Below are 53,922 nucleotides of genomic sequence, written 5' to 3'. Positions count from 1 at the left end.
GCGCGACAACCCGCTCGACGGCGGCGAGGTGTGGACGTACCGCGACCCGAACACGGGCGACCTGGCGCTGCTGCTCTTCAGCGACGCGAAGAACAAGCCGGCCAACCTGCCGCCCGGTGTGGGCATCTACGACGCGGCCTGGCTGCGGCGGTTCCTCTCCGCCCACCCCATCACGACCGTGTTCCTCGACATCGCCGGTCCCCATCCCATGCAGGCGGATCCGGTCGAGCTGCTCAAGGCGCTCGACGCCTGATCGCGGCGCCGCGGCTCAGAACGGCGGGATGTCGCGGTCGGGACGCCGGGCCGCGTTCCGCGAGCGGATGTCGCCCAGGGCGGCGCGCAGCGTTTTCGACCGGTCGTCGACCACCTGCTCGTAGCCCAGCCGCGCCGCCTCCGTCCGGCGCTGCGCGGCCTGCGTGACCGGCCGCACCTCGCCCGCCAGGCTGAGCTCGCCCACCGCGGCGACCGTGCGCGGCACCGAGATCATCTGGATGGACCCCGCCACCGCGATCGCGATCGCGAGGTCGGCCGCGGGCTCGGTGAACCGCACGCCGCCCACCGTGGAGACGTACACGTCGAGGCTGCCCGTGGGCACCCCGGCCCGGCGCTCCAGGATGGCCAGCACCATCGCGACGCGCGACGCGTCGAGCCCGTGCACGATGCGCCGGGGGTTCGGGGCGTTGCTGGGCACCGTGAGCGCCTGCACCTCCACCGGCAGCGCGCGGCGGCCCTCCAGCGAGATCGCGACGCACGTGCCGGGCTCGGACGCCCCCTGAGACAGGAAGAGCCCGGACGGATCGGGCACCTCGGCGATGCCGTCGCCGGTCATCTCGAAGCACCCCACCTCGTCGGTCGGCCCGAAGCGGTTCTTGAGCGCGCGGATGAAGCGCAGCGACGTCTGCCGGTCGCCCTCGAAGTGGCACACCACGTCGACCAGGTGCTCCAGCACGCGGGGGCCGGCGACCTGCCCGTCTTTCGTGACGTGACCGACGATGATGATCGGCAGGTCCCGCTCCTTGGCGACGCGGATGAGGGTCGCGGCGACCTCGCGCACCTGGCTGGGCTGTCCTGCCGCGCCGTCGGTCAGTGACGACGACACCGTCTGCACGGAGTCGACGATCACGAGCTGCGGCTGCACCTCGTCGATGTGACCGAGGATCGTGGCGAGGTCGGTCTCGCTCGCCAGGTACAGCTCGTCGTGCAGCGCGCCGGTGCGCTCGGCGCGCAGCCGCACCTGAGCGGGGGACTCCTCGGCGCTCGCGTACAGCACCCGCCGCCCGGCACGTGCCGCCTGCGCGGCGACCTCGAGCAGCAGCGTGGACTTGCCGACGCCCGGCTCGCCGCTGAGCAGGATGGCGGCGCCGGGCACGATGCCGCCGCCCAGCACGCGGTCGAACTCGCCGACCCCGCTCGTGCGCCGGGGTGCATCCTGTGTCGTGATCTGCGTGATCGGTCGGGCGGCGCGATCGGCGGTGGGTGCGAGGGCGTTCACGCGTCGGAGGATGCCGGTCTGGGCGGCCTGCTCCTGCACGGTTCCCCACTGCTGGCACTCGCCGCAGCGGCCGACCCATTTCGCCGTCGTCCACCCGCACTCCGTGCACACGTACGCAGGGGGAGCGGGTTTCCGGGTGGCCATGCCCCCAGGCTATCGGCGGGATCAGACATCCCTATCGCGCGGGTGATTATTCACGGCCCGGTGCCCCAACAGGGGTGTGGATCGCCAGAATAATGGAGACATGTCCAACGGCGGGTCCGTCTGCGGACCGATCTCGAGCTACTCCCGGGTGCGCATCCTGCATCTGCTCTTCGAGGCGGGGGTGACCGGTGCGTCCCGGCACCTCACGATCGGGGAACTGTGCGAGGCCACCGGCCTGCACGCCAACACCGTCCGCGAGCACCTGCAGCGCCTCATCGAGGGCGGCTACGTGATCCCCGAGGTGGAGCACCGCACCACCCGCGGCCGCCCGCGCACGCTTTACCGCGCCGCGACCGGTGCGTCCGACGCATCGAGCCCGGTCGCCAGGGACAAGGCCAAGGCGGCGGCCCGTCGCGGCGACCTGCTGCGCAGCGTGGTGCCCTCCGCGGCCCCGAGCGCCCTCGGCCGTGACGCCGTGCACCAGCTCGACGCCCTGGTCGAGCACCTGGAGGAGAGCGGCTTCGAACCGGTCGTCGACGACCGCGTGCTGACGGTCGACCTGAGCCCGTGCCCGCACGCCGCCGGCCGTCCCGAAGACCGCCCGCTCCTGTGCCAGGTGCACCTGGGCCTCATGCAGAGCGTGCTGACCGAGGCCGGGGGACCGCTCGTCGCCGCGTGCGTGCGCGACGCTCAGAGCCCATCGGAGTGCACCGTGCAGCTGCGCGACACCACGACGCAGCAGTCCGACAGAAGAGGAGTCGCGCATGGAATGGCTTGATCCGCTCGTCCTGTCCCGATGGCAGTTCGGGCTGACGACCGTCTACCACTACCTCTTCGTGCCGCTGACGATCGGCATGGCCCTGGTGGCCGCGATCTTCCAGACGGCGTGGGTGCGCACCGGCAAGGTGCAGTACCTCCACCTCACCCGCTTCTTCGGCAAGATCTTCCTGATCAACTTCGCCATGGGCGTGGTCACCGGCATCGTGCAGGAGTTCCAGTTCGGCATGAACTGGTCGGACTACTCCCGCTTCGTCGGCGACGTGTTCGGAGCCCCGCTGGCCTTCGAGGGTCTCCTCGCCTTCTTCTTCGAGGCGACCTTCATCGGCCTGTGGATCTTCGGCTGGGACAAGCTGCCGCAGAAGCTGCACCTCGCGACCATCTGGTGCGTCTCGATCGGCAGCATCCTGTCGGCGTACTTCATCATCGCGGCGAACGCGTTCATGCAGAACCCGGTCGGCTACACGTTCAACGAGGCGACCAACCGTGCCGAGCTCACCGACTTCTGGGCGCTGCTGACCAACCCGGTGGCGCTCGCCGCCTTCCCGCACACCATCTTCGGCGCGCTCATGTTCGCCGCCGGTGTCGTCATCTCGGTCTCGGCCTGGCACCTGGCGCGGGGCCAGCACTTCGACACCATGCGCGTCTCCCTCAAGTTCGGGCTGTGGGCCATGATCTTCTCCACCGCGGGCGTGGTGCTCACCGGCGACCAGCTGGGCCTGGCGATGTACGCCGCGCAACCCATGAAGATGGCCGCCGCCGAGGCGACGTTCAACACCGTGTGCGGACCGGACGCCTCCTTCAGCCTGTTCACGCTCGGCACGCCGGACGGCAGCTCCGAGCTGTTCTCCATCCGCGTCCCGTACCTGCTGTCGCTGCTGTCGACGCACACGCTCGACGCGTGCGTGCACGGCATCAACGACCTCAACGCCGAGTACGCCCAGACCTACGCCGCCACGGGCCTGACCGACTTCGCCCCGATCCTGTGGGTCACGTACTGGTCGTTCCGCTGGATGATCGGCCTCGGCATGGCCGCCGCCCTCGTCGCGGTCGCCGGCCTCTGGGTCACCCGCAAGAACGCCAAGAAGCCGGTCGCCCCGTGGATGTGGAAGGTCGCGATCTGGTCGTTCCCGCTCGCGCTCGCCGCCAACATCATGGGCTGGGTGTTCACCGAGATGGGTCGGCAGCCGTGGATCGTGTTCGGGCTGATGTCCACGCGAGACGGCGTCTCGCCCGGTGTCAGCGGTGTCGAGGTGCTCATCTCGCTGATCGCCTTCACCGCGATCTACGCCGCCCTCGCGGTGGTCGAGGTGCGGTTGATCGTGAAGGCCGCCCAGAAGGGGCCGGACACCGATGAACAGCCCCATGAGGAGACGGCTCAGCTGCCGTCGGTCGTGTACTGAGAGGAAGGAGCATCATGGATCTCGCAACGCTCTGGTTCTGGATCGTCGCCTTCCTCTTCGTGGGGTACTTCGTGCTCGACGGATTCGACTTCGGCGTCGGCATGTCGCTGCCGTTCCTCGGCAAGGACGACGTCTCCCGCCGGCAGGTCATCAACACGATCGGCCCGGTGTGGGACCTCAACGAGACGTGGGTCATCGTGGCCGGTGCCTCGCTGTTCGCGTCGTTCCCCGAGTGGTACGCCACCCTCTTCAGCGGGTTCTACCTGCCGCTGCTGCTCATCCTGCTCGCGCTCATCCTGCGCGGCGTCTCGTTCGAGTACCGCCACCAGCGCGAGAGCAGGAAGTGGAAGCAGGGCTTCGACCGGATGATCGTGATCGGCTCGGTCGTGCCCGCGCTGCTGTGGGGCGTCGCCTTCGGCAACATCGTGCAGGGCGTCGCGATCGACGAGAACCACATCTACGTCGGCGGCTTCTTCTCGCTGCTCAACCCGTACGCGCTGCTGGTCGGCGTGACCACCCTGCTGCTGTTCTTCCTGCACGGCGTGCTGTTCGTGGCGCTCAAGACCGACGGGCAGGTGCACGCCGACGCCCGGAAGCTCGCCGCCCGCGCAGCCGTGCCCACCGTGATCGCCGCCGCCGCGACCGTGCTGTGGACGTACTTCCTCGCCGCAGGGCGCGAGGCGCCGCTGCTGTGGCTGGTCGCGGGTGCCGGTGCCATCGCCGCGGTGTCGCTCATCGCCGCGATCGTGCTGTCGCTGCGGGGCCGAGACGGCCAGGCCTTCACCGCGGGCATCGTCACGGTGCTGACGGCCGTGGTGATGCTGTTCGCCGCGCTGTTCCCGTTCGTCATGCCGTCGACCATCGACCCGGCGTTCAGCCTGACGATCGCGAACGCGTCGAGCACCCCGTACACGCTGCAGATCATGACCTGGACCGCGCTGATCGCGCTGCCGCTCGTCATCGCGTACCAGACCTGGACATACTGGGTGTTCCGCAAGCGCGTCACCCGCAGCTCGATCGAGGGGGCGCCGGCCCACGCGTGACCCTGCCCCGCCCCCGATGATCGCCCCCGCATGAAACCCGTCGACCCGAGACTGCTGCGCTACGCGGCCGCCGCCCGTGGGTACCTCGCGGCCTCCGCGGTGATCGGCGTCGCCCAGACCGCGGTCACGATCGCGTTCGCCTGGCTGCTGACCGAGGCCATCACGGGAGCGATCGCCGGCCGAGACGTCACCGTGGTGCTGCTCACGCTGCTCGCGACGGCCCTGGTGCGCGGGCTGCTGATCGCCGCGTCCGACGCCGCGGGCACACGGGCGGCCGCGCGCACGGGCATGCAGCTGCGGTCCGCGCTCGTGGCGGCCGTCGGGCGCCTCGGGCCGGGGTGGCTGGCGCAGCGGAACCAGACGGCGCTCGCGGTGACCGCGGGGCACGGGCTGGAGGCGCTCGACGCCTACTTCGCCCGGTACATCCCGCAGCTGGTGCTCACAGCGATCGCGACACCCGTGCTGGTCGCGGTCATGTGGTGGCAGGACTGGCCGAGCGGGCTCACGGCCCTCATCACCCTGCCGCTCATCCCGCTCTTCCTCATCCTGATCGGCATCGCCACCCGCACCGTGCAGAAGCGGCAGTGGCAGACGCTGCAGCGACTGGCCGCCCGGTTCGCCGACACCGTGCAGGGACTGTCGACGCTGCGCCTGTTCGGCCGCGACGCCCGGGCGGCCGACCGCATCGAGGCCACCGCCGACGACTACCGTCGCGAGACCATGAAGGTGCTGCGGTTCTCGTTCCTGTCGGGCTTCTCCATGGAGCTGCTGTCGTCGCTGGCGGTGGCGCTCATCGCGGTCGCGGTGGGGTTCCGGCTGCTGTCGGGCGAGCTCACGCTCGAGGTCGGGCTGTTCGTGCTGCTGCTGGCGCCCGAGGCCTTCCTCCCCATCCGGCAGGTGGGCGTGCAGTTCCACGCGGCGGCGGAGGGGGTCGCCGCGACCGAGGACGTGTTCGCGGTGCTCGACGAGGCGCGGGGCGACGGCTCCGGCGTACACGACTCGGGAGCGCCTGCCGCGGTGAGCGCCTCCGGCGCGGTCCGCGGCGCAGCCGCCGTCCGTTCTCCGGAGTCGCGAACCCGCACGGACGGGGCCCTCGTCGTGGAGCAGCTGCGCGTGCGCGACCTGCCGCCCGTGTCGTTCACCGCCGAGCGCGGCACCATCACCCTCATCGAGGGGCCGAGCGGCGCGGGCAAGTCGAGTCTGCTGGCGGCCCTGCGGGGCGCGGTGCCGTTCGCGGGCGAGGCGACGTGGTCCGGGCGTGACGTCCGCGGCCTCGCGTCGTCGGAGTGGCTGGCGTGGGCGGGCCAGTCGCCCGGGCTCATCCGCGGCACGGTGGCGGACAACGTCGCCCTCGGCGACCCGGAGCCCGATGCCGAGCGGGTGCGGAGGGCGCTCGACGCCGCCTGCGCCGAAGGGATCGACCCCGCGCGAGAGCTCGGCGTGCAGGGCAGCGGACTGTCGGGCGGGCAGGCGCAGCGGGTCGCGGTGGCGCGGGCGCTCTACCGCCAGGCGGGGATGCCGCACGCCGTACTCGCGCTCGACGAACCCTCCAGCGCGCTCGACCCCGCCACGGAGGAGCGGCTGTGGTCCTCGCTGCGCGCGCGGGCGGACGCCGGAGCGACCGTGGTGCTGGTCTCCCACCGCCGGTCGGCGCGCGACATCGCCGACCGCGTGGTCGCCCTGGGGGTGAGCGCATGAGCGAGACCACCAGGGCCCGGCGGGTGCGCGAGGTGCTCCGCCTGGCGCAGCCGCCCGTCGCGCGGTTCCTGCCCGGCCTGATCTGGGGCGTGCTGTCGGCGGGCGCGGCCGTGAGCCTGCTCGCGGTGAGCGGCTGGCTGATCGTGAGCGCCTCGATCGTGGACTCGCTCGTGCCGCTGTCGGTGGCCGTGGTCGGGGTGCGGTTCTTCGCCGTGACCCGCGCCGTGACCCGCTACCTCGAGCGGCTCAGCGGGCACGATGCGGCGCTGCGGCAGCTGGCCTCGACGCGCTCCGACCTGGTGCGCCGCCTCATCCCGCTCTCTCCCGCGGGGCTCGGCGCGACCGACCGGGGACAGGTGCTCGCGGCGCTCGTCGACGACGTGGAGAATCTGCAGAACCTGCCGTTGCGGGTGGTGCAGCCGCTCGCGGTGTCGGCGCTCGTCGCCGTGGGGGCTGTGGGGTTCCTCGCCTTCGTGTCGCCCGCGGCCGCGCTGACCCTCGCCGTGTGCCTGGTCGTCGCCGCGCTCGCCGCGATCGGGCTCGGGTGGGTGTTCGGCTCCCGGGCCGAGTCGGCCGTGTCTGCCCGTCGCGCCGAGGTGTCGGCGGCACTGGTCGACTACCTCGGCAGTCTCGACGTGCTGCTCGCCTACGGGGCGGAGGGCCAGGCGCGCGAGCGCATCCGGGTGGCCGACGCCGCCCTGCGCCGGGTCGTGAGCAGGGCCTCGGTCGCCCAGGCCGTCGCCGCGGGCACCGTGTCGCTCGTGGCGGGGGCTGCGTCGGTGTGGGCGCTCGCGGCGGCCGCGCCGGGACTCGCGACCGGGGCGATCGATGCGCCGTGGCTCGCGGTCGCGGTGCTCGTGCCGATGGTGGTGTTCGAGGTGTTCGGGGCCGTGCCGATCGCCGCGGCCTCGTGGCGCAGCGTGCGGGCGAGCGCCGAGCGCATCGTGGACGTGCTGCCGGAGCGCATGCCGTCGGAGCTGCGGACGGACGCGGGGGAGGATGTCGCGTTCGACGGCACACCGCGGCTCACGCTCCGGGGGGTCGCGGCGCAGTGGCCCGGAGGGGTTCCGGCACTGCGCGGCGTCGACCTCGACCTCCGGCCCGGGGAGCGCGTGCTCGTGACCGGTCCGAGCGGTGCGGGCAAGAGCTCGCTCGCGGCCGCGCTGGTCGGGTTCCTCCGCGTGACAGGGGAGTACCGCATCGACGGGCGCGACGCCGCGGCACTGTCGGGTCCGGCGCTGCGCCGCACGATCGGCCTGTGCGAGCAGCACCCGCAGCTGTTCGACGAGGATCTGCGGCAGAACCTCCTGTTCGCCAGGGACACCGCGACCGACGCGAAGCTCCTCGACGCGCTCGACCGCGTGGGGCTCGGGGCGTGGGCGCGCGAGCGCGGGGGCCTCGACGCCAGGGTGGGCGACCGCGGGGCGCTGGTGTCGGGCGGCCAGGCGCAGCGCATCGCCCTCGCCCGCGCGCTGCTCCGGGGGTTCCCGGTGCTGGTGCTCGACGAGCCGACCGCTGGCGTGGACCCCGACGCCTCGGACGCCCTGCTGCGCGACCTGCTCGACGCCGCGGGCGACCAGACGGTGCTGCTGATCTCGCACGTGGATCCTCCCGCGGGAACGGTGGACCGGGTGGTGCGGCTCGACGGCGGTCGCACGCTCTGAGGCGTCGCGCGACCGGCGCGGCGGTGGGGCCCCTGGTCAGACGCTCATGTCGACGGGCGGCTCCATCACGATGCCCTGCGCCTCGAACGCGCGGCGGCGCTCCTCGATGCGGCGGTGCATCTCCACCTGCGCGGCCTCGACCAGGCGCGGGTCGAGCTCGACGGTGGGCGGGTGCGGGTCTCCGTGGTGCGCGGCGATGTAGGCGTCGAGCTCGGGGCCGCTGGTCCACGACGTGATGAGGGCGTACCGCGGGGCCGTGCCGCGGTGCCACACGGCGTGCCAGAACCGCTGCGTGTCGATCACGATGCGGGAGCCGGCGTGCAGGGGCAGACGCACCTCGGTCGCGGGGTCGAAGCGGTCGGAACGGAGGATGAGCATCGACTCCGTGTCGTCGGTGAGGTTGACGTAGCCGCGCACCACCCAGCCCGTGCCCGGTTCGTTGAGCCGGTTGTTGTCGTCCTGGTGCAGGTTGTAGATCGCGTCGGCGTAGTCGTTGGGCTGCAGCTCGATCACGCGGCACCGGCCGATGCCCGCGCCCGGCTCCAGCGCCCGGCTCTGCAGCGTCGGCGCGATCGCGACCTGCGCGTCGATCCACACGCCGTCCTTGTCGGTGCGGGGAGGCGTGCGGTTCCAGAAGCCGTTGCAGTCGATGTCGCCCGCGTAGCTGGTGAGCGGGGCGAAGCGGGTGATGCCGGACGAGCGCCAGCCGACGTACTCCAGGTCGCGCCACTCGGCGGGATCGATGGGGCTCGTGTCGTCGTCGAGGACGACGTAGCCGGTGTCGGCGAGAGCCTCCGAGGTGATGAATGCCATGCTGCTGTCCTTCCCGTCGATGCCACCCCAAGACGGCGGGTTCTTAGGCAATCCTAACCGGCTGGTGCGGAGGTGCCGGGCGCCACGACCGGGCAAAAGGCGCGGGCGGTCACGCTGCACCCCACCGATATCCTGGGGCGATGACGCAGCCCCAGGGTGCCCTTCTCGTGGGCAGTGTGAACTACGACGACGCCGAGACCACGATGCGCACGGCGGCGGAGCTGCTGGGCGACCGCCTGCGCCGCCTCCCCGACGGCGAGGTCGGCAAGCGGTTCCACTGGATCATGTTCCAGCCCGACGTGATCGGCCGGGCCGACGGCATCGAGCGGATCGGCGACGAGCCCATCCCGTTCCCGGCCGGCATCGACGCGCGGGGGCTCCGCCTCGCCGAGGGCGTCGACCCCGCGCGCATCGAGCTGCCCCCGCTCGGGTATGCCGAGGCCGCTCTCGAGTCGTACGCCCTGTTCACCCGGCTCCGCGAGGAGGGTGCCGTGGCGCCGGGCACCCGGTTCCAGGTGTCGCTGCCCACGCCGCTCGCCGTGATCTCCTCGTTCTTCCACGGCGACGACCGCGCGGCGATCGAGCCGGTGTACACCGCGGCCATCCTGCGCGAGCTCGATGAGATCCTCGCCGGGATCCCGCACCACGACCTCGCCGTGCAGTGGGACGTGGCCAGCGAGATGGGCATCATCGAACGCGCGTCGGGCTACGGCGCGGTCATGGAGGCGTGGTGGCCGGGCGATCCGTTCGACGGGCTGGTGTCGCGCCTCGCCGCCCTCGTCGACGCGGTGCCCGCCGACGTCGAGGTGGGGGTGCACCTCTGCTACGGCGACGCGGGGGAGAAGCACTTCTTCGAGCCGTCCGACGCCGGGAACCTCGTGCGCTACGCGAACGCCGTGGCCGCCGCGAGCTCCCGACCGCTCACGTGGCTGCACCTCCCGGTGCCGATCGCCCACGACGACGCGGCCTACTTCGCCCCGCTCGCACAGCTCGAGCCCGTGGACGAGCTGTACCTCGGCCTCGTGCACCGGGAGGACGGTGAGGAGGGCGCGCGTCGACGGATCGCCGCAGCGGCCCCGTACGTGCCGGCGTTCGGCGTCGCCACCGAGTGCGGCATCGGTCGCGCACCCGCCGGCTCGACCGAGGGCATCCTCCGCACGCACGCCGCGGTCGCCGCGGCCTGGTGACCGCTCGATTCGCGCGGCCGCCCCGTGTGTCGTAAACTGATCCGCGGTGACGTGTCCGAGCGGCCGAAGGTGCAACTCTCGAAAAGTTGTGTAGGGTAACCCCCTACCGTGGGTTCAAATCCCACCGTCACCGCCAGAATAGAAGCCCCGCATCCCGTTGGAAACACTGGGATCGCGGGGCTTTTCTGTGCCCGGGATTCAGTCGTTGGACACGTTTGTGGACACATTCACTCGGGAGCGTGCCTGATCTAGCGCGTCCGCTACGGCGTTTAGGTCGTCGTCGAATAGGTCGCTGTACACGTCCAGGGTCATGGCCGCAGACGCGTGGCCAAGCATCCGCTGGACTGCCTTGACGTTCGCGCCGGCGGAGATCGCCAGTGAAGCAGCGGTGTGGCGGAGGCTGTGGGGAGTGACCTTCGGGAAGCTCGGATCGAGGGCCTGCACTCGCTTCACTGAGGCCGCAAACCAGCCGTCACGCGAGTTCGGCAGGCGCATGTGATCGAACCCGTCCCCGAACACGATCGACTCCTGAGACGGGCGTGACGCCACCACCTTCGAGAGCTCGTCAGCTAGAAACGCCGGATAGGGTACCGACCGAGAAGCGTGCGTCTTCGGCGTGCCCACATGCACCGTAGAACCGACCATCACGGCGTTCTCATGCACATTCAATCGGCGCTGCACGACATCGACGTCACGCACTCGAAGCCCGGTCGCCTCGCCCCAACGCAGGCCGGTGTATGCCAGTACCTCGACCACCAACGCGTTTCGACCGGCGGCAGCAGCAAGGCGCGCCACCTGCTCGTGCGTCAGATACGTCTTGCGCATTGCCGTCTTGCGCGGCAGGTTCACACCGCGGGCCGGATTCGAGGGCAATCGCCTGTCCTTGACGGCGACGTCGAGGATCCCAGCGAGCACGCCATAGATGCGCAGCACGGACGTGGGCGATAGATCGGCGGTCAGTTTCGTCACCCAAGCCTGTACCTCGCTGTGCTTGAGCGTGCCAATACTGCGGGCGCCCCAGTGCGGCTCGACGTAGAGCCGCCATGCGCTCTCTACGGGCCTCAACGATGACGGTTTGAGGTGAGACTGGCCGGAAAGCCACGCGGCCCCCAGAACGCCGATCGTGACCTTGCTCTCCGCTGGGTCGACGAACGTGCCCATGCTCTTCGACGACTCGATGCTGTGCATGAACTCACGCGCATCGCGTTTCGTCTTGAAGCCGCGCTTTGACGTCTGCTTCCGATCCGGCGTCCGATATCGCACCCGGTAAAGCGTCTTGCCGCCAGCCGTGTACTCCTCAATCGTGGCCATACGAGGTTCCGATCGAGACTGGCTGCTCGCCATAAACGAGGATGAACTTCTCTTGTCCTGCTCGGATCGCCTCGAGGGCAGCCTCTCTCGATGCAAAGTTGCCTTCAATGGGTCGTCCATTGACGGTCACGGTCACTGTTCCCTCTCGATCCGTCAGTAGTTCGACCCAGACGTCGGGAAGGTCATGACCAGAGGGAATGGTGAGCGACTCGAAGGCTGAGTGATCCGTAGCGCTCACGGCAGACACGCCGGGTGCACGAGCGCTCAGAACATGGCCAAGCTCGCGAGCTTTCGAGATCAATCGTGTGGCGGTGCTCTGGCTGACCCCCAGTTTCTCGGCGACGGTCCTAAGCGGGGGAAGGCCAACGATCGAAGCGATGCGGTAGATTCGCGCAGCTGTGCCGACATGCTCGGGCTGTGCGCGACCGTCTATGGGCTCGATACGCCGCATGAAGTTCAGCCCCCACATGTTCGCGATCATGCCCAGCTGCGGGTTTGCAAACCAAACCACTCCCAGGCCGGCCTTCTGGACGGTCTCCTGTAGCCGAATCTCGCGGAGCACTGCGCCGGTGATCTCTTCAGCATCGGTGCCGCCCCGGTGGACCGTCACCTGATCGACCTGGTACCTGCCGACTTCCTGGTTGAACACCACATCCAGATCAACCGTGGCTGCGCTGTCGTCGATCGCCGTCGTCGCCCGAAAACTGCTGGCGACCCACAGGTCTTCACCGAGGTCGAGCGGGGCCGATGTCATCTTCACGGACGTCATCGTCCCAGTATCCCCCAAATCGAGTTGGGCATGCCTGACTGGCTCTTGCACGCATGGCTCACATCATGTAGTCTCACTTGTGAGCCAAGTGAGCATGCCTGGCTCACTACAACTCAATCTCTCGCCGGCCCCCTGAGCCACAGGGCGCACACGGCGAGACAGCAACTAAACAGAGCCGCATTGGGTACTCGTTCGCACTGGTCGTTTGGCAGGCGTGGTGATCGCGAGATGCGGACAAGGAAAGACCTCGAGCTCACCGTCCGGTGAAGCTCAATTCGACGACTCATGAAAGGAGCGCTCATGGATGAGCTGCTTACGCCTGAGCAACTTGCTGAGTATCTGCAAGTTTCGACGGCCGCGCTGGCAAACGATCGCTATCTCGGGCGGGGCCCGCGCTTTATCAAGCTCGGCGGCAAGGTCCGATACCGCCGGTCTGACGTTCTCGCTCATCTCGACGAGAACGTTCACACGCGCACTGACATGCGCGTCGCAGTCTGACCAAGAAAGAAAGGCCCAGACCGGGGGCAACCGGATCTGAGCCTAGTAGTCAAACGAAGGAGATTCGAAATGACTGGTAGCACCAGTATCGCAGATTCGCGCACCGACCGCACCTTGTTGGAAGTGGGGGCGGAGAGTACAGCGGCAGCTCCGCCCCCCACCCGCCGCGATCCGGGCTGGGAAGAATACTCGGCCGCCTACCTACGGGGGCATCCGGAGGTGTCCGCAGCGGCGCCCTCGTGGACGGAGGAGCTCGAGTTCCTGGACATCGAAGACGAGGTGGAGGGAACCGTGTTCTCCTTCTCTCGGACGATCCGGGACGTCGAGCTCTATGGCGGCGGACGCCTCCACCCGGACGGCCGCGTCGAGCTCTACGACAACGGGGTACCCAACATCTACATTCGCGACGAACTTCGCGCCGACCAAGACCCGGACGTGGCGCGTTGGGCGATGGACGTGGCAGAAGACCTCGTTGCCGCCGCGTTGTTGTTGAAAGGCGAACCGAGGTTGTTGAAGCGCGACGCGGCGACGGAGGAAGCACTTCGGGAGCGGGAGCAGTGAGCGCCTTGACGGTCACGCGTCCGACCCCAACTGACACACGAACCGATGTCGTGAATCACTGGGTGCGCAAGTCGGCGATCCTCGCAGGCGTGGTTACCGGCGAAGCGGCTCGTGCCCTTTGTGGACAGAGCTTCGTCCCGTCATCGCACGGCGATGGTTCCGCAGCGGATACGACCGCAAGCGTGTGCCCGCTTTGCGAAAGCGTCTACGACGGGTTGCTGCCGTGACGACGACCGAGATGCAGTCACGCAACTTTCGTCCGGACTTGTTCGCCATCGCGGACGACCTACTCGAAGCCGAGCTGATCCGCGCGGGCGGGCTGAGCTTCGACCGCGTCGAGCGCTAAACACGGTGCCCCTCTTCCCCCGCGATGAGGGGCATCGTGCATTTCAACTGGACACAGACCCTGGGGAAGGGGACGACATGACGAATCAGAAGAAGGAGAGCGCGTTCCAGAGACGCATGAGGGAGTTCCACGAAGCACGTGAGCGGAACGCAGCGAGCCGGCAGCGGACAAGAGGAGGTGACGATGTCCGATCTGTTCACGAAGCTTCCGCACTGGCTGATCCGGGAGAGTGAGTGGCTCGACGGCAACGAATTGCTGCTGTACATCGCGATGTTGAGCCGCGCGAACTCGAAAGGGATCTGCTTCCCGAGCGTCAGCCTCCTGGCCAAGGAAGCGCGGATGTCGGAGAGCACGGTCCGCCGTACCCGCAAGCGCTTGGTAGATAAGGGCCTCGTGACCGTGACGCGGCGGATGATCGGAGACTCGCGGAACGACTCGAATCTGTATCAGGTTGCGTTGCCGAAGCGGCCGCCGGTCAAGTTCATCGAGGACGACCCTGTGGATAACTTGCCGCCCGAACCGCACGATGACGTTTCGAATGGCGGTCACAGTGACTGGGGTGGTTCCACGGTGACAGTACCCCCCTTTCAGGGTGACCGGTGGGGTGGTGTCACGGTGACTGGGGAAGAAGAACCATTACAAGAAGATCCAATTAAGAAGACTCTTAGCGTCGAAAACGACGCATTCGAGTTCAGCGACCTGGGGATAACAGAAGCCCAATGGTGGCTTCTCTCCGACCTCTACATACACCTCACGGGCAAAACGCCAAGCGACCGCACTCAAGCCGAGTGGCGCGTTCTTAGCTCAGACGACGCTCGCGAGCTCATCGGCCGCTTCTACTCGAACGTCGGCAGGAACGACGACTACACCGGTCCGGAGTTCGGGACGCCCGCCTACGCGGAACTAACCGAGCGCGGAAAGAAATGGGCCGATGGCGGGATGATCCCCGACAACGTCCTGACCGGAGAAGCCGCATGAACCGACCTGTCAGCATCATGCCCGCAACCTGCGACACCTGCTGGCCCTGGGTTCGTTGGTGGCGCACCGGCTCAGGCGCATGGGTACGCCAGGAACAGCACGAGGCGCACTGCACCGTCCACCCGAAAGTGCAGCGATCCAACCACGACAACAACTGAAAGGAGCGCACGATGACGGACAACACCAAGGATGAGCCGACACCCGGACTCCACGAACCCGCCGGCCTCAAACGCACCGAGCCCGGACTGTACGCACCCGCGGACCTGCAACGCATCGCCCCCGGCCTTTACCTGCCCCTAGAGGCGGTACCGAGACGCGTGGATTCGTGTCACACGCCGTAGAGAGCGCGGAACCGCTCGAAGGCGTCTGGATCCATCGCAAGCTGAGCCATAGCCTGTTGGTTCTTGAGGTTCTCAATTTGCAGCGCGTTGGGCTCTTGAGCGCGGGCGCTAATCAGGTGGGCCACTAGCGCAGTCAACGGCTCACCGATCGCGCGCCGGAAGTTGAACCCAAGCAGCTGCAAGATGTTCACCGTTTCGACCGACAACAACGGCTTCATGCCCTCAATGCTTGTTCGGAACTTCTCACCTTCTGCCTCGCCCATCGACTCCGCAAAATTCTCGAGGAGAGGCACAACCGTGTTCGCGATGTACTTCACGTCACCGCTGCTGAGGCGTTGCGCGACAAGCTCTGCCTGATACGCCTGGGCGATCCGCGTCATCTCGTTCTTATCCGCGACGAGTTCGGAGACGAGCTGCTCGAGGCCGGCGATCGTGTCGTCCTTCTTGCCGGACGCGAGGAGTCCGCGGACGCGATCAGTAACCAGCGAGGCGCCGTTACGCGCCGCAGCCTCCGTCAGACGGACACCCAATTCGATGATCTGCGGATCCATATCCATACGAGGAGTAAACCATGACCATCCGGGCCGCAGTCCTCTGCGACGAAACCGACTGCGACGCCGTGTTCGCCAGCACCGACCGGCTCGCACACTACGAACTCATCGCCGAAGCCCACAACGACGGGTGGGCATCAACCCTCTCAAACGGGCGGTGGCGCAACCACTGCCCCGACCACGACAACAACTGACCAAAGGAGACAACAACATGACCACGACATTCCGCGACACCAGCAACGTCAACATCCGATCGACCGACAGCGAGAACCTCGTCGGAGTAGCCATGCAGATCAAAGAACTGCGCGACTCCAACAACAACGCAAACCGCGAACACGCCCGCATGATCGACGCGATCAACCACGACCCCTCCCTCAGCGACCACGGCAAGAAAGAACGCATCGACGCGCTCGAGGCCGACCGCACCACCCAACGTCGCAGTTCCATGGACCAGGAAAAGCAGATCATCATGAACAAGATCGGAGAGCTCGAGCGACGCCTCGACGGATTCGTGGGCTGGTCAAGCGAAAACATCATGGCTTTCCGAGACGCACAGGATCGAGCCGAGAGCATCGACGATCCCGAGAAGGCCGCGACCGTCATGGCCCGAGCCATCCGCACCAGGGACACGACACTCGCGCATGCTCTGTACCGCCGCGCAGTAGACCAGCGATGGGAGGACGCAAGCCGCGCGTTCGCCGCAGACAACCCCACAGTCGCACAGCTCGTACACGACGTGAAGAAGCTTCAAGAACTGCACGACAACAGCTTTCGTCGAGCCGTGTCCTACATGTAAGCAAGCGAACGAAGAGGGCTCCATGCACACGCGTGGAGCCCTCTTGCGCACCCAGGGGACGGTCCCCGCCTCAACCCTCCCGGTTCCGTCTCCGGGCATTGGGATCATCTCTCCCCGGCTTTTTTTTCCACGAGAGGAAGGCGATCCCAAAGCCCGGTGACCCGAAAGGTAGGGCTAGGGGCGGGATCCTCCCTAGTCATGTTTGGAGGACTGATGGCGCAGAACGGACGTAGTGATGCTCTTCGAAAGAGGCATCGCGCACGGATCGCGAAGTCGAAGCCCGCGTGTCATATCTGCGGGGAGCCCATTGACTATTCGCTCAAGTACCCGGACCCCATGTGCTTCGTCGTGGACCATCTCGTCCCGATCGCGAAGGGGGGTTCTGATGCGCTGGCCAACAAGAAGGCAGCGCATCACCCACGTATGCAACAGCAAGAAGCGAGCCAGAGAGTATGCGCCGATCATCCGGCGTAGTGGCGCACTCGAATGACTAAGGAGTTAGACGTGACGAACATCAAGACGTTGATTGAGAAGCAGAGGCAGATCGCTGAGGAGGTGATCGCGGAGGCTGAGGCGTATTACGCGTCGGTTGGGCCGGTGGAAGTGGAGACGGTGTTCGGTGGCCGTGCGGCGACGCTGCGGGTGCCGTTTGTGCACCCGAGCGAGTTCAGTGAGCTGGCGGACCGTTTCGCGCCGCGGCCGGGGGTGGCGGTGGATTTGCCGTTGTGGTTCAACTTGGACGCGGTCACGAGGAACTATCCGGGCGTGACGCTCGTGGTTGATGGGGAGGTGGATGACTTGTTCCGGGTGCGGGACAAGGAGGCCGTGTATGTGTGGCCGGAACTGTACCCGCAGATGCCTCCGGAGGATCAGAAGGAGTTCCGGATGGCTGTGTGGGCTCTGAACGTGTGGGAGCCGGAGCAGCGGCGTGAGGAGCTGTTGGCGCGCAAGAAGGGGTCGGTTGCTGATGGCTGAGCGGGTGGTGAAGGTCCGCCTGGCTGCGGTGGTTGCGGACTATGAGAAGTCGATGCGTGATGCGGCGAATGCGACGGCGACTGTGGGTACGGAGGCGGAGAAGCTGGCTCAGAAGAAGCAGGCGTTCAATCAGCTTGGAGCGTCGGGGCTGGCGATGGGTGCGGTGTTGTCGGCTGGTCTGGCTGTTGCGACCAAGGCGTCGATGGATTTCGATGCGCAGATGTCGAACGTGCAGGCTGCGACTCATGAGACCGCGGCGAACATGGCCCTGTTGCGGCAGGCGGCGTTGGATGCGGGCGAGTCGACGGTGTTTTCTGCCACGGAGTCGGCTCAGGCGATCGAGGAGTTGTCGAAGGCGGGTGTGTCGACGAGTGACATCCTTGGAGGCGGCTTGGCGGGAGCCCTGGATTTGGCGGCGGCGGGTGGTCTGGACGTAGCTACGGCGGCGGGAATCGCTGCTACGTCGTTGCAGCAGTTCAACCTTGAGGGTTCGGACATGTCGCATGTAGCCGATCTGTTGGCGGCTGGTGCCGGTAAGGCGATGGGTGATGTGACTGATCTGTCGCAGGCGTTGAACCAGTCGGCGCTTGTCGCGAAGCAGACGGGCCTTTCGATTGAGGAGACGACGGCGGGTCTGGCGGCGTTCGCGTCGGCCGGTCTTTTGGGTTCGGATGCGGGTACGTCGTTCAAGACGATGTTGCAGGCGTTGAATCCGACGTCGGCTCAGGCGGCCGCTCTGATGGAGAAGTACAACTTGCAGGCGTACGACGCGCAAGGGAACTTCGTCGGTCTGTCGGAGTACGCCGGCCGCCTCAAGGACGGCCTTTCCGGGCTGTCCACGGAGCAGCAGAATGCGACGCTCAAGACGATCTTTGGCGCTGATGCTGTCCGTGCCGCGACGGTCCTGTACCAGCAGGGCGCGGAGGGCATCGAGAAGTGGACCGATGAGGTCAACGATCAGGGCTACGCGGCCTCCACGGCGGCTATGCGGCTCGACAACCTCAAGGGCGATGTGGAAGCGCTCGGGGGTGCGTTTGAGACGGCTCTGATCGATACAGGCTCGACGGCGAATGACACTCTCCGGACGATGGTGCAGGCGCTTACTGGCCTGATCGGCATGTACAACGATCTGCCCGAGCCGGTACAGGCATCGGTGATGGCTCTGGGCGGTGCGGCGGCCGCTGTCGCCCTCACAGGAGGGGCGGCGTTCCTCGCAGTTCCGAAGTGGCTCGAGTTCAAAGCCACCGTGGAGGCTTCGACGTGGACGATGAAGGGCATTGGGCTGACGGCCGGCGCCGCGGGTCTGGCCCTCGGTGGGTTGTTCCTCATCGTTGGCGAGCTCGCATCACAGCAGCAGAAGGCTCAGGCGCGCGCGCAGGCATACGCAGCGTCGATTGAGGAGGGCACGAACAAGCTTTCCGATGCGGCCCGGTCGACGGCGATCGACGAGTTGCAGAAGGGCGGCGAGCTGCTGTCGTTCAATTGGCAGTCGGCGTTCGACGCCGCGGAGAAGCTAGGCGTGGGTGCTGATGTGGTCACGGATGCGGCCCTGCGTAACTCTGACGCGATCGACCAGCTCAGCACGTACTACGACGCTCTGAACGGCGACCAGGAGGCGTTCAACCGCATCCAGGAGGAGACGGGGATGAACGCGTATGAGACGCGCGCGGCCCTTGAGGCGATGATTGGGGGCATTCAGAAGCAGAACGGTGCGATCGATGACGCCATCCGGTTGAAGGAGCAGGAGAAGGAGGCGAACTCGACGTCGGCGTCGCAAACGAAGAGCGCTGCTGATGCCTACCTGGAAGAAGCGGGTGCGGTGCAGCATTTGCAGTCGCAGTTGTCGGAGCTGATTGACACGATCAACGCGGCGAATGGTGTTGGGCAGGACGCGGTTACGCAGAACATCCGATACCAGGAGGCGTTGGCTGCGGTTAACGAGGCGATCACAAAGGGCGCCTACGGGCTCGATATCTCTACTGATGCCGGCCGGGCGAACATGGACATGCTCGTTGGTTTGGCGTCTGATTCGCAGGCGGCTGCTCAGGCTCAGTTTGAGTTGGATGGGTCGACGCAGGGGTACACCGAGCGTATGCGCGCTGGGCGTGAGGCTCTGATCAACTCGGCTATCCAAATGGGTGCGACGCGCGCCCAGGCGGAGGCGTTGGCTGATCAGATCTACGCGATCCCTTCGGAGAAGGACATTCAGGTCCTCGCGCAGACCGCGCAGGCTCAGACGGCGATCGACAACTTCGTCAATCGCAACATGAACAAGACGATCAACGTGTGGCTGAACCCGAAGACCCAAGCGATGAACGACGCGTTTGCGCAGTACTTGCAGGGACACGCCACCGGTGGACCAGTGATCGGACCTGGCACCGGCACCTCGGATTCCATCGTCCGGCGGTTGTCGAACGGTGAGCACGTGTTGACGGCCGCGGACGTGCAGGCGATGGGTGGCCAGGAAGCCGTGATGCAGATGCGCGCGAGTCTGCATTCGGGAACTGCTGCGGAGCCCGTTTGGGTGCGGTCGGGGCAGGAGTTCGGGATGTTCTCGGGCACGCCTGGACAGTCGGGAGCCCTCCCCGCGGTGTACGTGCAGAACCCCTTCACTGGCGAGTACCTGCTCGCAGAGGTATCAACCGTAGCCAGTGGTGTGGTTCAAAAGTACGACGATGCGCGCTCGCGCGTAACACGAGGGAGGGTCCGATGAAAGGACTCTCAGAGACCGCGGTCGAGTAGCCGCTAACAAGCAAGTTCGAAGGCCCATGCCCGATTAGGGGGCATGGGCCTTCTCCATACACAAAGCCCTAAAGGAGAAACCCATGGTCAACCGTCTTGTAGCTGTAGACGACGAGGATTACCGACTCCCAGCGCCAGTGCGCGTCGCCCTTGGCAGCGAGTTCACGCGCGCGGATGAGCTCGTCATCAACGTGGCACGGTACCCGTCTGTCCAAGCCGCGATTGATACGGCACCTACTGGTGCGACCCTGTATTTTCCGCCGGCGATGAGCCCGGTCGCTGTGCCGTCGGGTGGGTTCGCGTTGAAGGCCAACAACCTGACGATCGACGCAATGGGTATCGAGTTCCAGGTGTCGAACTGGGCCACCCCGGCGTTCCTTGCCCTACGTGCAAACGGTGGCGCGGACGGTCACCGGTACCGGATCGGGATGGTGAAGTACGTTGGCGTGCGCGGCAACCACACCGGGACCACCATCCGCGGATCGGCGCCCTACTGCTCGGGGTGCGGGGTGTGGTCGAACGGTGACCGCAACTACGTCGAGTACCTGCGCACGGACGGCATGCCCACCCCGATCTTCTTCTCGTCGTGGGACGGCAGCGAGGCGACCGACCGGATTGGAGTCGGCAACCGGATCGGATACGTGGAGTTCACCAGGTACAACTTCGGACTGCTCTATGTGAAGCAGACGGGGTTCGACTGGGGCGACGCTTACGTGCACGACGATCTTGACGACTCGGGAGGCGTAAACCCCACGCACGCGATCTACTGCTCCGCCGCATCAGGGCATCGTGCGGGCCAGGGCACTATTGGGCGTTGGCAGACCGTCCGGAACGTCAGTGGCCATGCGTACATCTTCAAGTTCCAGGACAGCCTCACGTTCGATTCGCTCACGGCCGTCGACAGTGCGGGTCTGGTGTCGTTCCTCAGCACCAAGGGCATCGCTGGGAACCAGTTGATTGGTACCGACCTCCGCTCGTCGGGGAGTGACCGTGCTGTCAGCTTCTCCGGAGTGGAGCGGTGCGAGGACGTGTCGATCGGGCGGATCGAAGCGCGATTGAAGACTGGGGTTCAGTCGTGGACGCTCGGGCTGTGGGTCGATGGACTCTGCGAGATCGGCAGCGTCAACATCGAAACGAACCATGCGGCCGGCCTGAGCACCGCGGTGCCGGAAGTCACGATCCGCGGCGTCGGCTCGGGGCGGGTCGGCTCGCTGATGATCAACGCGAAGGGTGTCCACTCCCGTCCCGTCGAACTTGGAGACGGAACGCTCGCCGGTCAGGCGGCCGGATGGACGCTTCCAATCGTTCGTGCACCGGGCTCAGACACCTCGCTGACCGCTGTCCCGGTGGCGGAATACGCACTGTCTCATTCGAACGCGTGGGGTGACGGCAACACCTATCTGGTGGCGGCATCGCCCGCCAAAGGTGTGTTCCGACGCGGGATGCGGTGGGGTAACTCGGCCCCGAGTGTCGGGGTAGCCCGAGGTTGGGTCCAGATCGCCAATGGGGCTCTGTCTGCGGCTACATGGGCTGCTTCCACCGCCGTGACCGCTGGTGCATGGTGGAAGCTCGCTGATGGCCGTGTCATCCGGTATCTGACCGCCGGCACTACGGGATCGACGGAACCTAACCCGTCAACGGTTGGTCAGACCGGCGGCGATGGCACGACTACCTGGGAGCTGATGTCCGCCGCGTCCGCGTCGGTGGTCTCTGAGGGGAACCTGTAAGACGAGTCCGTGACAAGCGCAAAGATCGCCCGGGTGATGCTGGGGCATCCCACTGTCCCTGGTTCGGTCCGTAGAGCAGAATGGTCGCGCTGAGAGACCGAGATCATCACTCCTGGCGGGGTGCCTCTCGCTACTGAGCGCCCCTCCGCGGTCCCCCAGCGGAGGGGCGTTCTTAACGCAGGTCAGGGCTCGGATCGCGTCTTGTGGCTGCGATTCCGTACGAAGCCGAAGATGAGCGTCCCGAGGAACAGGATGATTCCGATGATGGCTAGCCAAAGGAGCCCCTTGATGGCGAAGCCGACAACCGCCAAGACGGCCCACACGACGAGCAAGATAACGAGGACTGTCCACATGTCGCTCACGCTACGCGCATCGACTCGGGATAGATATGCCTACTCCGGTGAGTTGTCTCGCAGTTTGAACACCCACGCGGTGACGATTGCTGCATGGGTCAGGGCTGGATCGATGAGAGCCTCGTAAGCAAATTCGTGCCCTCGCCGGTCGGCGCGTGGAAGCTGTGAGTTCATACAGCTTGGCGGCGTACTGTCAGAAAATGAATGCACAACTGAAGAACGTGGAACCACTGGGCCTCAAGGCTGTCATGATCAGTTCTCTGCCGTCGACTCTGATGACGGACGACGCTCCGGACCGGTACACCGTGGAAGCGGTTTTCACACGCAAGGCCGATCGCGACGAAGTTGCCGCGATTCACGGGGCGGCGATGCGTGACTTTCTCTCTTCGGAGGGATACCCGACTGTTGAGCTGAAGGTCTCCGATCGCCGACTGGAGATTTCGAACACGAACCTGGTCGAGTTGCGTGACGGCCTAGCTGCCGTGATTGCAGGACAGTTGATAGAAATCACTCGACGGCTTGTGGCCGAGCGATTCGTTTCGGCACTGCGTCTCGAGGACGCGTCGGTCCGCGAGCACGATCGAGCTGCACTCGTCGTGTCTCTCGCTGAATCGGTAGTGTTCGCCGCTCGTCCGCGGGACGTTGCCGGTGATGAGGGATCGTCGATTGGCGAGTGGGAAGAAGAGGGCGGTTCGCCCCGAGGCTAGGGGCATATCGCAGGAGGCCATCATGGACGATGTTTCTGCGGACGCAAGAGTCGAGCATGTTCGAGCGGAGAGTTCGTTCACCGGGCTGGCGCAGCAGATGCGCGCCTCGGGGCTGCTCCGCCGACGGTACGGCTACTACTGGATGAGGTTGATTGCCGCGCCGATCATTGTGGCTGCCGGAATCGCGGGCTTCGTGTTGATCGGAGACACGTGGTGGCAGCTGTTCGTGGCAGCGGGGTTCGCCATCATATTTACGCAGATCGCGTTCCTCGGTCATGACGCGGCCCACCGGCAGATATTCGTCTCGGGCAGGTGGAATGACTGGGTGAGCCTCATCCTCGGTGACTTGCTTGTCGGCATGAGCTATGGATGGTGGCAGCACAAGCACACCAAGCACCATGGCAATCCGAACAAGCTCGGAGCTGACCCGGATATCGAGCTTCCGGTCATCGCGGTCACTAACGAGAGTGCCGGGAAGTACCAGCGCGGGCCGTTGCGGTGGCTGCGCGCGCATCAAGGGTGGCTCTTCTTCCCGATCCTTCTTCTGGAGGGAGTTTCCCTTCACGCCTCTGGAGTGCGTCGGGTTTTCGCTCGAGGGCATTTGGATCGCCGATGGGTTGAGATCGTGTTCCTCTTCGTCCGTATCGTTGGATATCTAGTTGTCGTCTTCTTGGTGCTTTCCCCGGGGATCGCGTTCACCTTCCTTGCCGTTCAACTGGGACTCTTCGGCTTCTACATGGGCGTTTCATTCGCGCCGAATCACAAGGGCATGCCGGTCGTGCCACGCAATCTGAGGCTCGACTTTCTTCGTCGCCAGGTGATGATGAGTAGGAACGTTCGCGGCAGCAGGCTGCTCGATATTGCGATGGGGGGACTGAATTACCAGATTGAGCACCATCTTTTCCCGTCCATGCCCCGCCCTCATCTCCGCCGCGCGGCGCCCATCATTGAGGGCTACTGTCTCGCGCAGGGCGTGCCCTACACCCGGGTAGGGCTGTTTCGGTCATACGCCATCGTCGTCGCGTACATCAACCGGGTTGGGTTGGGCGAAAGGGATGCCTTCGCTTGCCCGCTCGTCGAGGCGAGAGCGTCGATTGGTTCAGCGGTTCGCGTCGCGTGAGGTGTGGGTTATGGGCTGATCCGATTGCGCGTAGTGTTGCAAGCAGAGCGCAGCTCGGGACTCTGGGGAGAACCCTTGTGAAGGCTCCGGTTGAGGGGCTCTTGCCCCGCGGTTGCGATTCGCCCGCCGCGCGAGAGCCCTTCTCCTGTGGGGCGGATCGAACTACAGGTTCCAGTCCGCCCAGTCGTCGGGCAATACTCCCATCGCTGCGGCTTGAGCGGTCGGATCGACGCAGACCGTGACCCTGGTGTGGGCGCCGATGAGTACGCTGACTAGGCTGCCTGCGGTGGCGAAGGTAACGAACGCGGCGGTGTCGCTGTGGGCGGCGGCCTCGATGCGATCCATGAGAGCGACCACGTCGCTACCCGGTGGAAGCGGGTAGGTCTCGTCGTCGAATGTAACCGTCGTGCTCTGCGTCATGATCACCTCGATGTTGGTGCGCGCTGGCCGCCCGCCCCTTCAACGCTAGCTGCGTGGTCACAGGTGCGACCGGGGGTTGCACTCCGGGATCGATCGTGCGCGGTATTGCTCCCACCCGGTGGATGGCCTCGGTGACTAGTCGCAGGCGGCCGCATCGAGGGGACCGGAGAGATGGGCGGCTGCCGAAGTCCTTGGCAGCCGCCGGGTCCTCCACCCGAGCACCGGAACGCGGTAAATTCCCAGCATGAGTGAGCGGAGCCGATGGCGGGAATGGATGGCGGCAACCGACGACGAGCTGCACAAACTGACCGGACTCCGATCCGACCGCCTCGTACGCTGGGACTACCTCGGAGCGTTCGACGATGGGCTGAGTCCCGAGGAAGCCGCTGCGCGAGCTGCGGTCGAGGCCGAGTAAGTCAGTACTCCGTAGAGAGCACTCGAGAAGCCACGGCCAGACATCCTTCATCCGGCCGAGACCCGTTGAGTGTATCCCGCGGGCATCACGTCTTAGAAGATTTGTTCGAAGGTGGTATTGTCCAGCTATGTCAGACACCAACAACAGCCACGACTCCGAATCGTGGACCGAAGAGGACGACGCAGCCGTCGCGTTCGAGCTACTTCCGGCCTGGCATCCGTCCGTCTTTTTCGATGCTTTCCGAGCAGGCATGCAACGATTCGACGAGACCATCGAGGAGATCGCTCGCGCGGGATTCGTCACCCCGGAGTCAGTAGACGATTGGGGGGACTTTACACGCGCGCGTGAAATCGCCAACAGCAACCTCAAGGTAAGCCTGCACGCACTGTGGGCTGTCGATGCTCCCGACGTCGCATACGTGAGGCTGGTAGACACGCCAGCCTGGATTGCTTCTGACTTGCGCCGCGTTCCAGCCGCAGCGCACGCCACGCTCGTCTGGCGTCCCGAGATCGCGGTCGTCCCGGGATCGGCATGGAGGCTGCATGCTCTAGGCGATGCAGTGCCGCCCTGGCTAGTTCCGCGGACGGCTCATGGGTTCGACCCTCGCAAGATGCCGTAAACCGTCGTCCGTCATGATCCATGGATACTGGAAGGTGGGGATCGGAGCTACTTCCACTAGTTCCGATCCCCACTGTCGCCTACGCCCACACGCTAGCGCGAACACTGCGCCCCTCGTAGTGTCCATGCATGACGAAGCGGCGAGCACAGGGAACTGGGACGATCTTCCGAGACCAGAAGGGGTACTGGACCGTCGTTCTCCCGCTCCCAAGTGTTGACGGCAAACGCAGGCGGAAAAGCTACCGTTCCAAGAAGCGCGAAGTCGTACTTGCTCATCTGCGGGCATTCGAACAGGCGCGTGGCGGGACTGACCTGCCCTCGTTGGAATCCTATCCATCGGGTAGCGGCACAACAGTTGGCGAGTGGTTCGAATACTGGCTTGCCGAGTGCGTCTACCCGCACCTCCGACCCAAGACTGCCGACGGATACCGGTCTATCGCTAAGACGAGGATCATCCCGGCACTCGGCGCCGGCACGCCGCTCGCAGCCGTCAGGGCCGCCGACGTTCGCCGCATGCATCGTTGGATGCGGGACGAGTGCTCCCCAACCACGGTTCGCAATGCGCATGTGGTCGCAGCGCGCGCCTTCGACGTGGCCGTGCGCGAAGAAGAGATCGAACGCAATCCCGTTCGCCTAGTCGAACAGCCTCGACCAGCTCGCCCGAAGCTCGACGTTCCCACTACGCAAGAGCTCCGGTACCTTCTCGAAGCGCTGAGGACGCGCCCAGACGGGCTCAAGTGGATGACGTACATCCTGACAGGTGCGCGCCGCGGGGAGGTCGTTGGACTCGAGGTAGGTCGCGTCGGTGCGCACCTCGACATCAGTTGGCAAATGCAAACCCTGCGACGTGGCGAGAACGGCCTACCGATCGCCCCACCCGACTTTGACTACCGGCATCTCTACGGCGGGTTCTTCCTCACCAGACCCAAATCAAGAGCCGGCTGGCGCACCGTGCCGCTCATCAACCCGCTACGGGACATGATGGAACACCACCTGGCCACCGTGGAACCAAACCCCTGGGGGCTTGTCTTCACCCGCAAAGGCAGGCCCATCGACCCGAACATGGAGACCCGGCTGTGGCCGGCCGTGCAACGGGAGCTTCTCGGAGAAGACCGCCGCGTAAGGCTGCACGACCTGAGACATGCCGCCGTCGACCTTCTCTACGCCGCGGACGTTCCCGAAGAGCTGATCGTCGAACTCGTCGGACACTCAACCCGCGCCATGACACGCTCCTACAAGAGCCCCGCACACCTCGACCGCCTCTCCCGAGCAATGAGCGGCGTCGAAGATCTACTCGCTTGAATGTCAGTACATGCGGACACGACTTCTGAGTATCGTCTCTCCTGACTAGGGAGGTGCGAAGCATGGGTGAGTTCGAGAGGGTCGTTCGCGAGATAGTCCGTGAGGAGTTGGCGGCTGCTCAGGGCGTGCCCGCCGCATGCTCGCTTTCGGCAAAGAGCATCGGTGCGGCAGTTCGAGCCGAGGCCGCTCGTGCGGGCAAGAATCACTCAGAGCTCGCCGAAGCGCTTGGAGTAAGCCGACCGACGATCGCGGGTCGGCTCAGCGGAGCCTACGAGTTCAAGCAAGGCGAGCTCGAAAAGATCTCCGATCTTCTCGGCATCACTCCCTACAACATCATCGAGTCGGCAGGCTTGGGACAGAGATTCCACAGTGAGACGGCGGACCAGTCCGAAGTAGCCCGCGTGTTCAATCGGGACGCTTGGGCCCAACCGTCCCGCGCACGGGCCAGGCGAGAGTAGCACCCTCAATCAACGAATTCGACATCCAGGCGTGGACACATCCATGGACACAACCGCACCAGATTTCTGGTGATCCAGGCGGATTCGGAGAGCTGCTAGATCCGCGAAAAATCAGCGAAGTCGGTCCACGGCGGCAGAGTTCCCTGTATGTGCACTTGGGTTCAAATCCCACCGTCACCGCCACCACGAAGGCCCCGACTCCCATTGATATGACTGGGATGCGGGGCCTTCGTCATGTTCGACGAAGCGGTTGCGGTAAGCCCAGTCTCTCCACTCGCTCGGGCTCAGGATGGATGACATTCACTCGCAGACTCCGTGGCTGGCGGGTTGCTCGTGCGGGTGAGGTCGGCGGTGGCAGTCCGGACGCCGAGGGCGCTGCCGCCGGTTCGGCGGCTGATGGCCAGGACATCCTTTCCGTCACGTGCGAGGCGGTCGACGATGCGGCGGCCGGTCTGCCCGGTGGAGCCGAAGACGGCGATCGTGCTCACAGGAGGACTCCACCGGAGACCTCGAGGCGCTCACCTGTGACCCACCGCATGCCGGGCGCGACGAGCGCGACGATGGCATCGGCGATCTCCGCCGGTTCGCCGACCCTGCCGAGCGCGGTCTGCTGGCTCAGCCCGGCGCGCAGTTCTGCGTCGTCGCGCATGGCGCCGCCATTGAAGTCGGTGGCCGTCGGACCGGGGGCGATCGTGTTGATGCGGATGCCGCGTCGTCCGAGCTCGAGCGCGAGACTCCGCGACAGGGCTTCGACGGCCGCCTTGGATGCCGCATAGACGGCGGTGGCGGGACTCACATGACGACTCAGCGAGCTCGACACGTTCACCACTCGTCCGCCTTCGGCGAGGTGCGGTGCGAGTGCCTGGATCAAGAGGAACGGCCCGCGGACGTTGACGCCGAACGTGTCGTCGACCTCGGCGGCCCTCACCTCACCCAGAGGGGCGAAGCGCCCGATCCCCGCGTTGTTGACGAGCACCGCGAGGGGAGACCCCGGCCACTTCGCAGCGACCGCGGCGAGAAGCGTCGTCGTCGCGGAGTCGATGGACCGCGGGTCCCCGATGTCCAAATGCAGCGGCAGCGCCTCGCCACCGGCTTCCTCGATGCGGCTCACGACGGCGCGGGCCGACGCCGCGGAGCGGGTCGCCACGACGACGCGGTATCCGTTCTCGGCGAGGGCCAGCGCGGTCGCTTGCCCCAGCCCCCGGCCTGCGCCGGTGACGATCGCGATCTCTGGATGATCCATGCTGACTCCTCGATAAGTAAATAACTACTTACCGATAACGTAGAAGCGCGGTCGGAGATCGTCAAGTCGAAGGGCAGCGCATGAGAGACGCGGAAGCCACCCGGTCACGGATCCTGGCCGCGGCCATCGAGGAGTTCGCCGCGCACGGTTTCGCCGGCGGCCGGGTCGATCGGATCGCGCGGGGCGCCGAGAGCAACGTGCGGATGATCTACGCGTACTTCGGGGGCAAGAGCGGTCTTTTCGATGCTGCACTCGAGACCGCGTTGCGCACGCTCGCGAACGATGTGCCTCCGGATCCCGACGACCTGGCCGGATGGGCGGGGAGAGTGTTCGACCATCACCAGGAACGTCCTGACATTCTCCGCCTGAGCATGTGGGCACGGCTGGAGCGACCTTCCGCGCTGTCTGAGCCCAGCGACGTGTATTCCGCCAAGGTGGAGGGGGTGCGGGCGGCGAGCCCGGGCGCTCTGTCGCCGGTCGACGTCCTCGTCTTCATCTACGCGATCGCGCAGGCCTGGCAGCTCTCTCCGACCGGCCTCACGGGCCTCGAGGGTGCGCACGACGATCCGCGCCGAATCGCGGCGCATCGGCGCGCGGTCGTCGCAGCGGTCGAAGGCATGCTCCGAGACGCGTGAAGTCCTCGGGCGAGAGCGAGTCGCATCCGAGGTAATCGTGACGATCACGACGGACGGTCGGCTGGGCCGTTCAGGGCCGGGGTGCGTGCAGGGCCGGTCCTCCGCGTGATCCACCACACGGCAGCGGTGATCAGGTCAGACGATGTCGTGCTTCCCCGGTGTCATCGACCGCGAGGAGTCGACCCGATGGGGATGCCGGTGAACCTGCCTGTCGGGTCCACGTCTCGTTTCACGGCGTCGAGGCGGGAGATGTTGTTGCCAAAGGTTGCGGCGGCACGTGCGGTGTCGCGGGGTGGGAGAAGGTTCGGGTAGGCGGCAGGGAGGGCGAGGGGGTGGAGCGCGTCGAGAATGCGATCCGCCCAGGCGATCTGCTCGTCGTGACCGTCCGTGTCGGCGGTGGCTGCGATGATCTCGACCATGAGGTGCGGTTCCCGGAGCGCCCATGCGGAATGGTCGGCGCTGATGCGGGTGGCGGCGCCGTGGAAATGGTGGATGTTGATCGCGCTCAGAGGAGACGTGCGGCGTCGCTCTCCGTCCGCCAGGACCTCGATGACCTCGGGTGTGAGGCCGGTCACGGACGCCGTGCGGAGTGTGTAGTGACGCCCGGAGGGGAACATGCCGTCGAGCGCGTGGAGCGCCTGCTGTGGCGTGGCGGGTCCGATCGTGGATGCCAGAGGTGTTCCCAGGCGTTCGATCACTCGCACCCACTCGGAACCCTCGTCGGCTTCGCCGCTCCAGTGCAGCGTCACGAGCAGCGCGGCGTGGCCGTCGGGGCCGCTGCCGATCGCGGGGCTGACGGCGAGCTGATCGGGGAAGGTGGGGAGGGCCCGGTCGAGGGAGGCGAGCACTTCACTCATGTCGGCCGGCGAGAAGACGACGGTCCCGGCGAGCATGGTCGGGACTTCCTCGAGGGAGATCTCGAGAGAGGTGACGACGCCGAAGTTCCCGCCCCCTCCGCGAAGTGCCCAGAGGAGGTCCGCGTTCTCCGCGTCGGAGGCTGCCACGATCGACCCGTCGGCAAGAACGACTTCTGCCGAGATGATGGTGTCGGCTGCGAGGCCGAGAATCCCGAGGTAGGGGCCGTATCCGCCGCCGAGGGCGAGCCCGGTGAAGCCGACCTCATTGACCGTGCCCACTGCGGCGACGAGGCCGTGTTCCCCTGCGGCATTGATCACGTCCTCCAGGCGGGCCCCGCCCTGGACCGTGGCGGTTCGTGCCGTCGCATCGATCCAGACGCCGCGCAGCTGCGAGAGGTCGAGGGTGAGGCCGCTCTCCGCCCGCGCTCGGCCGACCCAGTCATGGCCGCCGCCTCGGACGGCGATCGGCACGTCGTCCGGGACCGATTCGAGCACGTATCGGACATCTGCAGTGCTCGCGACTCGGGCGATGATCTCCGGGCGATGCGTCGGGTGTGCGCTCCAGAGTGCGACGGCCGTCGCGAACGAATCGTCTCCCGGCTGGAGCACCCGCTCTCCCATCACATCGCGCAGACGGCTCGCCAATGCGTCCCAATCGGTGTCTCTCGTCATCGTCTCTCCTCTTCGTTCGAGCGGGTGGAACCGAGTCGAGCGGCAGGCCCTCCCCTCCGCGAGCTAGCACGCCGTGCTAGCTTCTGAGTACGCTAGCACGCCGTAATAGACCGGAGAGCCGATGAACATGCCCCCCACGTCCACCCTTCGCCCGTTGGGAGCGTTCGAGCGGATCATCGATCTCTACATCTCCCGCAATCCCGTGCAGTTCTCGCTCGCCGTCGAACTTGCCTCGCCGATCTCCCCGGGGCGGCTGAGGCGCGCGCTCTTCGAGCTGCAAGCTCTCCATCCGCTCCTGACGGCCCGCATCGACCGAGGTGACGACCGCCCAACCTTCCGCCGAGACCACGCCCTGATCCCCGTGAGGCAGGTGCGGGAGAGCGATTGGCAGACCGAAGCCGCCGCCGAACAGACCCGCCCCATCGACCCCGAGGGCAGCCCGCTGGTTCGTGCCACGTTGATCACCGACGCCGGGCCGACGCGCGCCTCGTCGGTGGTGCTCACGTTCTCTCATCAGATCAGCGACGGACGCGGAGCCCTCCTCGCCGTTCACGATCTGGTCGCCCTGCTGGCAGGACGAACGCGGCGCGCGCGCACCGTCCCGGACGCTCAAGAGGATCACGTGCAGCTCTTGCCTTCCGCCGAAACGCCGGCGGTCGGCCTGTCTGCCGACGAGGAGGCGCCGAGGCCCGCTGCCGTCCGACCCTTCGATGCCGCATCGCCCACGATCGACGTCGCCGAGCTCGACGACGTCACGACGGGACGCCTTCGTGCCGCTGCCCGAGCGAATGATTCGACCGTTCAGGGGGTCCTGTGTGCTGCTGCGGCATTGGAGCTGCTCGCGGGCTCACCGCAGGAGCAGGTCCGCATCAACGTGCCCATCGACCTGCGTCCGCTCCTCGGGCTCGACGATGCCGTGGTCAATCGGTTCGTCGCGACCACCGTGATGCTGAGTGCGAACGCGGAAGACGACCTGTGGTCGCTGGCGCGGCGTGCCTCCATGCAGCTGCGGTCTGCCCGGGAGCGCGCGGCGGAATCGATCGCGATACTCGCGTCGCTCCCGCCCGGCGACGCGGCGGCGGCCGAGGCGGCGATGCTCACCGCGACGGCCGCCGACCTGGAGATCAGCAATCTCGGTGTCTCCGCCGACGAGGGCTCCGGCGTGCTTTCGATCTGGGGTCCGACGATGACCACGCAGGTGAGAGGCGAGCGCATCCTCGGTGTTCTCACGCAGGGGGGTCGTCTTCGGCTCACCCTCACGACGCACGAGCAGATCGGAACACTCGTCGCCGGCATCGTTCGCAGGGTGACGTCTGCCGTCTAGCGCGACCGCTCCTCCTATAGCGTGGGGGTGATGCCGACGTCGACGCGGTACTCGGCGCCGGTCAGCCACCCCGCTCGATCCGGAGGGCACGAGATGCCTGCTCTCGTTGCGGACCGTGGACCTCGAGAAGCGGTTCCCCGGTCTCGTCGACACCGTGGGCACGCTCGTGCAGGGGGCGAAGGCCTAGACACCACGATCCCCGCGGACGGACGTGCCTTCAGCCGGCGATGAGGTGGACGTAGACGACGGAGACGATCGATGAGGACGCGTTGTTGACGGCGTGCACGACGACTCCGGGCCAGACCGACTTCGTCTTGTGCATCAGCCAGGCGGACGCGAGGCCGACGATGACGGCGACCGGCGTCGACAGGTTGAGTCCGTGGCTGAGCGCGAAGACGATGCTGCTGAGGATCGCCGCGAGCCAGACGCCATAGCGGGTGAGCAGGGTGAAGAGCACTCCGCGAAACAGCAGCTCCTCGCCGATCGGGGTGAGGACCGCTCCGAGGAGGATGGCGCCGAGGAACCCGCCGATGCCGCTGGTCGCCGCGGACTGGTAACCGCTCTGGAGATCGGCGGCGTCCGTGGTCATGCTCACCAGCGCCGTCACGGCCAGGTTGAGAGCGACGACTCCGATGCCGATCATGAATGCGATCGCGAGCCATCTCGGTGCCACCCGCGTGATGCCGAAGAGCGCCGCCGGACGCCTGCGAAGGGCGATCATGGCGAGCACTCCGCCTGATGGCGCGAGCCCCGAGATCGCGAACAGCGCCAGGCCCTTGGCGACCGCGTCATCGTCCGGCATCTGGAGGTAGAGCAGGATCCCGATCGCGTAGAGCGCGATGGCGACGCCGGCGGCCAGCCAGAGGTCGGGCCAGGTGACCCGACCGTTCCTAACGCTGTCATGCAGGTTGGCGGCGGTGGTCCGATCGCTGTGCGACATTCTTCTCCTCAGGTGCTGCGGTCGAGTGCGTGCAGGGCGATGGAGGCGGCTCCGGCCACGAGCGTGTTGTCGAAGTCTGCATGTGGATCGTTCCGCGACGTCAGCACCGTGATGATGATGGGGTCTTCTCCGGGTGGCGCGACGAGGGCGATGTCGTTGCGGATCGGACCTGCGCCTCCGGATTTATCGGCGACCGTCCAGCCTGCTGGTGCACCGGCGCGGATGAGGGCGTCTCCGGTGCGGTTGTCGCTCATCCAGTCGACGAGCAGCGCCGTGTCCGCAGCGGACAATGTAGAGCCGTCCAGGATCCTCGCGAGCGAGGCCGTGAAGGCGGCAGCGGTCGTGGTGTCCTCGGCGCTGCCCGGTTCAATCGTGTTGAGGGTCGGCTCGTCGTTCACGACCTCCGTGGTGGCATCGCCCAGCTCGGCGAGTGCATCGTCGAGGGCTGCGGGACCGCCGATCCGGTCGAGGATGAGATTGAGAGCCGCGTTGTCGCTGACGCGCACGGCGGCTTCGGCGAGCTGCGCGTAGGTCAGGCCGTCCTCGACGTATTGCGAGGTCACGGGTGCATGGCCGGCGGCGGCGGCTTCTTCCGTCGTCCACCGCACGATCTCGTCGCGGGCTGCGCCCGACACGGACTGGAGGAAGACCGCCGCGGCGAAGGCCTTGATGGTGGAGGCGAAGCCGAAGCGACGGTCCTCGCCGTACGAGACGGATTCACCGCTTCCGGTGTCGACCGCCATGACGCCGACGGTCGCGTCGTACTCGCGTTCGAGACCCGCGAGTTCGTCTGCCACGAGCGCGTCGAGGTTCGATGAGGTCGCACGGGCCGGAGGAGACGCCGGGGCGGATTCGGCGGCAGGCGGAGGCGCGCCCACGCAGCCCGTGAGTGCGAAGCCGGCGAGAAGGCAGCAGAGGCCGAAGGTCAGATTTCGGCGCATGCCCTCACGCACCTCCGAACGCCCCGGTGGGCGCGAAGACGAGGTCGGCGAAGCGCGTGCCGATGAGGCGGTGCGTCTCGCTGTCCGGGTGCAGGGGCGGCGGATGGTTGCGCCTCCATCAGGCGCAGCTGAAAGTCGGCGTCACGCTGATACACGTGTGAGGGGAGCCTGTGCGGCCTCATCCCGCGTTCCACCTTCTCGATCCGCGCCACGCCGTCGACGAGTTCGGGTGTGATGGGGGTGGTGATCATCGCGCGACGGGCCACTCGCTCATGACCGCGTGCACGGCGAGCCGCAGACTCGCCATCTCGGCGTCGACGCCCACGGCATCGGAGGGCAGCGCACGTTCGGTCATGAGCCCCGCCAGCACGGTCGAGAGGAATCGCGCTCGCTCCTCGACCCGACCTCCGGAGATCGCACCCTCGTCGATCAAGGTGGTCAGCCATTGCGCGATGCGATGCCGCCCCATGCGGTCCAGCGCGATGTAGGTCGCTGCCTCGTCCTCGGATGGAGCCGTGGCCACATACGCCTCGTACAGCGCCCCCCATTGCTTCCGGACGCTCTCGCCCACCCCGACCTGACGGAGGATCAGCTGTAAGCATGCGATGAGTCGTTCCTCCGCCGTCGAGGAATGATCATTGATCGGATCATCGGGGATCTCCAGGTCATACATAGCGGCCACCACCGTGTCGATGAGTTCCCGCTGTGTCGGGAAGAAGTGGCGGAGCGAGCCCGTGCTCACCTGAGCGCGGGCTGCCACTGCTCTCACACTCAGACGTGCTGTGGGGTTCTCGCCCAGCATGGTTGCCGCAGCGATGAGTATCTTCGCCCGCGTTCCCGGTTCCTTCGATGCTTCGTCCATTTTCCCTCACGAGCCATCCGTCTATAACAGTGTGCTAGTTTAGCCGACGTTGACTATCACACTGTATTAGATTTCTGGAAGTCGAGATGGCGGCGGGAACTGGACGCGTGGGAAGCGAGCCATGGCAGTGCCCCTAGCTACCGGGCGGAGACCTCAGCGCACGCTGGTCTGCACCGGCGTGAGAAGGAAGAGCTGACCGTCGGTCGAGCCGACGCGAGCGATGACGTGGAGGTTGTCGCCGACGCCGATCGTGTCCGGCGCGTCAGCGGTCAGGTGCAGGTCGTTCGTGATGGAGACGTCGCGGAACTGGAAGCTCGGGCCACCGTTCGAATGGGTCTCGCTATAGTCGCCGTTCGCGATGAGGATGTCGTAACGGGTCGTGGAGCCCTCATGGCGGTTCATCGCCCCGATCGCGCCGTCGAACTCGATCAGCTGGCCGGCGTACTGCGCGGCGAAGGCCTCGACGGTCGGGCCGTCCTGGGGACCCGTGAGCAGAGCCGCGAGGTCGGCGTTGTTCTCGACGGTCAGCGGACTCTCCTCAGCGGGAGCCGGCGCGGTGGACTCCTGGGGCTCCGTCGACGACTCGTCTTGCGGCGCGACGGCTTCGGAGCGGGGAGTGTCCGCCGGTGCCGGGTCGTCCTCCTTGTCACCGCCGGTGACCGCGACCATGATCCCGATGAAGAGGCCGAGGACCACGAGCACGCCGCCGACGATCGCGAGCGGCTTCCACGGGAACGCAGGCTTGGGGCGGCGAAAGACGAGCTCGGTGCGGAGCTTGCCGGGGTTCTGGGTGACGAGCTCCCAGCCGTCCTTCTCCCACTTCGCGGTCATGAGCTTCCCGGTGCCACGGACCGTCTGAACGCTCCTGGTCTCGTACTCCACCGTCTCGGCGGCAGCGTCGGATACCCTGGCGAGGATCTGAGGGGCGAACTGCCCACGCATCTTCCCTGGCATCGCTCATGCGAGATGGACGACACGGTGAACACTCACGACCGGCACGACGAGATCGACTCCGAAGAGGCCGTTGAGCTTCGGCGGGAGCTGGAGGAGATCAGAGTCGAACTCGAGAGCATCTCGCGCGATCGAATGCGATGGCCGGAGGGGTCCCCCCTCCAGCCGCAGGATCGCTCGGAAGAGCTCGAGTCCAAGGCAGACGCGATCCGCGCGCGGCTCGGCATGCCTCCCGCGACCGGCAGGCCGCCGAAAGGGAGTTGGTGGGGATGGCCCGCGTTGATCGGGGTCACTGCGGCGATCTTGGCCGGTGTCCTCTTGTTCACGCGCTGATGATGCGTGGCCCAGGACGGGGGTCACAGCCCACCGTCACCCTCGTCCCGTCCTGGGGTCAACGCTCGTCCTGCTTCCCCCGGGGGAAAGGCCGGGGCGCCCGGTCGTGCCCGTGGCTGGTGATGCCGTAGAACACGGGGATGGCGAGGAAGATCACGGACGCGACCAGCGGATGCACGAGGACTCCGAGCAGCCCGGCGGCGAGGTAGAGGGCGACGCCGATGAGCGCGCGCGGTCGCTCGTGCGCGAAGTACGAGTCCTCCACGTCGTCGTTCGTGAGGTCGGGATGCCGCGCCAGATGCGAGAAGAAGACGAGCCAGGCCGAGCACAGCAGGGCTCCGATGAGGGCATACAGCGCGACCGCGACCCGCTCGTCGGTGAGGTTGCCCGTCCGCGCCGTCTCGGCGATCACCGCGGTGGGCCACGGGATCAGGGCCAGGGCTGCGAGGATGCCGAGGTTCGCCCACTGCAGACCGCGGTCCATCTCGCGGATGCGGGTGAAGGCGGCCTTGTGATTCAGCCAGATGACGGCGAGGTAGGCGTATGACGCCGCATAGGCCAGGTAGGTCGGCCACTCCTCGAGCAGCGCGGTCAGCAGCTCGCCCGGCTCCGCTCGGGGTGGTCGGAGGTCGAGCACGAGGAGGGTGATGACGATCGCGATGATCGCGTCGCTGAACGCCACGGCGCGTCCGGGTTCCGCGCGCGTGCTGCGGCCCTTCTGCGGTCGGGGCTCCGGTGCGCCGCTCGTCGCCATCGCCTCACCCTCCTGTTCGACTCCTGCTGCGACTCAGTCCCGGTCCATCACGCCGCGTCCGGTGCCTGGTCGGGGTGGAGGACGACCTTCGTCCAACCGTCGTCGCGCTTGTCGAAGTGCTCGTACGCCTCCGGGGCCTCTTCAAGGGAGAGGTCGTGGCTGACGATCCGTGACGGCGTCGCCTTCTCTCCGGCGATGAGGTCGCGCAGCGCCCGGTTGTACTTCTTCACCGGGCACTGGCCGCTGCCGAGCTTCTGGCCGCGGAACCAGAACTCCCCGAAGTCGAAGGCGAGCTTGCCCTGTTTCGCCAGCTCGTCCGAGGCGCCGGGGTCCTGCGGGATGAACACCCCGACCACGCCGATCTCACCGGTGAACCGCACCGACTTCACGAGCCGGTTCAGCGTGAGGGTGGGATCCTCGGCGCCGCCGGGGTCGTGGGCCTGATAGCCGACGCACTCGCATCCGTTGTCCGCGCCGAGCCCCATCGTCATCTCGGTGACCGCCTCGACCGGATCCACCGCCGAGTCGTCGATCGCGATCGCTCCGATCTCCTCGATCTTCCGCAGGCGGTCGGGGTGCCGGTCGACGACCATGACCTTGCCGGCGCCCTTGATGATCGCCGAGTATGCCGCCATGAATCCGACGGGCCCCGCTCCGTAGATGACCGTCTGGTCGCCGGGCTTCACGTGCGCGAGCTCGGTGGCGTGGTAGCCGGTGGGGAAGATGTCGGCGAGCATCACGTAGTCGTTCTGCTTCTCCTCGGCATCCTCTCCCAGTCGCAGGCAGTTGAAGTCCCCCCACGGCACGCGCAGGAGTTCGGCCTGCCCGCCCGCCCACGGACCCATGTCGGCGAAGCCGTACGCGGCACCCGCCCATTCGGGCACCGGCTGCGCGGTCAGGCAGTAGTTGGTGAAGCCGCGCTCGCAGTTCTTGCAGTGCCCGCAGGCGACGTTGAAGGGGATCGCGACGTAGTCGCCCACCCTCACCTTGTCGACTCCGTCGCCGACCTCGATCACCTGGCCCAGGTTCTCGTGACCGAACCATCGGCCGGTCTCGAAGCTCGTGCGGCCTTCGTACATGTGCAGGTCCGACCCGCAGATGTTCGTGGTGGTGATCCGGACGAGTACGTCCGTCGGACGTTCGATCCGTGCGTCCGGTACGTCGGTGACGTTGACCGAGCGAGGACCCTCGTAGACGACTGCTCTCATTTCCTCTTCCTTTCAGCGATGTGAAACGTCGATGGGGTGTCGCAGTGAATCGGGGTCGGGCTGATCACCTCGCTTCGTCCGTGTCGTGACGTGGCTCTCGGGGCTGCGGAGAGCCCGGCCAGCGTGGCCCCGCACCCGGGGGCGAACTGAGGGCCTTTCCAGATCCGCGCCGACGGAGGACAATGCAGGCGCGGGTCAGGGCCGTCCGTAGCGGGCGAGGAACGCGTCGACCGCGCGGGGCACTGGGCCGCCCGTCTCGTCGACCCCCAGCAGTTGCGCGTTCAGGGCGGGCCCGATCACGAGCCACGTGAACTCGGAGGCCGCGGCGTGCGCATCATCGATCTGCAGCCCGCGGTCGACGGGGAGCTGCGCGAGCGTGTCGGCGAGGTTCTGGATGTTCCGGTTCCAGCTCTCCTCGAGGTAGAGCCGCGCGACCTCGGGGTGGGCCGGGGCCTCGGCGATCACGAGGCGTCGCATCCGCAGCACGGGCTCGCTCAGGATCCCCGCGCGCATGGTCTCCGCGAGCTCGGTGAGGCCGCGGCGCACATCGTCGTCGGCGGCGAGCCGTTCGAGCGCCGGGCGCATCGCGTCGCGGCCCGCGGCCGCCCACTGCCGCACGACCGCGGTGTACAGCGCGGTCTTGGAGGAGTGGTCGCGGTAGAGCGAGGCCTTGGAGATGCGGGCCCGTCGGGCGACCTCCTCCATGGACGCCCCGGCGTACCCGTGCTCCAGGAACACGTCGCGCGCGGTGGCGAGGAGGGCGTCGCCGGTGAGTCCGGGCGGGCGGCCGGGGCCGGAGGCGCGCGAGGTCATACCGCCCACTTTAGTACTTGACAGTTCTCTATGCCGAGCGTAGTTTCGTACCAATCGGTACTAAAGGAGCCGCTCATGATCGTCCTCGGCATCGCCCTCGCCACGGTGGCCTCGTTCCTCGCCAGCGCCGCGCTCTACGCCATCCCCGCGGTCTCGACGCTGATCGCACGGACCAGCACCCCGCGCCCCGGGCTCCCCGTTGCCGTGCAGATGCTCACGGTCGTCGTCCGCAGCCTGCTCGCCGCCGGGCTGATCGCCGGGCTCATGGCGACCGCGGGGTGGCACGGCGCCGGAGCCGGAGCGCTGCTCGGGCTCGCGCTCTCCGTGCTTCCCCTCACCCTGCTCTCGGGCGGCGTGATCCACGAGAACACGGCCGTGCCCGCGGCCGGTGTCCACCTGCTCGACTGGGTCGTGAAGCTCGTGCTCACCGGCGCCATCGTCGGGCTCTTCCTCTGAACGGCACGGGAGCCACCATGACGAACAGCACTCCGCTCGACATCACCTTCACCGCGACGCTCGGCAAGGTCCGCGACGGCGACACCTGGACGTGCGTGCAACTGCCCGACTCGGCGACGGTCTTCGGAACGCGCGGCCTGGTGAAGGTCGCGGGAACGGTCGACGGCGAACCCTTCCGCGGCGCGTTCATGGCCCTCGGCGACGGCACGCACAAGCTCCCCGTCGCGGCCGCCATCCGCCGGCGCATCGGCAAGACCGACGGCGACAGCGTCACGGTGCACCTGACCGAGCGCCTGAACTGACCGCGGGTCTCGGCACGGCCCGCACCGGTGGTCCTAGTGCCGGTGGTCCTAGTGCCGGTGGCGCCAGCGGTGCGCGCAGAGCCCGATCAGGACGACCGCGGTGCCGAGCGCGAAGCCGGGCACGTCGACGATCATCGCGGTCGCGGCGCCCGCGAGCCCCGCGAGCAGCACCCCCTGGAGTGCCCAGGCGAAGCGCACGGCGCCACCGAGGTCGCCCATCGGCGTCGGCATCGGCGCGAGCAGCGCGGGCGGAAGCGGCCCCTGGAGTGCGGTCGCCAGCCGCGTGAGGACCCCGAACAGTCCGAGGAGCAGCACTCCGAGGACCGGTGGCCAGACGGTCGACCCCGTCGCGGCCGCGCACACGACCGCCACCACGAGCAGCACGGCGGTCGAGACGGACACCGGGAAGAGGGCGTGTCCGGCGAGGAGTCGTTCGTCGCTCATCCCATAGAGCGGCAGATCGGCGGCCGCGGCCACGGCGTGCCGGATCCCGTCGGTGAGGGGACCGAGCCCGGCGAACAGGAGCACGCCGGCCGCCGCACCCCAGGCCCACTGCTGCCCCGACGCGCCCACGGCGAACGCGCCCAGCACGCCGGCGCCGGCAACGGCGACCACACCGAGGAGGAGCCGACCGGGCGTGCGCACGGCTCCGATCGCGTCGCTGCGCAGCACCACGACCGCGGACCATCGGTGCGGCCGCACGGCACGAAGCCGTCGACCGACCCGCGGGGGAGTCCGGTAGACCGCGGCCGCGGCCCCGAAGTCCATCCCCGTCGCCCGCACGGTCGCCGAGTCCCAGCGCAGCGACTGGGCGAGCAGGTCGGTGAGCTCCAGCCGATCCAGCAGCATCGGCACCGTCGCGGACAGCCCGGTGGCCAGCGCGCTCAGCGCGACCAGCGCGGCGAGCGCGGAAAGTGCGTCGCCGGCGGGGAACGCGAGCCCGGCCCAGCCCCAGGGCGTGAACGGCCGCAGACCCGGTGTGGCCGTGGTCGCGGCGCCGAGGGCGACGACCGCCGCCGCACCCGGCAACGCCGCGCGAGGAAACACCTGGCCGATCAGCCACAGGATCGTCGCGATGACGCCGACCAGCGCGCCCGCCACGACGAACACGGTGACATCGAGCATCCCGGTTCCATGGCTCGCGGCCACGGCAAGGCCCACCATCGCCGCCGACGCGGTGGTCAGGGTCGCGACGACGACGCCGGCCCGCAGCACCGGACCACGGAACACGTCCGCGCGGGCGAGCTCGGCGGAGGCGAGGGCATGCGTCAGGAACGGTGCCCGCAGTGCCGGTCCCCTCTTCGGGCCACAGAGCAGGGCCCCGCCCCACAGCCCGGCGACGATCGCGACGGTCGCGCCAGGCGCTTCGCCCGAGGTGAGCGCGAGCGTCGCCTGCGGACCGGTCAGACCCAGCCACGCCGCGCGGACGAGGGGGACGACCGCCACCAGCGCCACCAGGAGCCCGAGGTACGCGGCGTACGCGTGGTCGGCGCGGGTGCGGGCGCTCCGAGAACGCCAGACCCGCACGGCCGCGGTGACGCGGGTGCTCACGCTGCCGCGTCCAGCCAGAGCGTCTGGTCGGCGATCGCCTCCGCGAGCGTGGGGCTGTGCGTCGACACGACCACGGCGGCACCGTCGGCGCGGCGCGCCCGCAGCACGCCGATCATCGTCTCCAGATGCTCAGGGTCGAGGCGCTGCTCCGGCTCGTCGAGGATCAGCACCTCGAACGGCCGCGCGAGCACGAGCGCGATGCCGAACAGCTGCGTCTGACCGGACGACAGCTCGTGGGGGAAACGTTGCTCGAGGGGGGTGAGCCCGAGCTCGGCGAGCACGCGCCGCGCCTGCTCCGCGGCGCCGGCGGCATCGGCCGTCCACGTCGTCGCCACCAGGAGGGCGTGCTCGAACACCGTGAGGTCGGGCGCGGTCGGCGGCAGGCCGATCATCGCGGCGACGCGGCGGCGGAACCCGGGATCACGCGGCGCCACCGGCTCTCCGTCGATGCGGACACGGCCGTGCGAGGGCATGCGGGTGCCCGCCAGCACGCGCAGCAGCGTCGACTTGCCCGAGCCGTTCGCCCCGCGGATCACCAGCGCGGAGCCCCGCTGCGCGGACACTGTGACGGCCGGGAGGAGGGTCAGGTCGCCCGTGTGCACCGTGACACCGTCCACCTCGATCATGGACACATCCTTTCAGCTGCCCGCCCCCCGAGCGGGGTCCGGGCGGGTCGGCGACGGCGGCGCGCTGAGCCGGCGCGACTCCCGCAGCAGTGTGCGGATCTCGCGGGGGCGGTAGCGCAGGAAGATCCGCTGCGGTCGGGTGCCCCGCGTCAGGGCATCGGTCCCGCCGTCACAGTAGATGACCTGGCCGGTCAGAAAGCGGTTCTCGGCGGACACGGCATGGGCGAGCAGGGCGGCGACGGATGCGACCGGCCCCGGTGCCCCCAGCGGCTGCGGCAGCGCCGTCTCCAGCAGGCGCCGCTCGCGCTCCCAGTTCCGCATCACCAGTTCCGTGGCGATGATCCCCGGTGCGACCGCGTTCACGACAATGCCGCGACCCGCCCACTCCGGCCGCACGGAGGCGGTCCGGATCCACTGGTTGAGAGCGATCTTGCTGGAGCGGTAGAGCTGGCTGCCGCGGCGCGTGCGGATGAGCCTTGCGGCCACGCGCCGCGCGGTCGCCTCATCGCCCCGCAGGCACGCCCGCACCAGTGCCCCGCTCCCGCGGTTCAGCGTCGACGACGAGGACACGACGGCGGCGGCGGGGGCGGCTGACCGGGCGAGAAGCGGCCGCAGGTCCTCCAGGACGGCGACGGCGCCGAAGTAGTTGAGGGCCACGGTCTCCACCCGCGGTGCGCCGATGCCGGCCGCCGCGACGACGCCGTCCACGCGGCCGCCGCTGCGCGCGTCGACCTCGATGCGCAGCCGCGCGCGGCCCTCGGGCGTCGCCAGGTCGGCACGGACGTCGACCGTGTCGCCGATGCCGCACGAGATCACCCGGCCCTGAGCGGAGAGCCGGTCGGCGACGGCGCGGCCGAGGCCGGAGTCCGCTCCGGTGACCACGTACAGGCGGGGGTCGGCATCCATGATCACAGCATGGACGAAAGATTGCAGATCTGCAAACTTATGGCGGGGCGACGCTAGGCTCGACCCATGCGAGAGGCGCACGAGAACGGGCACGAGGCCCGACGCCGGCGGACCAGACAGGCCGTGCTGGCCAGCGCGTCCGAGCTCTTCCACGCCCAGGGGTACGACGCCACGACGGTCGCCCAGATCGCGCGCCACGCGAACGTCTCGGAGCGCACCTTCTACGTGCACTTCCCCGCGAAGGAGGACGTGCTCTTCGCCCACGTGCACGACTTCACGGCGCTCGCCCTGGGCGCCGCCCACGACAGTGCCTCACCGCACGCCGCCGACCGCGTGCAGGAGGCCCTGCGAGTGCTCATCGACGCCTCCACCACCGACGAGGCGCTCGCTCGGCAGGCATCGATCCGCGCGGCCCTCGGAGCTCGCGGCGAGTTCCCGCGCGCCCTCGCCACTCAGCTCCTGGCGCTGGCGCGCGCGCTCACCCGGGAGATCTCGGCGCGCACCGACGCGGGCGCCGCCGACGTCGCGCCGATGGTGGGAGCGGCGCTGGGAGCGGTCGAGGGCGCCGGAATCGACGCCGCTCTCCGCGGCGTCGACGGTGAGGGGAGGCGCACCGCGATGCGCGGGGCGCTGGACGCGGCCCTCCGCGGGTTCCGCCCATCCGCCGCGACACCGGGTGGGCACGACGGCGGAGACCGCGGAACTCACCCGTCCGGGTGAGCCGCGCGAGCCCGCGGGGTGGAAGCATGAGGACGATGAGGTCGGACACCGGGGCGGTCGAGTCGACGGGGCGCGCCTGGGTGCGCGTGGACCTCCTCGTCGCCGTGATCGCCGCAATCGTGCTGCTGCCATCGAGCCTCGCCGTGCTGGGCGACCCGGCGTTCCGCCCCGAGCCGTTCGCGTTCGCCATCGTCGTCACCCTCTGCCTGCTCGTGCATGCCGCGACCTTCGTCGCGATCCGTCATCCCCTCGCCGCCCTCGCCGCCGCCGACGCGGTCATGCTCGTCCTCGTCCTCCTGTCGCCGACCGCCGCCGTCCCCACCGCCTTCCTGCCCTCGGCCGCGGCCTACCTGCTGGTGGTCGGCCAGGTGGCCGCGCGCTCGCGTCGGCCGTTCCCGATGCTCGCGCTGGCGGGCGGCATCGGCGGCGCTGCCCTCATCGCGGTGGTCGAACCGCACCTCGGCGACTTCCGGCTCGGCACGTTCGTCGGCCTCTGCGGCGCGATCGCGGCCGCCTGGGCGCTCGGCCTCGTCGTCCGCGTGCGCAGGGATCAGACGGAGGAGCGCGCCACGGCCCGCGTCGCGCGTGCGATCACGGATGAGCGCGCCCGCATCAGCCGGGACCTGCACGACGTCGTCGCCCACGCCGTGACCGTCATGATCGCCCAGGCGGAGGTCGCTCGGCTGACGCGCGACGACGATCCCGCCCGCAGCGACGCCTCCCTCGCGATCGTCGTCGACACCGGCCGGGAGGCGCTGCGCAGCATGCGGTCGACCGTGGCACCGGAGGCGCCGCGTGAACCGCTGCCCACGGTCGACTCCCTCGCGGCCCTCGTGGAGAGCGTGCGCACTCCGTCGGTGCGGGCGCTGCTCGAGGAGTCGGGCGAGCGGGGTCCGCTGCGCGCCGACGCCGCCCTCGCGCTGCATCACGCCGTGCGGGAGGCGCTCACCAACGCCCTGCGGCACACGTCGGCCCCGGTCGTGATCGACGTGCGCCTCCGCTGGCTCCCCGGCCGGCTGCGGGCGACGGTGACCGACGACGGCGGCACTGGTCCTGCCGAGTCCGACCTCGGCAGCGGCATCGGGCTGATCGGGATCGCCGAACGCGTGCGGCTGGCGGGTGGCACGCTCACCGCACGACCCCGGAGTCCCGCGGGCTGGTGCGTGCAGGTCGACCTCCCTGTGACGCGGAGCGCGGCATGAGTGTGCGGGTGTTGCTCGTGGACGACCAGGAGCTGCTGCGCACCGCGATCGCGCTGACCCTCGAACGGGACGCGCGCATCGCGGAGGTCGTCGCCGTCGCGTCGGGCGAGGCCGCCGTCGAGCACGTCCGCGCCCACGCCGTCGACGTGGTCCTGATGGACATCCGCATGCCCGGGATGGACGGGATCGCCGCGACGCGCGAGATCCTGCGCATCCGTCCCCGCCTCCGCGTGCTGATCCTCACCACGTTCGACCTCGACGAGTACGTGTACGCCGCGATCCGCGAGGGCGCGAGCGGCTTCCTCACGAAGGATGCGACACCGCAGGCGCTCGCCGACGCCGCGGTCACGGTGGCCGAGGAGGGGTCCGTGCTGTCGCCGCGCGCGACGGCGGCGCTGCTGGGGTTCGTGCGTGACGGGGCACCGACGGTCGATCCGGCCGAGGTGCTGGCACAGCTCAGCCCGCGGGAGCGGGAGGTGGCGCGCGCGCTGGCCACCGGCGCCTCGAACGACGACATCGCGCGTCGGCTCTTCCTGTCGGCGAACACCGTGAAGACGCACGTCAAGGCGGTGCTCGCCAAGCTCGACGTGCCCGACCGCGTGCACGTCGTCATCTGGGCGTACGAGAACGGGCTGTTGCGTCCGCGCGGGTGACCGGGCGGGCCCGGAAGGATCACCCGGACGGGTGAGGGTGACGCCTCCTGCGGGCGAGGTCGGGGGATCCGCGGATTCCTAGCGTGGAGGCATGTCACCTCTGAGTCGCCCCGTCACCCTCTGCACTCTCGTCGCCGTGGCCGCCGGCGCCCTGGCCGTCGCCGCCTTCACCCTGGCGACGATGGTCGTCCCGGGCATCGATCCGCTGCCCTCCAGTCTCGCGGGCCACCTCGGCGCCGGGGTCGAACGCGCCCTCTCGCTCATCGGTGCGCTGGCCGCGCTCGTCCTCTCGGTCGGTGCGCTGGTCGCCAGGGCGGTGTTCCGCAGTGTTCCTCCGTGGCTCGTCCGCACGGCGGCGCTGGTCGCCGCGCTGCTGCTCGCACTGACGACGCCCGGCGGCATCATCCCGGCTGCGGGGTACGCCTTCGCGGTGAGCGTGGTCGGGGGAATCGTCGCCCTGGTGGTGCTGGTGGCGCTTCGCCGTCCCTGGAGAGGGCTTCTGCTCGGGGCTGGGCTGATCGGTGTCGCCGCGGCGGCGCTCGCGACCGGATCGGGCGAGCTCGTGCCCCGGGTCGCGGAGGCACTCGGTGCGATGCTCCCGGGCGCCGCCGTCCCGCTCGCCCACGTCGTCGCGTCCGCCGGTCTCTTGATCTGGACCATCGGCGAGGCCGCTGGTGCCCGCGGGCGGCTGGCCATCGCGGTGCTCCGACACCGCCGGTCGCTCACGGTCGCCGCGGCGGCCTGCGCCCTGCCCTATGTCGTCGCGCGGGCAAGCTGGCTGACGCCGTGGCCGCTCTTCGGGGGGAGCGCGGAACTCTTCGCCGCAGAGCCCACCGTCCGGGTGGTGGGTCTCGTGCTCGGTGCGGGGATGCTGGCGGGCGGTGTGCTCACGCTGGGCCTCATCCGTCCGTGGGGTCTCCGGTTCCCGCGCAGCCTCGCCGGCCTCGGAGGGCGACGGGTCCCGCCCGCGCTGGCCATCATCCCCGCGAGCGTCGTGAGCGTCCTGTTCACGGCTGCCGGGCTGCAGTTCGCGGTCGAGGGGACGGGATCGATCGGTGAGACCGGTTATCTGCTGCTCATGTTCCCGTTCTGGCTCTGGGGTCCGCTGCTCGGTCTCGCGACGTGGGGATACGCGATGGTCAGGGCCACGCGACCGGCCCGTCAGCCTGCGACGGCGTCCGCCGGCTGAGGCGACGGGGCCTGCGTGAGCCGGGACAGGGAGCGCAGGAAGGGCTCCCTGTCCTCTTCCGGGAGGCGGTCGAGCAGCGACGAATAGAGGTCGTCGAGGGCGCCGGCGGTGGACGACACGATCGCGTGCCCTCGGTCGGTGACCTCCACGATCCGCACACGGCGGTCCTCCGCCAGGACGCGCCGCTCGGCCAGTCCCGCGCGTTCGAGGGCATCGAGGGTGTTCACCATCGTCGACTTGTCGAGGCAGGCCAGTTCCGCGAGTTCCTTCTGCGTCTTCTCGCCGGCTGCGGCGCAGAGGAGGACGCTCACCGTGCGCAGCGTGGTGTCCTGCGTCTCCAACTGCGCGGTGGCCTGCTGTTCGATCGACCGGGTCAGCAGCTGCAGCTGCACCACGAGGTCGCTCACCGTGCGCGCGATCATGTCGACAGAATAGCATCGCACTTATATCGTCTAGAAATAGATCATCTGCTACTGTCTGACCACCACACTTCCCTATCGAAGGGCCACCACCATGAATTCCGCCCGCGCCCGCTGGACGGCGCTCAGCGTCCTCTGCATCGGCACCCTGATGACGGTCCTCGACGAGACCATCGTCAACGTCGCGCTGCCGGTGATGCAGCGCGAACTCGGGTTCACCCAGGCCGGGGTGTCCTGGGTGATCAACGCCTACCTCCTCGCGTACGGCGGTCTGCTGATCTTCGCCGGACGCCTCGGCGACCTGATCGGGCATCGGCGCGTGCTGCTGATCGGCGTGTCCGTCTTCACCGTCGCCTCGGTGTCGGCGGGGCTGTCGTCGAACGCCACGATGCTCGTGATCTCGCGCTTCGCCCAGGGCGGCGGCGCTGCGATGATCACCGCGGTCACCCTGGCCCTGATCGTGACCATGTTCACCGACCAGCGGGAACAGACGCGGGCCATCGCGTTCTACAGCTTCACGTTCGCCGGGGGCGGTGCGCTCGGGCTCCTCGTGGGCGGGGTGCTGATGCAGCTGACCAGCTGGCAGTGGCTGTTCTTCATCAACCTCCCGATCGGACTGCTCAGCCTCGTCGTCGGTTGGCGTCTGCTGCCCCGCGGTCGCGGCCCCGGTCTGACCGCCGGACTCGACATCCTCGGTGCCGGTCTGCTCGTGTCGGCGGTGTCGCTGCTGGCCTACGGCGTCATCACGGCCGAGCACCTCGGCTGGGGCGGCCAGACCCTCGTTGCCCTCGGCGTCGCCGTCGTCCTGCTGATCGCGTTCGTCGTGCGGCAGCGCACCGCGCGGGTGCCACTGCTCGCCCTGCGCATCCTGAAGGATCGCGACGTCGCGGGAGCGAACGTCGTGCAGTTCCTGGTCACCGGCGCCCTCTACGGCTCCTTCTTCCTCGCGACCCTGCTTCTGCAGCAGGTGCTCGGATACGCCCCGATGCAGATGGCGCTGTCGTTCGTTCCGCTGACGGTCGTCACCGCGATCGCCTCGATCCTCCTCGCCCCGTTCGTCACGGCGCGCTTCGGCGAGCGGATCGCGCTCGTCCTGGGACTCCTGGTCTTCCTGGCGGGTGCGCTGCTGCTCTCGCACGTGCCCGTCGACGGGGGCTACCTCGCGGACGTGCTCGTTCCGCTGCTCCTGCTGGGCCTCGGCATCGGAACCGTGCTCCCGCCGATCATGGGCCTCGCGATGTCCGGCGCCGCGCCGGACCAGGTCGGCGTGGTGTCGGGGCTCGCCAACTCGACCGGGATGATCGGCGGTGCGGTCTGGACGGCGGTCGTCGCGTCTCTCAGCGGGGCGGTCACGTCGACGCTCGTCGCTGCCGGCGCCGACGAGCGGGTCGCACTCCGCGACGGGCTCGCGGTCGGAGCCCTCGCGATCGCGGGCGTCCTCGGCGTCGCGCTCGTCGTCGCGGGGGTCGTGCTGCGGCGACGGATCCCGGAGGAGGCCCAGGGGTCCGCGGACCGGGATCGACGCGACGTGCCGACCGCGCTGTGATGGACTGGCGAGCATGACCAACGAGGACCGACTCGCTCTTCCGCGTCCGATCCGCGAGCGGTTCGAGGCTGGCGACGCCGCGACCAGGGAGTGGGTGAGCGCCGTCCCCGCGGTCGCGCGCGAGCTCTTCCAGCGGTGGGTGCTGCGACCCGACGGCGAGGTGCGGGCGGGGGAGGCGGGCCTCGTCGTGCCGGTGCGCGACGAGGAGGGCGCCCCGGCCGCGCTGAAGCTGCAGGTGCCGCGTGCCGAGACCACGGCGGCGATCCTCGGTCTCACCCGCTGGGACGGACGGGGTGCCGTCCGCCTTCTGGACAGCGACGAAACCCGGGGTGCCATGCTGCTCGAGCGTCTGGATGCCGAGCGACCTCTCGCCGCGATCGACGACGACGACGAGGTCGTCCGGGTGATCGGCGAGCTGCTGTCGCAACTGCATCGCGCACCCGCCTCGGAGGGGCTTCCGCGCCTCGGGGTGGTCGCGGCGGAGATGATCGAGGCGGCGCCGGCCGCGGCGCGGGTGCTCGACGGCGACGACCGCACGCGGCTCGACCGGTGGGTGCGCACCGTCGCGGAGGTGCAGCCCGAGCCCGGAGATCGCCTCCTGCACTGGGACCTGCACGACGGCAACGTGCTCGCCGCCGACCGTGCACCGTGGCTGGCGATCGACCCCGAGCCGCTCGTGGGTGATCCCGGATTCGACCTCTGGCCCGCCCTGGACAGCCGGTGGAGTGCCGGCGGGGCGGCCGACGCCGTGGGTCTCGTGCGCCGCCGCTTCGACATCCTGACCGAGATGCTCGACCTGGATCGCCGCCGTGCCTCCGCGTGGACGCGCGCGCGGCTGCTGCAGAACACGCTGTGGGACATCGAAGACGGCCACACCGCCATCGGTGTCCCGGCGAAGGTCGTGGACGAGGCGCTCGCCTCCCTCGGCGTCGGCGAAGGGTCTTGACGGGAGAGGCACCCCGCCTAATACTTAGGTATATGCCTAAGTATCCCGACGACCTCGACGCCGTGCTCCGCGCCCTCGCGGACCCCACGCGCCGGGCGATCGTCGAGAGGCTCGCCTCATCGCCCGCCATCGTCTCGGAGCTCGCGGCGCCGTTCACGATGACGCTGCCCTCGCTGCTGCAGCACCTCGGAGTCCTGGAGGCCGCGGGGGTGATCACGTCGGAGAAGCAGGGCAGGGTCCGCACGGTCACCCTGCGCCCCGGCGGCCTCGACGTGCTCCACCTCTGGCTCGGCCAGCAGCGCACACCGGCCGAGCACAGGGCCGACCGGCTGGGCATCCACCTCGCCCGCACCGCCCCGAAGGAGCACTGACATGACCCGCGTCCGCATGGACCTGTTCGCCTCCCTGGACGGCTACACGCCCTCCGACCTCACACCCGACAGCCCCATGGGGGAGGACTGGGGGCGCCTCACCGCGGCCTACGCGGGCACCCGCACGTTCCGCGAGAAGATCTTCGGCGACACCAGCGGCGCCGGAACCACCGGTGTCGACGACCGCTACGCCCGCGCGTTCTTCCAGGGCGTCGGCGCCGAGATCATGGGCGCGGGGATGTTCGGCCTCCACTCCCACCCCGACGACCCCGACTGGAAGGGATGGTGGGGCGACACCCCGCCGTTCGGCACGCCCGTCTACGTGCTCACCCGCACCGCGCCCCGCCCGTCGATCCCGATGGACGGCGGCACCACGTTCCACTTCCGCGATGCCGCGATCGAGGACGTGCTCGCCGAGGCGTCCGACGCCGCGGGCGACCTCGACGTGCGCATCGGCGGCGGGTACCGCACGGCGCAGGCGTTCCTGCGCGCGGGACTCGTCGACGACCTGCACCTCCTGGTCGCGCCGCTCTTCCTCGGCCGCGGATACCGCCTGTGGGACGACCTGGCCGGCTTCGAGAACACCTACACCGTGACGACGGAAGCGGCCGAGAGCGGCGTCGTCCACGTCACCCTGACGCGATAGGACACCGCGATGACGACGGAGCACCGGCTCGCACACTCCGGATTCACCCTCACCCGCGACTACCCCGCTCCGCTCGACCGGGTGTGGGCTGCCTTCGCGGACGAGGACCAGAAACGCGGATGGTGGGGCGACGCGGACGCCATCGAGGAGCGGGAGTGGGCGTTCGACTTCCGTGTCGGCGGGCGCGACGTCCACGAGGGGCGGTTCCACGACGGACCCGTGTCGCGGTACGTAGCCACCTACACCGACATCGTCGACCGGGTGCGGATCGTCACCGCGTACGACATGTGGCTGGACGGGGAGCACATGTCGACCTCGGTCGCGTCCCTGGAGTTCGCGGCGGTCGACCTCGGCACGCGCTTCACCCACACCGAGCACGGCGTCTTCCTCGACCGGTTCTGGGACGACGGACCAGGGCGCGAGGCCGGGACGCGCGGGCTCCTCGACGCGCTCGGCTCCTTCCTCGCCTGAGCCCGAGGCCACCCAGGCCGCCTGAACGCCGTCCCGTGTTGGTAGCATCCCGCACATGAGCTCGCCGGAACCCGCCCCCTCTCGGCCGCCGCGCGACGAGGCCGTCGAGCGGGCCGCGCTCAAGGAGCGCGTGTACGCCACCTTCACCGGGCTCGCCATCGTGCTCGTGCAGAACGCGAACGCGGAGCACACCAGCGCCGCGCGGGCCACGGTCACCCTGCTGGTCGGCATCGTGGCGATCGCCCTCGCCGGGTTCGCGGCCGACCTGATCGCGCACCTCGCGACCCACGGCCGCTTCCCGCGCGGGGCTGAGCTGACGGAGCTGCTCCGGCTCACCGGCACGGCCATCGGCTCGGCCGCGATCCCGCTGCTCGTCCTGCTGGCGGCGGTGCTGGGCTGGATCGAGCTGCAGACCGCGCTCACCATCGCGTCGGTGGTGTACCTGGCGATCCTGGGAGTCATCGGCTACGTCGCGGTCCGCCGCACGGGCCTGAGCGGATGGAAGCAGCTGATCGCGATGGGGATCCTCGTGGGGCTCGGCGCTCTCGTCGTGGTCGTGCAGCAGCTCGCACACGGCCACTGAGCGACGATCGCGGCGGCGGCCCCGTCGGGGGCGCGGTCAGCCCTTGACCGCGCCGCCCAGTCCCGCCGAGCGCAGGAACACCGACTGGAACAGCAGGAACATCGCGATCGGGATGAGCGTCGCGATCGCCAGGGCCGCGAGGAACACGTCGAGCTCGGTCTGCGACTGCACCGCCGGGAGCCGCACCGACAGCGGCTGCACCGCGGGGTCGGGCAGCACCAGCATCGGCCACAGGTAGTCCTTCCACGCCGCGATGATCGCGAACACCGACACCACGCCGAGGATGGGCTTCGACATCGGCAGCACGATCGACCAGAACAGCCGGAACGGCCCGGCACCGTCGGTGCGTGCCGCCTCGAACACCTCGCGCGGCAGCGAGTCGAAGAAGCGCTTCACCAGCAGGATGTTGAACGCGTTCGCCCCCATCGGCAGCCACACCGCGAGGTAGTTGTTGAGCAGGTTCACGTCGCCGGGCAGCGGCGGGTTCACGATCGTCAGGTACAGCGGCACCAGCAGCACGATCCCGGGGATGAACAGCGTCGCCAGCACGAGCGCGTTCAGGATCGGCGCGTAGCGGGGTCGCAGCACCGACAGTGCGTACCCGGCCGTGGTCGCGACGAACAGCTGCACGAACCACGCGCCGAGCGCGATCACCACCGTGTTCAGGAAGTACTGGTCGATGTGGATGTCGTTCCACGCGGTCTCCAGGTTCGCCCAGTCGATGCCGTTCGGCCACAGCGCGAACGGCTGCTGAAGGGTGTCCTGGGTGGGGGTCACGGCGGACTTCGCGAGCCACAGGATCGGCCCGAGACCGGCCACCACGAGACCCACCGCGAGGAACACGTGCGTGAGGGTGAGGCCGACGCGGATGCCGGGGCGCCGACGCTCGGAGGCGGAGATCACGGTGCGGTCGCCCACGGCGTCGGCGGCTCGGGCGGCCGCTCGTTCCGCGGCGCGGGAGGACAGGCGGGTGGTGAGGCTCACGTCGTGCTCCAGCGGTCGGTCAGTCGGAAGTAGAGCCAGGACAGGACGGCCAGCACGATCGCCAGCAGCACCGAGACCGCTGTGGCCTCGCCGTAGTCGCCGCCGAGGCTGTTCCGGAACGCCTTGTCGTAGATGTAGAGGAGCACGGTCTTGGTCGCGCCCGCCGGCCCGCCGCCCGTGAACAGGAACGGCTCGAGGAACACCTGCGCGGTGGCGATCACCTGCAGGATCAGCATGATGAAGAGGATGCCGCGCAGCTGCGGCAGCGTGACGTGCCACACCTTCTTCGCGATGCCGGCACCGTCGACCTCTGCCGCGTCGTACAGCTCAGGCGGCACGCCGAGCAGCGCGGCCAGGTAGATGATGATCGATCCGCCGGCCCCGGCCCAGGTGGCCTCCAGCACGAGAGACGGCATCGCCTGCACCGCGTCCTGGATCCACGGCTGCGGCGGGATGCCCACCCACCCGAGCACGGTGTTGAACACGCCGGACGGGTCGGCGCTGTAGAAGAACTTCCACAGCAGCACCGCGACGACGGGCGGGATCACGACGGGGAGGTAGGCGAGGGCGGAGTAGATGCCCTTGCCGCGGCGCACCTCGCTCATCAGCACCGCCATCAGCAGCGGCAGCGGGAAGCCGAACAGCAGCGCGAGCACCGCGAACCAGAGCGTGTTGAGCACGGCGCGCCCGAGCTCCGGGTCGCCGATCACCGCGAGGTAGTTGTCGAACCCGACCCACTCGGAGACGATCAGGTTCGTCTTCTGCAGGCTCATGATCACGGACTGCACGATCGGCGACCACGAGAAGAACACGAACACGAACAGCATCGGCAGCACGAACACGAGGTTCGCGAGCCCGCCGCCGCGCAGCCACGTGAGCGGCGAGCGGCGACGGGTCGGGCGCACAGCGGGCGGCGGAGGGGTGTCCGCCGCCGCCCGCTGCTCGGGAAGCGTCATCGTCATGGAGCGTTACTCGTCGAGCTTCGCCTGGGCGTCGGTCTGCGCCTGGGCGAGCAGGGCGTCGATGTCGGCGTCCTGCTGGGTGAGCACGGTCTGCACCACCGCGTCGAGCAGCGCGTAGACCTCCTGGGTCTTCACCTTCGGCTCGCCCACGGGCGTCTGGTCCCAGATGCGGTCGCTGAACGGCTTCATCTGGTCGACCGGAACGTTGATGTAGTCCGCGATCCACACCTGCGACTCGTCGTACAGCTCACGGCTGAGCACCGGCAGCAGCGGGGTGCCCACGGCCTGCCCCGACTCGTCGAGGGTCTTCGCGTCCTGCACGGCCGCGTCCTCGTCCATCAGCTTCTGCATGTAGTACCAGTCGATCCAGGTGACAGCGGCGTCCTTGGTGGCGTCGTCGACCGTGGGGCTGATCACCGCGATGTCGCCGCCGCCGAGCGTGCCGGGGTCGTCGCCCTCCATCGGCACGACCGTCATGCCGTAGATCTCCGAGTCCATGCCGAAGTCGCGCACGAGGGCGGTGTAGATGTCGGAGCCCGAGGTGTACATGCCGATGTTGCCCGCGGCGAACTCCTGGTTGATGGTGCCCCAGTCGAGGTCGACCTTGGAGCCGAACGACCCGTCCTCCCACTTCACGTCGTGGAGGA

61 protein-coding genes and 1 tRNA gene (2 of these 62 cut by a window edge) are annotated in these 53,922 nt (G+C 68.2%); 39 read left to right on the top strand and 23 right to left on the bottom strand.

From position 1 onward, the window contains the following. Positions 1-253: the 3' portion of a dehydrogenase gene (locus tag KZC56_RS02280; protein ID WP_136034683.1), read on the top strand. It extends 158 nt beyond the left edge of the window; the window shows 253 of its 411 coding nt (coding positions 159-411); the start codon falls outside the window, past its left edge; it ends in the stop codon at positions 251-253. A gap of 15 nt (positions 254-268) precedes the next feature. Here KZC56_RS02280 and radA read toward each other — a convergent pair whose 3' ends face one another. After that, the gene (radA, locus tag KZC56_RS02275; RefSeq protein ID WP_136034686.1) at positions 269-1,636 is read right to left on the bottom strand and encodes a DNA repair protein RadA; all 1,368 of its coding nucleotides are present in this window, start codon (positions 1,634-1,636) and stop codon (positions 269-271) included. Positions 1,637-1,736: 100 nt separating this feature from the next. Here radA and KZC56_RS02270 point away from each other — a divergent pair, with 100 nt between their 5' ends. The 5 genes from KZC56_RS02270 to cydC are packed head-to-tail and all read left to right on the top strand — an operon-like array spanning position 1,737 to position 8,221. Continuing rightward, positions 1,737-2,414 (top strand): helix-turn-helix transcriptional regulator, encoded by a 678-nt coding sequence (locus KZC56_RS02270; RefSeq protein WP_247637771.1) that lies wholly within the window; start codon positions 1,737-1,739, stop codon positions 2,412-2,414. Then, positions 2,401-3,816 carry a cytochrome ubiquinol oxidase subunit I gene (locus KZC56_RS02265; protein WP_136034689.1) on the top strand — a complete coding sequence of 472 codons (1,416 nt, stop codon included), beginning with the start codon at positions 2,401-2,403 and terminating at the stop codon, positions 3,814-3,816. The genes KZC56_RS02270 and KZC56_RS02265 overlap by 14 nt, the downstream gene beginning before the upstream one ends. A gap of 14 nt (positions 3,817-3,830) precedes the next feature. Continuing rightward, entirely contained in the window at positions 3,831-4,859 is a 1,029-nt protein-coding gene (cydB, locus tag KZC56_RS02260; RefSeq protein ID WP_136034691.1) for a cytochrome d ubiquinol oxidase subunit II, read from the top strand. Between the two features lie 30 nt (positions 4,860-4,889). After that, on the top strand, positions 4,890-6,557 hold the full coding sequence (gene cydD / locus KZC56_RS02255; protein ID WP_247637770.1) for a thiol reductant ABC exporter subunit CydD: 1,668 nt from the start codon (positions 4,890-4,892) through the stop codon (positions 6,555-6,557). Next, on the top strand, positions 6,554-8,221 hold the full coding sequence (gene cydC, locus KZC56_RS02250) for a thiol reductant ABC exporter subunit CydC (protein WP_247637769.1): 1,668 nt from the start codon (positions 6,554-6,556) through the stop codon (positions 8,219-8,221). The genes cydD and cydC overlap by 4 nt, the downstream gene beginning before the upstream one ends. 36 nt (positions 8,222-8,257) lie before the next feature. On the opposite strand, the gene KZC56_RS02245 is transcribed toward cydC, so the two are convergent. Beyond that, a complete protein-coding gene (locus KZC56_RS02245; RefSeq protein ID WP_136034697.1) occupies positions 8,258-9,034 on the bottom strand; it encodes a hypothetical protein in 777 nt (258 codons plus the stop codon). Between the two features lie 140 nt (positions 9,035-9,174). Between KZC56_RS02245 and KZC56_RS02240 the strand changes: the two genes are divergently transcribed. After that, entirely contained in the window at positions 9,175-10,221 is a 1,047-nt protein-coding gene (locus tag KZC56_RS02240; RefSeq protein ID WP_136044461.1) for a hypothetical protein, read from the top strand. A gap of 45 nt (positions 10,222-10,266) precedes the next feature. Further along, a tRNA-Ser gene (locus tag KZC56_RS02235) sits at positions 10,267-10,357 on the top strand. Positions 10,358-10,419: 62 nt separating this feature from the next. Here the strand turns inward: KZC56_RS02235 and KZC56_RS02230 are convergent. Further along, complete coding sequence (locus tag KZC56_RS02230; RefSeq protein ID WP_247637768.1) at positions 10,420-11,532, bottom strand: site-specific integrase; 1,113 nt, start codon at positions 11,530-11,532, stop codon at positions 10,420-10,422. Next, complete coding sequence (locus KZC56_RS02225; RefSeq protein ID WP_247637767.1) at positions 11,519-12,301, bottom strand: hypothetical protein; 783 nt, start codon at positions 12,299-12,301, stop codon at positions 11,519-11,521. The genes KZC56_RS02230 and KZC56_RS02225 overlap by 14 nt, the downstream gene beginning before the upstream one ends. 300 nt (positions 12,302-12,601) lie before the next feature. On the opposite strand from KZC56_RS02225, the gene KZC56_RS02220 reads away from it, so the two are divergent. The 5 genes from KZC56_RS02220 to KZC56_RS02210 all read left to right on the top strand — a co-directional run bounded on the left by KZC56_RS02220 (position 12,602) and on the right by KZC56_RS02210 (position 14,684). Next, positions 12,602-12,799 carry a helix-turn-helix transcriptional regulator gene (locus KZC56_RS02220; RefSeq protein ID WP_247637766.1) on the top strand — a complete coding sequence of 66 codons (198 nt, stop codon included), beginning with the start codon at positions 12,602-12,604 and terminating at the stop codon, positions 12,797-12,799. A 69-nt stretch (positions 12,800-12,868) separates the two neighbouring features. Then, a complete protein-coding gene (locus KZC56_RS02215; protein ID WP_247637765.1) occupies positions 12,869-13,360 on the top strand; it encodes a hypothetical protein in 492 nt (163 codons plus the stop codon). Continuing rightward, positions 13,357-13,587 (top strand): DUF3039 domain-containing protein, encoded by a 231-nt coding sequence (locus tag KZC56_RS17850; RefSeq protein WP_372490539.1) that lies wholly within the window; start codon positions 13,357-13,359, stop codon positions 13,585-13,587. The genes KZC56_RS02215 and KZC56_RS17850 overlap by 4 nt, the downstream gene beginning before the upstream one ends. Then, positions 13,584-13,706 (top strand): hypothetical protein, encoded by a 123-nt coding sequence (locus KZC56_RS17620; RefSeq protein WP_281733186.1) that lies wholly within the window; start codon positions 13,584-13,586, stop codon positions 13,704-13,706. Before KZC56_RS17850 ends, KZC56_RS17620 begins: the two co-directional genes overlap by 4 nt. A gap of 183 nt (positions 13,707-13,889) precedes the next feature. Further along, positions 13,890-14,684: a helix-turn-helix domain-containing protein gene (locus KZC56_RS02210; protein WP_247637764.1), complete on the top strand. Its 795-nt coding sequence runs from the start codon at positions 13,890-13,892 to the stop codon at positions 14,682-14,684. A 328-nt stretch (positions 14,685-15,012) separates the two neighbouring features. Here the strand turns inward: KZC56_RS02210 and KZC56_RS02205 are convergent, their stop codons facing one another. After that, positions 15,013-15,576: a hypothetical protein gene (locus KZC56_RS02205; RefSeq protein WP_247637763.1), complete on the bottom strand. Its 564-nt coding sequence runs from the start codon at positions 15,574-15,576 to the stop codon at positions 15,013-15,015. A 20-nt stretch (positions 15,577-15,596) separates the two neighbouring features. Between KZC56_RS02205 and KZC56_RS02200 the strand changes: the two genes are divergently transcribed. The 7 genes from KZC56_RS02200 to KZC56_RS02170 all read left to right on the top strand — a co-directional run bounded on the left by KZC56_RS02200 (position 15,597) and on the right by KZC56_RS02170 (position 23,996). Further along, entirely contained in the window at positions 15,597-15,770 is a 174-nt protein-coding gene (locus tag KZC56_RS02200; protein ID WP_247637762.1) for a hypothetical protein, read from the top strand. A gap of 17 nt (positions 15,771-15,787) precedes the next feature. Beyond that, positions 15,788-16,372, top strand: coding sequence for a hypothetical protein (locus KZC56_RS02195; RefSeq protein ID WP_247637761.1), 585 nt, complete (start codon positions 15,788-15,790; stop codon positions 16,370-16,372). Between the two features lie 504 nt (positions 16,373-16,876). Beyond that, positions 16,877-17,347 carry a hypothetical protein gene (locus KZC56_RS02190; protein WP_247637760.1) on the top strand — a complete coding sequence of 157 codons (471 nt, stop codon included), beginning with the start codon at positions 16,877-16,879 and terminating at the stop codon, positions 17,345-17,347. Next, entirely contained in the window at positions 17,340-20,060 is a 2,721-nt protein-coding gene (locus KZC56_RS02185) for a phage tail tape measure protein (RefSeq protein ID WP_247637759.1), read from the top strand. Before KZC56_RS02190 ends, KZC56_RS02185 begins: the two co-directional genes overlap by 8 nt. A 112-nt stretch (positions 20,061-20,172) precedes the next feature. Then, positions 20,173-21,816, top strand: coding sequence for a hypothetical protein (locus KZC56_RS02180; RefSeq protein WP_247637758.1), 1,644 nt, complete (start codon positions 20,173-20,175; stop codon positions 21,814-21,816). A gap of 553 nt (positions 21,817-22,369) precedes the next feature. Beyond that, entirely contained in the window at positions 22,370-22,876 is a 507-nt protein-coding gene (locus KZC56_RS02175) for a hypothetical protein (RefSeq protein ID WP_136044225.1), read from the top strand. A gap of 22 nt (positions 22,877-22,898) precedes the next feature. Continuing rightward, entirely contained in the window at positions 22,899-23,996 is a 1,098-nt protein-coding gene (locus tag KZC56_RS02170) for a fatty acid desaturase family protein (RefSeq protein WP_206252705.1), read from the top strand. A gap of 162 nt (positions 23,997-24,158) precedes the next feature. Here the strand turns inward: KZC56_RS02170 and KZC56_RS02165 are convergent, their stop codons facing one another. After that, entirely contained in the window at positions 24,159-24,416 is a 258-nt protein-coding gene (locus KZC56_RS02165; RefSeq protein WP_206252706.1) for a hypothetical protein, read from the bottom strand. A gap of 244 nt (positions 24,417-24,660) precedes the next feature. Between KZC56_RS02165 and KZC56_RS02160 the strand changes: the two genes are divergently transcribed. The 4 genes from KZC56_RS02160 (at position 24,661) to KZC56_RS02145 (ending at position 27,209) form a co-directional block, all read left to right on the top strand. Beyond that, positions 24,661-24,831, top strand: a complete 171-nt coding sequence (locus tag KZC56_RS02160) for a DUF5419 family protein (RefSeq protein WP_247637757.1) — start codon at positions 24,661-24,663, stop codon at positions 24,829-24,831. 127 nt (positions 24,832-24,958) lie between these two features. After that, positions 24,959-25,450 carry a hypothetical protein gene (locus KZC56_RS02155; protein ID WP_247637756.1) on the top strand — a complete coding sequence of 164 codons (492 nt, stop codon included), beginning with the start codon at positions 24,959-24,961 and terminating at the stop codon, positions 25,448-25,450. A 128-nt stretch (positions 25,451-25,578) separates the two neighbouring features. Continuing rightward, positions 25,579-26,751 (top strand): tyrosine-type recombinase/integrase, encoded by a 1,173-nt coding sequence (locus KZC56_RS02150; protein WP_247637755.1) that lies wholly within the window; start codon positions 25,579-25,581, stop codon positions 26,749-26,751. A 62-nt stretch (positions 26,752-26,813) separates the two neighbouring features. Next, a complete protein-coding gene (locus tag KZC56_RS02145) occupies positions 26,814-27,209 on the top strand; it encodes a helix-turn-helix domain-containing protein (protein ID WP_247637754.1) in 396 nt (131 codons plus the stop codon). Between the two features lie 284 nt (positions 27,210-27,493). Here KZC56_RS02145 and KZC56_RS17845 read toward each other — a convergent pair whose 3' ends face one another. Both KZC56_RS17845 and KZC56_RS02140 read right to left on the bottom strand, forming a co-directional pair. Then, positions 27,494-27,697, bottom strand: a complete 204-nt coding sequence (locus KZC56_RS17845) for an NAD-dependent epimerase/dehydratase family protein (RefSeq protein ID WP_372490538.1) — start codon at positions 27,695-27,697, stop codon at positions 27,494-27,496. Further along, positions 27,694-28,452: an SDR family NAD(P)-dependent oxidoreductase gene (locus KZC56_RS02140; RefSeq protein ID WP_247637753.1), complete on the bottom strand. Its 759-nt coding sequence runs from the start codon at positions 28,450-28,452 to the stop codon at positions 27,694-27,696. Before KZC56_RS02140 ends, KZC56_RS17845 begins: the two co-directional genes overlap by 4 nt. Positions 28,453-28,532: 80 nt before the next feature. Here KZC56_RS02140 and KZC56_RS02135 point away from each other — a divergent pair, with 80 nt between their 5' ends. Next, positions 28,533-29,087: a TetR/AcrR family transcriptional regulator gene (locus KZC56_RS02135; RefSeq protein ID WP_247637752.1), complete on the top strand. Its 555-nt coding sequence runs from the start codon at positions 28,533-28,535 to the stop codon at positions 29,085-29,087. Positions 29,088-29,248: 161 nt separating this feature from the next. Here KZC56_RS02135 and KZC56_RS02130 read toward each other — a convergent pair whose 3' ends face one another. Then, positions 29,249-30,616, bottom strand: coding sequence for an FAD-binding oxidoreductase (locus KZC56_RS02130; protein WP_247637751.1), 1,368 nt, complete (start codon positions 30,614-30,616; stop codon positions 29,249-29,251). A gap of 121 nt (positions 30,617-30,737) precedes the next feature. Between KZC56_RS02130 and KZC56_RS02125 the strand changes: the two genes are divergently transcribed. Next, complete coding sequence (locus KZC56_RS02125; protein WP_247637750.1) at positions 30,738-31,940, top strand: phthiocerol/phthiodiolone dimycocerosyl transferase family protein; 1,203 nt, start codon at positions 30,738-30,740, stop codon at positions 31,938-31,940. A 217-nt stretch (positions 31,941-32,157) separates the two neighbouring features. On the opposite strand, the gene KZC56_RS02120 is transcribed toward KZC56_RS02125, so the two are convergent. The 4 genes from KZC56_RS02120 to KZC56_RS02105 form a co-directional block, all read right to left on the bottom strand. After that, positions 32,158-32,880: a CPBP family intramembrane glutamic endopeptidase gene (locus KZC56_RS02120; RefSeq protein ID WP_247637749.1), complete on the bottom strand. Its 723-nt coding sequence runs from the start codon at positions 32,878-32,880 to the stop codon at positions 32,158-32,160. 8 nt (positions 32,881-32,888) lie between these two features. Further along, positions 32,889-33,677 (bottom strand): class A beta-lactamase, encoded by a 789-nt coding sequence (gene bla, locus KZC56_RS02115; protein ID WP_247637748.1) that lies wholly within the window; start codon positions 33,675-33,677, stop codon positions 32,889-32,891. A gap of 391 nt (positions 33,678-34,068) precedes the next feature. Then, positions 34,069-34,683 carry a TetR/AcrR family transcriptional regulator gene (locus KZC56_RS02110; RefSeq protein ID WP_247637747.1) on the bottom strand — a complete coding sequence of 205 codons (615 nt, stop codon included), beginning with the start codon at positions 34,681-34,683 and terminating at the stop codon, positions 34,069-34,071. Positions 34,684-34,836: 153 nt separating this feature from the next. After that, positions 34,837-35,637, bottom strand: a complete 801-nt coding sequence (locus KZC56_RS02105) for a DUF4839 domain-containing protein (RefSeq protein WP_247637746.1) — start codon at positions 35,635-35,637, stop codon at positions 34,837-34,839. A gap of 24 nt (positions 35,638-35,661) precedes the next feature. On the opposite strand from KZC56_RS02105, the gene KZC56_RS02100 reads away from it, so the two are divergent. Then, complete coding sequence (locus tag KZC56_RS02100) at positions 35,662-35,967, top strand: hypothetical protein (RefSeq protein WP_247637745.1); 306 nt, start codon at positions 35,662-35,664, stop codon at positions 35,965-35,967. A 58-nt stretch (positions 35,968-36,025) separates the two neighbouring features. Here the strand turns inward: KZC56_RS02100 and KZC56_RS02095 are convergent, their stop codons facing one another. The 3 genes from KZC56_RS02095 to KZC56_RS02085 all read right to left on the bottom strand — a co-directional run bounded on the left by KZC56_RS02095 (position 36,026) and on the right by KZC56_RS02085 (position 38,742). Further along, positions 36,026-36,721 carry a TMEM175 family protein gene (locus tag KZC56_RS02095; RefSeq protein ID WP_136035220.1) on the bottom strand — a complete coding sequence of 232 codons (696 nt, stop codon included), beginning with the start codon at positions 36,719-36,721 and terminating at the stop codon, positions 36,026-36,028. 47 nt (positions 36,722-36,768) lie between these two features. Continuing rightward, positions 36,769-37,929 (bottom strand): glutathione-independent formaldehyde dehydrogenase, encoded by a 1,161-nt coding sequence (locus tag KZC56_RS02090; RefSeq protein ID WP_136035219.1) that lies wholly within the window; start codon positions 37,927-37,929, stop codon positions 36,769-36,771. A gap of 195 nt (positions 37,930-38,124) precedes the next feature. Then, positions 38,125-38,742, bottom strand: a complete 618-nt coding sequence (locus tag KZC56_RS02085; protein ID WP_247637744.1) for a TetR/AcrR family transcriptional regulator — start codon at positions 38,740-38,742, stop codon at positions 38,125-38,127. A 75-nt stretch (positions 38,743-38,817) separates the two neighbouring features. Between KZC56_RS02085 and KZC56_RS02080 the strand changes: the two genes are divergently transcribed. Further along, entirely contained in the window at positions 38,818-39,198 is a 381-nt protein-coding gene (locus KZC56_RS02080) for a DUF1761 family protein (protein WP_136034719.1), read from the top strand. A 17-nt stretch (positions 39,199-39,215) separates the two neighbouring features. Then, the gene (locus KZC56_RS02075) at positions 39,216-39,500 is read left to right on the top strand and encodes a DUF1905 domain-containing protein (RefSeq protein ID WP_136035216.1); all 285 of its coding nucleotides are present in this window, start codon (positions 39,216-39,218) and stop codon (positions 39,498-39,500) included. Positions 39,501-39,548: 48 nt separating this feature from the next. On the opposite strand, the gene KZC56_RS02070 is transcribed toward KZC56_RS02075, so the two are convergent. From KZC56_RS02070 to KZC56_RS02060, 3 genes are read right to left on the bottom strand one after another with little or no spacing between them, the layout of a single operon-like run. Then, positions 39,549-41,051 carry a hypothetical protein gene (locus KZC56_RS02070; protein ID WP_247637743.1) on the bottom strand — a complete coding sequence of 501 codons (1,503 nt, stop codon included), beginning with the start codon at positions 41,049-41,051 and terminating at the stop codon, positions 39,549-39,551. Beyond that, the gene (locus KZC56_RS02065) at positions 41,048-41,677 is read right to left on the bottom strand and encodes an ABC transporter ATP-binding protein (protein ID WP_136036087.1); all 630 of its coding nucleotides are present in this window, start codon (positions 41,675-41,677) and stop codon (positions 41,048-41,050) included. The genes KZC56_RS02070 and KZC56_RS02065 overlap by 4 nt, the downstream gene beginning before the upstream one ends. A 12-nt stretch (positions 41,678-41,689) precedes the next feature. Then, complete coding sequence (locus KZC56_RS02060; protein ID WP_247637742.1) at positions 41,690-42,583, bottom strand: SDR family oxidoreductase; 894 nt, start codon at positions 42,581-42,583, stop codon at positions 41,690-41,692. 66 nt (positions 42,584-42,649) lie between these two features. Here KZC56_RS02060 and KZC56_RS02055 point away from each other — a divergent pair, with 66 nt between their 5' ends. The 4 genes from KZC56_RS02055 (at position 42,650) to KZC56_RS02040 (ending at position 46,347) form a co-directional block, all read left to right on the top strand. Continuing rightward, entirely contained in the window at positions 42,650-43,303 is a 654-nt protein-coding gene (locus tag KZC56_RS02055) for a TetR/AcrR family transcriptional regulator (RefSeq protein WP_136035523.1), read from the top strand. A gap of 35 nt (positions 43,304-43,338) precedes the next feature. Further along, positions 43,339-44,505, top strand: a complete 1,167-nt coding sequence (locus KZC56_RS02050; RefSeq protein ID WP_247637741.1) for a sensor histidine kinase — start codon at positions 43,339-43,341, stop codon at positions 44,503-44,505. Further along, complete coding sequence (locus KZC56_RS02045; RefSeq protein WP_247637740.1) at positions 44,502-45,158, top strand: response regulator transcription factor; 657 nt, start codon at positions 44,502-44,504, stop codon at positions 45,156-45,158. Before KZC56_RS02050 ends, KZC56_RS02045 begins: the two co-directional genes overlap by 4 nt. Before the next feature lie 91 nt (positions 45,159-45,249). After that, positions 45,250-46,347 (top strand): hypothetical protein, encoded by a 1,098-nt coding sequence (locus KZC56_RS02040; protein WP_247637739.1) that lies wholly within the window; start codon positions 45,250-45,252, stop codon positions 46,345-46,347. Here the strand turns inward: KZC56_RS02040 and KZC56_RS02035 are convergent. Beyond that, positions 46,320-46,769 (bottom strand): MarR family winged helix-turn-helix transcriptional regulator, encoded by a 450-nt coding sequence (locus KZC56_RS02035; RefSeq protein WP_136034738.1) that lies wholly within the window; start codon positions 46,767-46,769, stop codon positions 46,320-46,322. The two genes, KZC56_RS02040 and KZC56_RS02035, sit on opposite strands and share 28 nt — an antisense overlap. 91 nt (positions 46,770-46,860) lie before the next feature. Here KZC56_RS02035 and KZC56_RS02030 point away from each other — a divergent pair, with 91 nt between their 5' ends. The 6 genes from KZC56_RS02030 to KZC56_RS02005 are packed head-to-tail and all read left to right on the top strand — an operon-like array spanning position 46,861 to position 51,329. Continuing rightward, entirely contained in the window at positions 46,861-48,312 is a 1,452-nt protein-coding gene (locus KZC56_RS02030) for a DHA2 family efflux MFS transporter permease subunit (RefSeq protein ID WP_247637738.1), read from the top strand. Between the two features lie 13 nt (positions 48,313-48,325). Then, entirely contained in the window at positions 48,326-49,258 is a 933-nt protein-coding gene (locus KZC56_RS02025; protein ID WP_247637737.1) for an aminoglycoside phosphotransferase family protein, read from the top strand. Between the two features lie 32 nt (positions 49,259-49,290). Then, complete coding sequence (locus tag KZC56_RS02020) at positions 49,291-49,629, top strand: ArsR/SmtB family transcription factor (RefSeq protein ID WP_136035516.1); 339 nt, start codon at positions 49,291-49,293, stop codon at positions 49,627-49,629. A 1-nt stretch (position 49,630) separates the two neighbouring features. Further along, entirely contained in the window at positions 49,631-50,275 is a 645-nt protein-coding gene (locus KZC56_RS02015; RefSeq protein ID WP_247637736.1) for a dihydrofolate reductase family protein, read from the top strand. 9 nt (positions 50,276-50,284) lie between these two features. Beyond that, positions 50,285-50,746, top strand: a complete 462-nt coding sequence (locus KZC56_RS02010) for an SRPBCC domain-containing protein (RefSeq protein ID WP_247637735.1) — start codon at positions 50,285-50,287, stop codon at positions 50,744-50,746. A 55-nt stretch (positions 50,747-50,801) separates the two neighbouring features. Then, positions 50,802-51,329 (top strand): hypothetical protein, encoded by a 528-nt coding sequence (locus tag KZC56_RS02005; RefSeq protein ID WP_206252734.1) that lies wholly within the window; start codon positions 50,802-50,804, stop codon positions 51,327-51,329. Positions 51,330-51,365: 36 nt separating this feature from the next. On the opposite strand, the gene KZC56_RS02000 is transcribed toward KZC56_RS02005, so the two are convergent. The 3 genes in view from KZC56_RS02000 to KZC56_RS01990 are tightly spaced (at most 6 nt apart) and all read right to left on the bottom strand, a layout consistent with a single transcriptional unit that may run on beyond the window. Next, complete coding sequence (locus KZC56_RS02000) at positions 51,366-52,313, bottom strand: carbohydrate ABC transporter permease (RefSeq protein WP_206252735.1); 948 nt, start codon at positions 52,311-52,313, stop codon at positions 51,366-51,368. Further along, on the bottom strand, positions 52,310-53,275 hold the full coding sequence (locus tag KZC56_RS01995; RefSeq protein WP_205812595.1) for a carbohydrate ABC transporter permease: 966 nt from the start codon (positions 53,273-53,275) through the stop codon (positions 52,310-52,312). Before KZC56_RS01995 ends, KZC56_RS02000 begins: the two co-directional genes overlap by 4 nt. Before the next feature lie 6 nt (positions 53,276-53,281). Continuing rightward, a protein-coding gene (locus tag KZC56_RS01990; protein WP_247637734.1) for an ABC transporter substrate-binding protein crosses the window boundary here: on the bottom strand, positions 53,282-53,922 show its end. It continues 730 nt past the right edge of the window; the window shows 641 of its 1,371 coding nt (coding positions 731-1,371); the start codon falls outside the window, past its right edge — the gene reads right to left on this strand; its stop codon occupies positions 53,282-53,284.

The sequence above is a fragment of the Microbacterium sufflavum genome, from assembly GCF_023091155.1.
Taxonomy (GTDB): Bacteria; Actinomycetota; Actinomycetes; order Actinomycetales; family Microbacteriaceae; genus Microbacterium; species Microbacterium sufflavum.
This window is presented reverse-complemented; position numbering and strand designations above follow the sequence as displayed.

Excerpts from the sequence above, each read along its gene's own strand:
- KZC56_RS02160 (WP_247637757.1), top strand. The coding sequence starts at position 24,661 with ATGAGTGAGCGGAGCCGATGGCGGGAATGGATGGCGGCAACCGACGAC.
- KZC56_RS02150 (WP_247637755.1), top strand. The coding sequence starts at position 25,579 with ATGACGAAGCGGCGAGCACAGGGAACTGGGACGATCTTCCGAGACCAG.
- KZC56_RS02125 (WP_247637750.1), top strand. The coding sequence starts at position 30,738 with ATGAACATGCCCCCCACGTCCACCCTTCGCCCGTTGGGAGCGTTCGAG.
- KZC56_RS02185 (WP_247637759.1), top strand. The coding sequence starts at position 17,340 with ATGGCTGAGCGGGTGGTGAAGGTCCGCCTGGCTGCGGTGGTTGCGGAC.
- KZC56_RS02010 (WP_247637735.1), top strand. The coding sequence starts at position 50,285 with ATGACGACGGAGCACCGGCTCGCACACTCCGGATTCACCCTCACCCGC.
- KZC56_RS02180 (WP_247637758.1), top strand. The coding sequence starts at position 20,173 with ATGGTCAACCGTCTTGTAGCTGTAGACGACGAGGATTACCGACTCCCA.
- KZC56_RS02040 (WP_247637739.1), top strand. The coding sequence starts at position 45,250 with ATGTCACCTCTGAGTCGCCCCGTCACCCTCTGCACTCTCGTCGCCGTG.
- KZC56_RS02225 (WP_247637767.1), bottom strand. The coding sequence starts at position 12,301 with ATGACGTCCGTGAAGATGACATCGGCCCCGCTCGACCTCGGTGAAGAC.
- KZC56_RS02120 (WP_247637749.1), bottom strand. The coding sequence starts at position 32,880 with ATGTCGCACAGCGATCGGACCACCGCCGCCAACCTGCATGACAGCGTT.
- KZC56_RS02085 (WP_247637744.1), bottom strand. The coding sequence starts at position 38,742 with ATGACCTCGCGCGCCTCCGGCCCCGGCCGCCCGCCCGGACTCACCGGC.
- KZC56_RS02080 (WP_136034719.1), top strand. The coding sequence starts at position 38,818 with ATGATCGTCCTCGGCATCGCCCTCGCCACGGTGGCCTCGTTCCTCGCC.
- KZC56_RS02105 (WP_247637746.1), bottom strand. The coding sequence starts at position 35,637 with ATGCCAGGGAAGATGCGTGGGCAGTTCGCCCCTCAGATCCTCGCCAGG.
- KZC56_RS02015 (WP_247637736.1), top strand. The coding sequence starts at position 49,631 with ATGACCCGCGTCCGCATGGACCTGTTCGCCTCCCTGGACGGCTACACG.
- KZC56_RS02090 (WP_136035219.1), bottom strand. The coding sequence starts at position 37,929 with ATGAGAGCAGTCGTCTACGAGGGTCCTCGCTCGGTCAACGTCACCGAC.
- KZC56_RS02205 (WP_247637763.1), bottom strand. The coding sequence starts at position 15,576 with ATGGATCCGCAGATCATCGAATTGGGTGTCCGTCTGACGGAGGCTGCG.
- KZC56_RS02135 (WP_247637752.1), top strand. The coding sequence starts at position 28,533 with ATGAGAGACGCGGAAGCCACCCGGTCACGGATCCTGGCCGCGGCCATC.
- KZC56_RS02025 (WP_247637737.1), top strand. The coding sequence starts at position 48,326 with ATGACCAACGAGGACCGACTCGCTCTTCCGCGTCCGATCCGCGAGCGG.
- KZC56_RS02060 (WP_247637742.1), bottom strand. The coding sequence starts at position 42,583 with ATGGATGCCGACCCCCGCCTGTACGTGGTCACCGGAGCGGACTCCGGC.
- KZC56_RS02130 (WP_247637751.1), bottom strand. The coding sequence starts at position 30,616 with ATGACGAGAGACACCGATTGGGACGCATTGGCGAGCCGTCTGCGCGAT.
- KZC56_RS02050 (WP_247637741.1), top strand. The coding sequence starts at position 43,339 with ATGAGGTCGGACACCGGGGCGGTCGAGTCGACGGGGCGCGCCTGGGTG.
- KZC56_RS01995 (WP_205812595.1), bottom strand. The coding sequence starts at position 53,275 with ATGACGATGACGCTTCCCGAGCAGCGGGCGGCGGCGGACACCCCTCCG.
- KZC56_RS02065 (WP_136036087.1), bottom strand. The coding sequence starts at position 41,677 with ATGATCGAGGTGGACGGTGTCACGGTGCACACGGGCGACCTGACCCTC.
- KZC56_RS02035 (WP_136034738.1), bottom strand. The coding sequence starts at position 46,769 with ATGATCGCGCGCACGGTGAGCGACCTCGTGGTGCAGCTGCAGCTGCTG.
- KZC56_RS02240 (WP_136044461.1), top strand. The coding sequence starts at position 9,175 with ATGACGCAGCCCCAGGGTGCCCTTCTCGTGGGCAGTGTGAACTACGAC.
- KZC56_RS02215 (WP_247637765.1), top strand. The coding sequence starts at position 12,869 with ATGACTGGTAGCACCAGTATCGCAGATTCGCGCACCGACCGCACCTTG.
- KZC56_RS02270 (WP_247637771.1), top strand. The coding sequence starts at position 1,737 with ATGTCCAACGGCGGGTCCGTCTGCGGACCGATCTCGAGCTACTCCCGG.
- KZC56_RS02030 (WP_247637738.1), top strand. The coding sequence starts at position 46,861 with ATGAATTCCGCCCGCGCCCGCTGGACGGCGCTCAGCGTCCTCTGCATC.
- KZC56_RS02145 (WP_247637754.1), top strand. The coding sequence starts at position 26,814 with ATGGGTGAGTTCGAGAGGGTCGTTCGCGAGATAGTCCGTGAGGAGTTG.
- KZC56_RS02265 (WP_136034689.1), top strand. The coding sequence starts at position 2,401 with ATGGAATGGCTTGATCCGCTCGTCCTGTCCCGATGGCAGTTCGGGCTG.
- radA (WP_136034686.1), bottom strand. The coding sequence starts at position 1,636 with ATGGCCACCCGGAAACCCGCTCCCCCTGCGTACGTGTGCACGGAGTGC.
- KZC56_RS02165 (WP_206252706.1), bottom strand. The coding sequence starts at position 24,416 with ATGACGCAGAGCACGACGGTTACATTCGACGACGAGACCTACCCGCTT.
- KZC56_RS02110 (WP_247637747.1), bottom strand. The coding sequence starts at position 34,683 with ATGGACGAAGCATCGAAGGAACCGGGAACGCGGGCGAAGATACTCATC.
- KZC56_RS02140 (WP_247637753.1), bottom strand. The coding sequence starts at position 28,452 with ATGGATCATCCAGAGATCGCGATCGTCACCGGCGCAGGCCGGGGGCTG.
- KZC56_RS02155 (WP_247637756.1), top strand. The coding sequence starts at position 24,959 with ATGTCAGACACCAACAACAGCCACGACTCCGAATCGTGGACCGAAGAG.
- KZC56_RS02045 (WP_247637740.1), top strand. The coding sequence starts at position 44,502 with ATGAGTGTGCGGGTGTTGCTCGTGGACGACCAGGAGCTGCTGCGCACC.
- KZC56_RS02220 (WP_247637766.1), top strand. The coding sequence starts at position 12,602 with ATGGATGAGCTGCTTACGCCTGAGCAACTTGCTGAGTATCTGCAAGTT.
- KZC56_RS02170 (WP_206252705.1), top strand. The coding sequence starts at position 22,899 with ATGGACGATGTTTCTGCGGACGCAAGAGTCGAGCATGTTCGAGCGGAG.
- cydD (WP_247637770.1), top strand. The coding sequence starts at position 4,890 with ATGAAACCCGTCGACCCGAGACTGCTGCGCTACGCGGCCGCCGCCCGT.
- KZC56_RS02055 (WP_136035523.1), top strand. The coding sequence starts at position 42,650 with ATGCGAGAGGCGCACGAGAACGGGCACGAGGCCCGACGCCGGCGGACC.
- KZC56_RS02075 (WP_136035216.1), top strand. The coding sequence starts at position 39,216 with ATGACGAACAGCACTCCGCTCGACATCACCTTCACCGCGACGCTCGGC.
- KZC56_RS02245 (WP_136034697.1), bottom strand. The coding sequence starts at position 9,034 with ATGGCATTCATCACCTCGGAGGCTCTCGCCGACACCGGCTACGTCGTC.
- KZC56_RS02195 (WP_247637761.1), top strand. The coding sequence starts at position 15,788 with ATGACCACGACATTCCGCGACACCAGCAACGTCAACATCCGATCGACC.
- KZC56_RS02200 (WP_247637762.1), top strand. The coding sequence starts at position 15,597 with ATGACCATCCGGGCCGCAGTCCTCTGCGACGAAACCGACTGCGACGCC.
- KZC56_RS02210 (WP_247637764.1), top strand. The coding sequence starts at position 13,890 with ATGTCCGATCTGTTCACGAAGCTTCCGCACTGGCTGATCCGGGAGAGT.
- cydB (WP_136034691.1), top strand. The coding sequence starts at position 3,831 with ATGGATCTCGCAACGCTCTGGTTCTGGATCGTCGCCTTCCTCTTCGTG.
- KZC56_RS02230 (WP_247637768.1), bottom strand. The coding sequence starts at position 11,532 with ATGGCCACGATTGAGGAGTACACGGCTGGCGGCAAGACGCTTTACCGG.
- KZC56_RS02005 (WP_206252734.1), top strand. The coding sequence starts at position 50,802 with ATGAGCTCGCCGGAACCCGCCCCCTCTCGGCCGCCGCGCGACGAGGCC.
- KZC56_RS02175 (WP_136044225.1), top strand. The coding sequence starts at position 22,370 with ATGAATGCACAACTGAAGAACGTGGAACCACTGGGCCTCAAGGCTGTC.
- KZC56_RS02095 (WP_136035220.1), bottom strand. The coding sequence starts at position 36,721 with ATGGCGACGAGCGGCGCACCGGAGCCCCGACCGCAGAAGGGCCGCAGC.
- cydC (WP_247637769.1), top strand. The coding sequence starts at position 6,554 with ATGAGCGAGACCACCAGGGCCCGGCGGGTGCGCGAGGTGCTCCGCCTG.
- KZC56_RS02020 (WP_136035516.1), top strand. The coding sequence starts at position 49,291 with ATGCCTAAGTATCCCGACGACCTCGACGCCGTGCTCCGCGCCCTCGCG.